Here is a 57,671-nt window from a genome sequence, read left to right on the forward strand (position 1 = left end):
GGTCCAGCAAGACTAGCTGGTTGATAGGCACGGTGTGGAAGCGCTGCAAGGCGTTGAGCTAACGTGTACTAATACCCCGTGAGGCTTGACCATATAACCCCAAGGGGTTTGCAAGACTTTGCTGAAGTAAGCGCAAAGTCGGATCGGTGAACAATCACCGACAACGCAGGATACGCGCTGCCCCGTAGAGCGGGCAGGCAATGAGATGTAGCTCAGTCAGCATGATCCGAATTAGTTGGAATGAGGGTTGGGTAAGCCGTGAAGGCCCATCATTCCGACGTCAGTTTTGCCTGACGACCATAGCGAGCGGGAACCACCTGATCCATGCCGAACTCAGTAGTGAAACCGCTTAGCGCCGATGGTAGTGTGGGGTCTCCCCATGCGAGAGTAGGTCATCGTCAGGCATCTATCCCAAACCCCAGCCAATAGGCTGGGGTTTTTTTATGGCTGCATCGATAGGAAGATATTGAGCAACCGGTAACCGAAGGCTTCTGACTCGAAATGGTTATCCAGGCAGAGAGGCGATTGTGAACCAAGTGCCCAACGAGTGGCTATTGTACTGCCGAGCGGGTTTCGAACCCGATCTGGCTGCGGAAATTACCACACGCGCGAGTGATGCCGGTGAATTCGGTCAGATCGTGATGGCTGAGACGAATAGCGGGTTCGTTCGCTGGCAGAGTGCGGAGTCCCAACCGGCCAATGGTATTCATCGTGCACTACCTTTGATGTCATTGGTCTTCGCGCGGCAATCGTTAGTGGCATTCGCGCCACTACAGCTTTCGCGTGATGATCGCATTTCCGCGATCGTCGCACAGGTCAACGAGAGTGGCTGGAATTTCGAGTCGATCTGGCACGAAACGCCCGACACCAATGACGGCAAAAGTCTGGGGCGTCTGGCCAAATCCCTGAGTCGCCCTCTGGAAAGCGCTCTGAAGCGAGGTGGCGGTTTGCGCCGCAAGGCCGGTGGCCGTCGGCTACATCTGTTTTGGCTATCTGGTGACTCGGTTCAGATTGGAATGAGTTTCCCGGGTAATCGCAGCGAACATCCGGGCGGCGTACTGCGTCTTCGTCATCCCCATGATGCTCCCAGCCGCTCGACGCTGAAGCTCGAGGAGGCATGGCATACTTTCGTACCCAAGGATGCCTGGGACTCACGCCTGCACAATGGCATGCAGGCCGTGGACCTGGGTGCCGCACCGGGTGGCTGGACTTATCAGTTGGTGCGTCGAGGAATGTTCGTCTACGCCATCGATAACGGACCCATGGCGCCGGCCTTGATGGCGACGGGTCAAGTCGAACATCTGCGTGAGGATGGCTTCGTCTGGGAGCCGCCTTATCGCCTGGACTGGCTGGTCTGTGACATCGTCGACAAACCCATGCGCGTGATCGACATGGTCGAGCGGTGGCTGATCAAGCGCTGGTGCCGTGAAGCGATCTTCAATCTGAAGTTGCCGATGAAGAAGCGCTGGGAAGAGGTAAGACGTTGCCTGACGCGACTCGAGGTGACGCTGAAGGCGCATGGCGTGGCGGCTACCATTGCCTGTCGTCACCTGTATCATGATCGTGAAGAAGTTACCGTTCATGTTCGTCTGGATGGATAGACAGAACGGATCAAGACGATGGATTGTGCGAGGCTACCATGAACGACACTGCAACCCCGCAGGGCGAGACCCTGGATACTCGCGGGCTCTATTGCCCGGAGCCGATCATGCTGATGCACAACAAGGTTCGTGACATGGCCGTCGGCGATATCCTGAATGTCATCGCGACGGATCCTGCTACCACACGCGATATCCCCCAGTTCTGCCATTTCCTGGGTCACGAGTTGATCGAGCAGACTCAGGAGGGCGCGGAGTACCGCTATCGCATCCAGTTAGGATGAAATAGCGGCTGTCCGTCGGGATCAATTACCCGTTGCGACCATCAGCGCCAGCGCCTCGAGAGTATCCGGATCTTCGTTGCGGATTCGATTGGCGATATTGCGCTGAAAGAAGTAAAGCGTGCGGTGTCGGCTGCGCCCAGGGTAGAGACAGTCGTCGCCGGCCAGAACCGGCAGTGTCGTGACCTGAGCGTCATCGACCAGCATCGCATCGACGGTGCCGTTGCTGTAGAGATACCAGCCGAAGATCTGCTTGAGCTGCCAGGGCCGGCCGTCTTCGTCCATGCAGAGCGCGTGCGTGCCCTGGGTCTCAGGCAACTGCTGCGTCAACGAGATGTCCTCAGTCTCTTCATAATCGAAGTACGCCGCCGCGTGTTCCAGCTCGGCGATCTTGTGTTCGGGGGCATCATGGAATATTTCATGAGTCTCGGGATCCCGATAGCCTACGAAATGACCGTATTCAGGATCGTCCAGCTCATGACAGGGCGCCAACGACTCCATCCACGGCACCAGGCCGACGACCTCGTTATCCTCACGCAAACCCCACGCCAGCAATGGCATGCCATAGAGCGTATCGGGGTCCGAGGCGAGATAGTAAAGCATTTCCAGACCATCGAGTTCGGGCGATAGCCGGACCAACCGCTTCCTGGCTCTCAGCCGGTGCCTCATGGTTTCCAGATCAATGATCTGCGCAGATCGAGGGGAAAGTGGGACGCCCATGACTACCCTCCTGGTCGGCATTGTCTCGGCTTGAGGCCTGCTGCCAGTATTAGCATAGCCACAAAGGACCTGTTAAGCCCTCGGGCGATCTCATTAGTGATAATTTGCGCTTTTTGCCTGGCAGCGCCGACTGACGCGCCAGAGCCGCCAGGCCAGAAGCGTTGCCGCTGATGTCAAACCGGCGTTGAGGCCGATCCAGTAACCATAGATGCCGAGGGCGTCGAACATGCCGTCCAGGCCGCGGCCGAGTAGATGGCCGCAGCCCAGGCCAACGAACCAGTAAGAAAAAAGCGTGATCCCCATGACCACGCGGGTGTCCTTGTAACCCCGCAGAGCGCCAGCGAGATTGACCTGAAGCGAATCTGAAATCTGGAACAGCATCGCCAGTAGAATCAACGACATCGCCAGGGTCTGGACCTCGGTATTCCCCGTATAGAGTGTGACGACGGGCTTCGCCAATAGCCAAATCAGCGCGCTATTGAGCAGGGCCAGGACAAAACCCACGCCGGTACCGTTCCAGGCAACGAAACGGGCTTCGGCAAGATTGCCGGCGCCCAGTCGGTTGCTCACTCGAACGGTCAGCGCCATGCTCAGCGACAACGGCAGCATGAACAGGATCGAAGTCACATTGAGTGCAATCTGGTGAGCGGCTACCGTGATTTCGCCGAGATAGGCGACGAGCAGGGTGATCACGGTGAACAGCGTGACTTCGAAGAAAATGGCCAGGCCAATCGGCAAACCGATATACGTGAGCTCGGCAATATCTCGCCAGCGCGGCGGCGTCGGTGCTTCCCACAGCACCACCGGCGCGTACGCGCGGCTGCGAGTCGTGTACCAGACCATGCCCAGGCACATGGCCCACATCGAGACGGCGGTTGCGATCCCGCAGCCAAACGCACCCAGGGCGGGCAGCTGCTGCAGGAAGAGAGGCGTCTCGCTGCCAAACAGGCCGACCAGGCCGGGCCCGCCATAGATCAACAGGAAATTGCCGGGGATATTGACCGCGAGGCCCACCAAGCTCATCCACAGCGAAGGCCGGGTGTGATGCATGCCGTCGGAGAACGCCCGGAGGGCCTGGTAGAACGCGACGGCCGGAATCCCGAAGGCCACTGCCTTGAGATAGTCGGTTGCGAGGCTCGCGACCTCGGCCGGAATCTCCATCAATTGAAAAATGGCCTTGGCCCCCAGCGTCATCGCCAGAGCGCTGAGACAGCCCAGGACCAGCGCGACCCACAGCGCTTGATGAACCTTGCCGCGGACTTGATCGAAGCGTCCGGCGCCCGCTTGCTGGGCAACGATGGGCGTGACGCCCATGAGGGTGCCCGTCATCAACAGCATCAGCGGTACCCACAGACTGGCACCGACGGAAACCGCCGCCAGATCGGTGGCGCTGGCCCGGCCGGACATGATGACGTCCGACGCGCTCATGCCGGCCTGTGCCAATTGCGCACCGCAGATCGGCAGGGCCAGGCGCACCAGGCTACGGGTTTCTACCCGGCAGCGGTGAAGCCGGTTGGCGGTCGACGACATGAAGCGCTCCTTGACCGAACGGACAGGGCGGCGATTCTAGCAGGAGTCGAGAGCCGGCGCTCGGCGAGAGCCCTGAACTTACGTATACTCCGACGCACTTTCGGAGATGTTGATGACTCACGATATCGAAGACCTAATTGCCCTGTTCGACGGCGTGTTCGCGCCCAGCTATCGCACGCGGCTGGTTATCGGTGGCGACGAACCTATCTACCTGCCGGCCGATGCCGAACACGCGTTTCACCGCATCGTGTTTGCCCACGGCTTTTTCGCCAGTGCGCTGCACGAAATCAGCCACTGGTGTATTGCCGGCGAGTCACGGCGGCAGCAGGAAGATTATGGCTACTGGTATGAACCGGACGGACGAGACGCCGGGCGTCAGGCGGATTTCGAACGTGTCGAAATTGCGCCTCAGGCACTCGAGTCGCTATTCAGCGAGGCCTGTGGCAAGCCGTTTCAGGTCAGCGTCGACAATCTCGATGGTGTCGAGGTGGACCGCCGAGCATTCAGCGTGAAAGTGGCCGCGCGCGCGAGGCGCTATCGCAGCGAAGGCATACCATTGCGAGCGCGGGCGCTCATCGACGCGCTGGAGGTTTTCTACGCGACAGAGGGTGATTCGACAGAGTGTGATTCGACAGAGGGTGGTGTGACGAAGGGCGATGCGACAGAAGGTGATTCGACAGGCCAAGGACTCGAGAAAGCCGTCGCCGCCGGGCGGCGACGGCTCGAGGCGGGTAGCGCTACTCGTCCTGCTGCACGAGCCGCTGATGTAGATACAGCATGACCTGAACTTCATGCTCCGGACGCATGGGCTCGAGACCCATTTCGCCGAAGAGCTCGCTGCGGGCGCGGGACCATTCGCCAGCATCGAGCTCGGGATAGAGATTCGCCGCCGGGGCCAACTCCACGAATGGATCGACGCCGAAGTCATCGAACATCAACGACAGCGCCGCTTCATCGTCCTGAACGCCGGCGGTGTAGAGCGTCTCGCTGAAGTGATCGTTTTCCAGCTCTCGGATAACGTCCAGCGGACTGATTCCGAGATGGCGGAGCTCGTCGAGATCATAACCGCCGAGCGACAGCAGCTCGTCTTTCAACCATTCGTCGTCCGGCTGAATCAGGGTGTTCTTGATCTGACCATTGGGCAGCGCCCAGGCGATGGCCAATGGCAGCGAATTGTCGCCGCCCGTTTCTATTGCGATGAATCCCGGATAGTTCGTCATTTGCCAGCGTCCTCCTCGAGCCGAAAGAAACGCTTGGCCGTGAGCGTGGTTTGTTGTGCCAGCTCGGCTTCGCTTTCGCCGCGCCAGTAAGCCAGTTCTCTCACTATCCAAGGTAGCAGAGCCGGCTCGTGGCGGCGCCCCTTGATTTTCGCCGGCAGATTGCGCGGCAGCAGATAAGGGCAATCGGTTTCCACCATCAAACGTTCGACGGGGATATCTGCGACGAATTCGCGAAGATGATGGCCTCGGCGTTCGTCGCTCAGCCAGCCGGTCTGGCCGATGTGCAGATCCAGGTCCAGGTAGCCGTGAAGCGTTTCGCGATCACCGGTGAAGCAGTGCACGACGGCGTCGCTCAATCGATCGCGCCACTCGAGCAGTATCTCCAGCATCCGGCGCCCCGCGTCACGCTCATGCAGAAACACGGGCAAGCCGGTTTCCGCTGCCAGAGCCAGTTGCGCTTCCAAGGCGCGCTCCTGATCCGCGCGAGGTGAAAAGTCACGATGAAAATCGAGCCCGCATTCCCCCACGGCGACCACGACTTTCTGCTGGTGCAGTTCGCGCATGGCATGTTCCAGATCCAGATTCCAGTCGGATGCATGGTGAGGATGCAGACCGGCCGTCGCATGTAGACTCGCAAACCGCGTCGCCAGTTCGGCTGCCCGTGTCGCCCCTTCGAGATCGGCGCCGGTAACCACCAGGGACCGGACGTTGGCATTCGTGGCCCGGGTCAGCGTGGCCTCGAGATCCTGGGCGAAGCTTTCATGGGTCAGATTGGCGCCGATGTCCACCAGCGGCGCCGGTGAGGTGATGCGCAGCGCCTCCGGTAGAGGAGAGTCGCCGTGAATAGATTCGTGCTGGGGCGTGTCGCTCACGCGGCACTCCTTTCATTCGAGGGAGAAAAGTCGGAGGACATTGTAAAGCGCCAGGGCGCCGGGGCGAAGCGCACACCAATCCATTTCGAAGCCTATCAATCCATTTCGAAGAGAATGGGCTGGCAAGGTACAATGCCGGACAGGAAACACGTTCGGCTCGACATCAATTCGGCCCGGCAACTGTTCGACAAGATCAGTGTCGGCAAGATTCAGTGTCGGCCAGACACGTGTCAGCACGGTACAGGTTCAGCACGCAATACCGTCAGTTATTTCGAAGACTCACGAACGCGAGGTCCTACGTGGCTCTGCTACGCCTTGAACAACTGCAACTCGCCTACGGGCATCATACGCTTTTCGACGGTGCCGATCTGGTGATCGAGAAGGGCGAGCGTCTGGCGCTGGTCGGGCGCAATGGCACCGGCAAGTCGACCTTGATGAAACTGATTGCGGGCGAAAATCAGGCCGACGATGGTCATATCTGGCGCGCCCCAGGGCTCAAGATTGGCGTCCTCGAGCAGACGCTGCCGGACGCGGATGAGGCGACGATCTTCGAAGTCGTTGCTCAGGGGCTTCCCGAGACCGGGGCGCTGCTGGCCGAGTATCATCGCCTGGTAGCGTCGGCCGATCCCGACATGCGACGTCTGGAGACGCTGCAGACACGGCTGGAATCGCAGGATGGCTGGTCCTTCCACCAACGTATCGATACGGTGCTGACCCGACTGGGGCTGCCCGCCGACGCGATGATGAGTGGTTTGTCCGGCGGCTGGCGGCGGCGGGTCGCGCTGGCGAGAGCCATGGTTGCCGGCCCTGATCTCCTGCTCCTCGACGAGCCGACCAACCATCTCGATATCGACACGATCACCTGGCTCGAAGAGCAGTTGCTGGCGTTCGATGGTGCCGTGCTGTTCATTACTCACGACCGTGCCTTTCTGTCCAAGCTGGCGACGGCGATCCTCGAACTCGACCGCGGACGCCTGGGCCGCTATCCCGGCGATTATCCGACCTATCAGGCGCAGAAGGCCCATGAACTCGAGGTCGAAGCGCGTGAGCGTGCCGAGTTCGACAAGAAACTGGCCCAGGAAGAGACCTGGATCCGGCAGGGCATCAAGGCCCGCCGGACGCGTAACGAAGGGCGCGTGCGAGCGCTGGAGAAGATGCGCAGTGAACGCTCCCAGCGACGCGAGCGCCAGGGCAAGGCCTCGTTCCAGGTGGACGGCGGCGAGCGTAGCGGCAAGCGCGTCGTCGAGCTGAAAGACGTCACGCAGTACTACGCGGACGCCTGCATCATTCGGGATCTCTCCCTGGAGATTCAGCGCGGCGATCGTATCGGTCTGATCGGGCGCAATGGCGCCGGCAAGACCACACTGCTCAAGATTCTGCTGGGAGAACTCGCGCCGAGTGAAGGCAGCGTGCAGATGGGGACCAATCTTTCGGTCGCCTATTTCGACCAGCTACGCGCCGGGCTCGAGTTGAACAAGAGCGTCTACGACAACGTGGCCCAGGGCAGCGACAAGGTCACCGTTGCGGGCAAGGACAAGCACGTCATCAGCTATCTGCAAGACTTTCTGTTCACGCCCGAACGCGCCCGCCAGCCGGTCAAGGCGCTGTCCGGCGGCGAGTCCAATCGCTTGCTGCTGGCCAAACTGTTCACGCAACCCGCCAATGTGCTGGTACTCGATGAGCCGACCAACGATCTCGACGTAGAGACGCTGGAGCTGCTGGAAGAGCTGCTGATCGATTTCGAGGGCACCTTGCTGCTGGTCTCGCATGACCGGGCGTTCATGGACAACGTGGTCACCGATGTACTGGCGTTCGAGGGTGACGGCGTCGTGCGGAGCTACGTCGGCGGATATACCGACTGGGTGCGGCAGGGTGGACGCTTGCCGCCTGCGCCATGGGAGTTGGCCGAAGCGCGCAAGGCACAGGAAAAACTGGCCGAACGGCAGGCGGCATCGGCCCAGCCAGCGAAGAACGATGTCGACAAGCGCCGTCAGAAGCTGTCCTACAAGCTGCAGCGTGAGCTGGATACGTTACCGGCGACGATCGAGTCGCTGGAAAGCCAGATCGCAACCTACGAGAGTCAGATGGGCGCGCCGGATTTCTATCAACAGGACAGCGAGACGGTCGCCGCCGCGATCGACGCATTGTCGGAAGCCCAGGCCAAGCTGGATCGGGCGATGGAGCGCTGGATGGAGCTGGAGGCAATGGCCGAAGGCGAGGGTTAGCATCCGCGAGGTCGCCGCTGGCTTCCTGTCTTTCCAAAGGCGGACAGGAAGCCAGCGTGAGGGGTTACTCCTCGGTTTCTCCGTCCTTGCCGACGCGAACTGCCAGGACATCGCACTCGGCACCATGCAGCACGCCGGTCGAGGTCGATCCCAGCAGCAGGGCAAAGCCGTGCCGGCCATGAGAGCCGACGACGATCAGGTCGACATTCTGGTCTTTGGCAAAGCGCTGAATTTCGGTATCCGGCATTCCCACCACGATATGCTGGTCTTCACGGGGGATATCGTAAGGGTCGGAAATGTCGGCCAGTCGCTGTGTCGCATGTTCGTCGAGCTGGTCCTGGATGCTCGTCAGATCCATCGGGATATCTCCGCCGTAAGCGAACCCGAGGGGCTCCAGCGTATGGATGATCGAGAGCTTGGCCTGGTTCCGACGTGCGATGGGAATCGCCCGCTCCAGAACCTTGTGCGAATCCTTGGTCAGATCCACGGCAACCAGCACGTGATGGTATTCGTTGCTCATCGGGTAATCCCCCGTTCGGCGAATGAATATGGATAACTGTAAGCGCGCCTCATGAACGGCACAACGCTATTTTCGTCAAATGGCCTGCGGTCAGGCGCGCCACGATCATCAACCATGCATCTTCACGACGCAACGTAATGTAACCGTCAATCGGTAGAATAAAGGTTCATACCTTGGTCGTAATGCAGGGCTCTCAGACGGCAGAGCCGTCGGCCGCAAAAGGAGTAGAGACACTATGGCGTTGCTGGGTTTTCTGTCGGTGGCAGTACTGTTGATCCTGTCACCGATGGTGTGGTTACGCCCCAGTCGGGGCGAGGCCACCCGCGGGCAACTGCGGCGCTACGTCAAGGCCAATGGCGGTGAGCTGAACTTCACCAAGGCGCCAATGGCGATGCCGAACGTTGCCCTGATGGGGTATCGGCTGCGCTATCCCGGTACGGCGTCGGGCAGCGATTTCACCCTGGTCCGCAATGAAGTCGCCAGTGGAGCGCTGGAAGCGGCTACGGACCAGTGGCGCTGGCGGCAGGCCCCGTTGCCGTCTCTGGATGCCGAACGGCGGGAAGCTCTCGAGCAGTGGCTGGATCGCTTGCCGGCAGACGCTTTGATCGTCGAGTCGGGCAAGCATACGCTGTGCGTCTGGTGGCAGGAGGCAATGGGACTCGAGCGTTTCCAGCAGGATTGGGCAAGCTGGCTCGCCATGCGCGATACGCTGGCCGGGAGTGGCAGACGTGCAGAAGTGCCTGTCAGTCCGCGTTGAGTGTCAGGGCTCTCGAGAAAACCTGAGGCGGGGAGCGTCCTGAAAGGGCAGCGGACGCCCTTTAGGGGGCGAGTCGCGATCCAGGCGGCAATCGCGGTGGAGGTACAGGTCGCGTTGAGAAACGACGAGTTCGTTGCAGGCATTCCGCACCACCCTCCCTGGGGTGCGTGAGTGCCGTGCGTGAGTGCCGTGCGTGAAAATAGCCACTGAAGCACGAACCTGGCCGTGATCAGCTGGCCTTGGCTTGCTCGCTCTGGCGCTGAAGGTCCATACCATTTCGCTCGATGCGATCCAGCATGCTTTCGAAGGTGTCGATCTCCTGCTGCGTGAACCCGCCGAGCATCTCTTCGCGGACTTCATTGACGATCTCCTCGATCTTCTCGAGCAAGGGCGTCGCATCGTTGGTCAGATGCAGCCGTTTGGTGCGCCGATCCTCGGCGCAGGGGCGGCGCTCGATCAGATTCTGCTCGGCGAGCTGATCCAATGTACGGACCAGCGAGGGCGCTTCGACGCCGATGGCTCGCGCCAGGTCGCACTGCGCCTGCCCCCCGCCCATGTTTCGCAGGTTCCAGAGCGTCACCCAGCGCGTCTGGGTCAACCCCAGCGGCGCCAAGCGTTCATCGATGACAGCGCGCCAGAGTCGTGGCAGGCGTGCCAGTTTAAAGCCGATATGCTGTGCCATAGCGGATTACCTGAATCGTGAACGTCCTAACATTCTCCAAAGGGGCGCAGGATAATGCAAGCCGCAATGATTGGCGATTAGTCGCCCTTTTCTTTACCGCTTCCTAATAGATGGCGAATATTCCATCCCGGAATGCCCGGTGGGCGCTGGATATCGCCGTCAGCCAGCGTGGCACTGGCGTCATCGGAAACGGTAAAACGGATGCTTCCGATACGCTGGCCAGTCTGCGTCACCACGTCCACCTGCCAGCGTCCCGCCACTTCGCCGGAGAAATTCTGCTTATGAGTCCAGGCGCGGTAGCCCTCATCACGACCGCCACGGATAACCAGCGCAATACGTTCCACCACTGCGTCGTCATGGCGCCATACGTGATAGATCTTTTCGCGCAGTCCACGCGGCGCGCGAATGGCGGTGTAGACGAAGAGTCCCCGAGACTCGAGTGCCTGCGGTGTCAGCGTCATGCTTCCCCTTGGCTGACGTGCCGCGGTGTCGAAGCTCGGCGAAAGCGCGCTCCCGGACAACCATAGCGTGGCCGGCGGTATCCAGGTTCGTGCACTCCAGGCAGTTCCCCCCAGCACCATCAGCAGACCGATCATCGCCAGCCAGCGGGTGATGCCGGCAGGTTTCAACAGGCCGATGACACTGGGCAGGCTGAAGAACATCATGGCCAGTATCGACAGGATCAGACTTTCGCCGGTGGTCAGGCTCAGCATGATCGGTAGTGTCACCAGCATGACCACGAAGACGCACAGCGCATGGAGCAGGAAGTAGAGCCAGCGGTGACGGTTGGATAACCCGAAATACACGGGATCCAGGATTGCCAGGATCGAGCAGGCGATGAGCAGCCCGGTAAACAGCGCCTGGCCGCTCGTCCAGATGGTGGTGGCGAGAAAGAACGGCAGGCAGAAGAACAGCGTCTCCTGGTGGACCATCTGGGCGATGAAGGTTGCCGCTGCCCGAGGCAGAGCGACATTTCGCCCTCGCCGCGACAACCATTTGCTGGCGATACTTTCGACGATCAACAAAACCCAGGTCAGCACCAGCCCCAGCGCCAGTACGCCACCCAGCCACTGCTGTCGATTGACCAGAAAGAAGCCCAGCAGACCCAGTACGAAGGCGATCGGTGGCCAGAGCCAGTGATAGCGGCGCAAGCGTGCGACGGTAGGCTCGAGCCAAGCGAGTTTCGCAGGAATCGCGGGGTGCTTCTCGGCCACGGGCCAGGCTCCTTACGTGAAAGACGAAATTGCGTGAAAGACAAAATGCGTGAAAGACGAGAGACCGTAAAACAGCGTAATGATCGCCGTGTCTCCGGTCATCGGATCGCGGCTATTCTAGCGGTGATGCGCCACTCTACACGATGCCAGGAAGTCGGTTAGCACGCGTGGGTCGTTTCCGCTGGCAGGAAGGACGATGGCAGTGCAGGATCGAGACTTTGGTTGAGCTTGACGGGGCCAAGGCAGCCCCGCAAGCTTTGCCATATTCAAACAGTCGTATGATTCGTCCCGTCGAAGCCGCCGCGGGGCGTTTTTTGTAGCCATGGCACGGAGACCCCCCATGCTCTATCAAGGCGATGCCATTCGGGTCGAGCGACAGGACGACGATATTGCGCTCCTGACGCTCGACCTCAAGGATGAAGCGATCAACAAGCTTTCCGCTTCGGTCATCGGTGAATTGTCGAGCGCCATCGAGACATTGGAAAATGAGACCGGCCTCAAGGGTTTGATCATTGCCAGTGCCAAGGACGTGTTCATTGTCGGTGCCGATATCACCGAGTTCCACGCCATGTTCGCCAAGGATGAAGCGTTCCTGATCGACATGAACATGCGCATTCACGCGCTCTTCAACCGCATCGAGGATCTGCCGTTCCCCACCGTCACCGCGCTCAATGGGCTGGCGCTTGGCGGCGGCTGCGAGCTCAGTCTGAGCACGGATTTCCGCGTGATGGCGGACAGCGCCCAGATCGGGCTGCCGGAGACCAAGCTGGGGATCGTGCCGGGCTGGGGCGGTTGCGTCAGGTTGCCGCGCCTGATCGGTGCCGACAACGCCATCGAATGGATTGCCGGCGGTACCCAGAACGATGCCGAGACGGCTTTCAAGGTCGGTGCCGTCGACGCCGTGGTGCCGCAGCAGACGCTGATGGCGGCCGCCCGCGACATGCTCGACAAGGCCAACGCCGGAGATTTCGACTATCGTGCCCGCCGGGTCGAGAAGGGCTCTCCGCTGAAGCTCAACGCCGTCGAGCAGATGATGGCGTTCGAGACGGCCAAGGGTTACGTGGCTGGCAAGGCAGGGCCGCATTATCCGGCGCCGATCGAAGCCATCCGCGTCATTCAGAAAGGCGCGGGCGAAGGGCGCGAGCGTGCCCAGGCGATCGAAGCCCAGGCTTTCGCCAAGCTTGCCAAGACCGACGTCTGCTACAACCTGGTCGGCCTGTTCCTGAACGATCAGGCGGTCAAGAAGAAAGCCAAGCAGTACGAGAAGGATGGTAAGCCGGTCGAGCAGACCGCGGTGCTGGGAGCCGGCATCATGGGCGGCGGTATCGCTTACCAGAGTGCCTACAAGGGCACCCCGATTCTGATGAAGGACATCAAGTCGGGAGCGATCGAGCTGGGCTTGAAGGAAGCCCGCAAACTGCTGACCAAGCAACTGGAGCGCGGCAAGCTCAGCCAGACGAAAATGGCGGAAGTGCTCGGCAACATTCGGCCGACCCTCTCCTATGGCGATTTCGGCCAGGTCGATCTGGTGGTCGAAGCCGTGGTCGAGAACCCCAAGATCAAGGGAGCAGTGCTCAGCGAAGTCGAAGCCAACGTCGCTGATGACACCATCCTGGCATCCAACACCTCGACGATCTCCATCGATCGGCTGGCGGCCAACCTCAAACGGCCCGAGAATTTCTGCGGGATGCACTTCTTCAACCCGGTGCACAGGATGCCGCTGGTCGAGGTCATTCGCGGCACCCGGACATCCGATGCCGCGGTCGCCGCGACCGTCGCCTACGCCCGCCAGATGGGCAAAACGCCGATCGTGGTCAACGATTGCCCGGGCTTTCTGGTCAATCGTGTCCTGTTTCCCTACTTCGGCGGGTTCAGCGGCCTCGTGGAACACGGCGTCGACTTCGAGCGTGCCGACAGGCTGATGGAGCGCTTCGGCTGGCCGATGGGCCCGGCGTACCTGCTCGATGTAGTGGGCATCGACACGGCCGTTCACGCCAGTGAAGTGATGGCGGAAGGCTTCCCCGATCGGATGGCCCATGACGGCAAGTCAGCCATTCAGATCATGCTCGACAACCAGCGCCTCGGTCAGAAGAACGGCAAGGGCTTTTACGTCTACGAAGAAGACAAGAAGGGCAAGCCGAAGAAGGTTCATGATGACGAGGCGCACCGGCTGGTAGCGGAGGTCGTCCGCGAGACGCGTGAGCTGTCCGACGACGAGATCATCGCGCGGATGATGGTGCCGCTTTGCATGGAGACGGTTCGCTGCCTGGAGGATGGCATCGTCGGTTCGCCGGCCGAGGCCGACATGGCGCTGATCTATGGCATCGGTTTTCCGCCGTTCCGTGGCGGCGCGCTGCGCTACATCGACGCCATGGGTGTGGCCGAATTCGTGGCAGTGGCCGAGCGGCTTTCCGGCGAACTGGGGGCGCTGTATGCGCCGACAGCGCGACTCAAGGAGATGGCGACCAGCGGCGAGCGCTTTTATCCCGACGCCAGCGATCGCTGAATCCACCACATTTTCATATCCAGGTCAGCGGAGTCACAGACATGAGTTTGAATGCCAGAGATGCCGTGGTGGTCGATGCCGTACGCTCCCCCATGGCCAAAGCCAGAAACGGCGCCTTCCGCCACGTGCGTGCCGAGAATCTCTCCGCCGCCGTGATGCAGGCGTTGTTCACACGTAACGAGAAGCTCGATCCCGCAGGCGTCGACGATATCCTCTGGGGATGCGTCAATCAGACCCTGGAACAGTCGATGAACATCGCGCGTAATGCGGCCATTTTGACCGGCATTCCGCGTTCGGTTCCGGCACAGACCATCAATCGTCTGTGTGGGTCGTCGATGAGTGCGCTGCATATCGCGGTGGCCAACATCCGCGCCGACATGGGCGACTGCTACCTGATCGGCGGCGTCGAGCACATGGAACACGTGCCGATGACTCACGGTGTCGACGTCAATCCGGCGGCCAGCAAGAGCGCGGCCAAGGCCGCGATGATGATGGGCCTGACCGCGGAGCTGCTGGGCAAGATGCATGGCGTGACCCGCGAACAGCAGGATCAGTTCGGCCTGCGCTCTCATCAGCGTGCCAGCGAAGCCAATCGTCTGGGCTACTTCGACAACGAGATCGTGCCGATCGAAGGCCACGATCAGCAGGGCTACCGGGCTCTGATCAAGCACGACGAGGTCGTGCGCGAGGATGCCACGCTCGAGCAGATGGCCTCGCTCAAGCCGGCTTTCGATCCCAGGAACGGAACGGTCACCGCAGGCACTTCTTCGGCGCTGTCGGTAGGCGCCTCGGCGCTGATGGTGATGAGCTACGAGCGCGCCAAATCGCTGGGTCTCGAGCCCCTGGCCAAAATCGTGTCGACCGGTGTCGCCGGCTGTGACGCCTCGATCATGGGTTATGGTCCGGTACCGGCGACGCAGAAGGCGTTGGCCAAAGCCGGTCTCAAGATCGGCGATATCCAGACGGTCGAGCTCAACGAGGCGTTCGCGGCGCAGTCGATCCCGGTGTTGAAAGACCTCGAGCTGCTCGATCGTATGGACGACGCGGTCAATCTTCATGGCGGTGCGATCGCGCTCGGCCACCCGCTCGGCTGTTCCGGCGCGCGCATCTGTACCACGCTACTCAATGTGATGCGCCAGCAGGACACCAAACTGGGTCTGGCAACGATGTGCATCGGGATGGGGCAAGGTGTGGCGACCGTGTTCGAACGTCTGCCCTGAGAAAAGGGCTGCGCTCGATCATACTGTGTTGAAAATCAACTTAAGGTGCTCATTTACGTCCCGTAAACTCCACTCTTTCGTTGATTTTCGCCTTGTCTGATCGTCGCTCGCCAATTTTCTTTCAACTTGGTTGAACCGATACCGCCTCGCATTGCGCGAGGCGGCGTTTTTTCGGGCTCATCGCGTCACTTTGGCTGCCGTGGCGCGAAAGATTCAGCCCAAAAAATGGAGTCGATTGGCGGCAACGCGGGCCTTCGCCCCATAGCGCCAGGGCAGGTTGTCGCGGCCATGGCCGATCGGCAGGCCCGTGTACAGCGGCAAGCCCCGGGGGGCCAGCCACGTCTCGAACAGCGTCTCGATCCGCAGATCACCGTAGGGTATGCAGCCTTCGAACGTGCCGAGGCAGACCGCAGCAGCGTCATCCAGCGCGCCCGAATAGACCAACTGCCACAGGTCGCGCTCCAGTCGATAGAACGGTTCGCCGACATCCTCGAGAATGACGATCGCCCCGGGCGGCGCGCGAAACGCCAACGGGGTACCGGCGACACTGGCCAGCGTCGCCAGATTGCCGCCGACCATGGGCCCCTCGATGGGGGCCGTCTCCAGTGTCGGAGAGACGGATGTCAGCGCCACGCTCTCGGGCGTCTGGCCTCCGAGCAGGGCGAGCAGGGCCTGGAAGTCGCGTTGGCCGGCGGCGCGAAGATCGGCCTCCTCGGCGTTGAGCTTTACTCCCTCTTTCATGACTGGGCCATGGATGGCGGGTAACCCGTGACGATAGCACTGGTCCAGCAGCACGCTCAGGTCGGAGTAGCCGATCAAGGGTTTGCAGGCGAGGCGAGACCAGTCGATTTCGGTGGCCAGATGGGCGCAGCCATAACCTCCGCGAACGGCCCACACCGCATCGGTGTCCTGGTCCGCGTAGGCAGCATAAAGCGCCTGCAGACGGTGAGCCGTATCGCCGGCCAGATAGCGGGTCGGATTCTGCAGCTGTCGGGGGAAGCGGACGTCAATGCCCAGGAGCTGCAAGGCTTGAGCAGCTTGCTCGAGTATCTCGGGGCGGGTAAAGGAGGCTGGGGCGATCAAGCTGAAAGTCAGGGACATGAGGCGTCACGAATCGGCGTCGGAAATGGGGATGCTCGTCACGTTACGTCAGCACAGCTCGCGATGCCATCGCTTCGAGCGCTTCCTTCTGGCTCTGCTTTTATTCGGGTTCTCTGTGACGGCTTTTCAGCGATGCATTTGCGATTGAGGGCCATTGAGGGCCATCGTCCACGAGTCTCTCTGTCGTCAGTCACCGAGTTTGTCGAGCAATTGCTCCAGACTCATCGGGCGCCCCAGCCAATAGCCCTGATACTGCTTCACGCCCAGGGTCTGCAGCAGCTGCCACTGTTCGCCGGTTTCGACGCCTTCGGCGACGGTATCCATGCCGAGCATATCGCACAGCCCGACGATACCTGCCAGCAAATGGCGAGCGCGCGGATCCACTTCGAGATCGCTCATGAAGCTGCGATCGATCTTGATGGTGTCGAAAGGCAGTCGCTTGAGATAGCCCAACGATGAATAACCGGCGCCAAAATCATCCATCGCGACACGGAAGCCCTGACGCCTGAGATGTTCGATTCGGGTTTCCGGGGCATACGTGTTCTCCAGAAAAACGGACTCCGTCACTTCCAGTTCAAGCTGATCGACGCTGATGGCATGACGCCGACAGGCGTCGCAGAGCGTATCGAGCAGGCTATCGTCCATCACATGCAACGCAGAAATATTGACCGCCACCGGCAACGGATTGCCCAATGCGGCGAGACGCGCGGCGTACTCTGCAGCCCGATCGATGGCCAGATTGCCCAGCGCAGTGGCCATACCGTTGCGTTCGGCGAGCGGTACGAAGGTATCGGGGGGAACCTGACCATATTCGAGGGTCTTCCAGCGCGCCAATAGTTCGGCGCCGATCATGCGGCTGTGGCTATCGAACTTGGGCTGAACGACGAAATCGAGCGTCCCCTCGGCGATCGCCTCCCGCAGGAGGGAAAGCATCGACATCTGCTCCAGATTGTGATGCTTCAGCTTTTCATGATAAGTGACGATCGCGTTCTTGCCCTGGTCCTTGGCCGCATACATGGCGAGGTCGGCGTGCCTGAGCAATGTCTCGCCGTCACGGCCATTTCGCGGTGCATGGACGATACCGATGCTGGCGGTAACGCTGATCTGATGGCCGCCGATCACCATCGGATGAGACAGCGCTTCGAGCAGGCGCAGCGCGATCCTGTCGACCAGCGGGGTGTCGCTTCCCATGTCGATGATCGCCACGAACTCGTCGCCGCCCCAGCGCGCGACCAGGTCCTTGCTGCGGAGCGTGGCGCGCAGGCGTTTGACCATGATTTTCAGCAGAATATCGCCCGCCTGGTGACCCAGCGAATCATTGATGTGCTTGAAACCATCCAGATCGATGAACAGCAGGGCGAGCCCATCATCGGTCGAGAGTCGGGAAAGCCGTCGATTCAACGTCTGCTGTAGCGTCGTCCGATTGGGTAGTTGGGTCAGGGCGTCGATTCTGGCGAGCTGCTCGAGTTCGCGCTCGGAACGCTTGCGAGCCGAGATATCCCGTAATACGGCGATGTAGCGGACCAGGCCGGTCCCATCCAGCGTGAACTGGCTGAGCGTTAGCTCGACCGGAATGGCGGGGGCTCCCTCGATATGAAAGGTGCCCTCATGGTGCTGCAAGCGATCGTTGGCAACCGCCGTTGCAGGATCGCCGTGCAGGACATCGGCCTCGATGTAATGTTGCAAAGTCTGGCCGAGTATCGCGTCGAGAGGCAGTCCGCCGAGCTGGTTGAAGGCATCGTTGGTTTCCAGAATGTGCCACTGTTCGTCCACCACCAGCATGGGGTCACGCGACGCCACGAAGGCGTGAGCCTTGACGCTATCCACGCTGCGCCGGTCGCGCGACTCTTCGATGATTTCCCAGGTGCCGGTGGCGGAGACCGGCAGAGCGTCAACGTCCCGCGCCGTAATCGCGCCTCGAACACGCCATCGGACCGAGGGAGTTCTGGCGTCGGGTTGTATCAGCGTGTCGATTCGATCCTGGTGGCCGTCATTGAGCCGGCGCCATAGCGCGATCAGGCGCCGTCGCTCCGGCGGTGGCGTCGACTTCAGCAATCCCCACCAATCGATGCGCAGATAGTCATCTTCATCTTCGGGCGTCGTCGTCACGCTGCCGAACAGCAAGCTGCGATCGGGCGCGGACCATCGCCAGTAGGACACCTGGGCTGCCATCATGGCTTCCAGAGCCAGTTGCCGATGACTTGTAGGCAAGACCGACAAGTGGCCATCGATCGGTACGGTCACTACCGCCTCTTCGTCGGCGGGATCGGGTTCCTGCGCTGATGCGCTCTCGGATTCGTCGGTACTGGACATGGAATCGGGCCTCGGTCGCGATGGAAAGACAGCAGGCATTCACGAGCGGTGACTCGAAGACCTTTCATCGGCCCGAGGCATCAGAACTTGAAGTCTGCCCTTGCTCAGTCGTCGCCGATGGCCACTAGAGAGGCGACCACGGGCTCGGCGAACGCCCGTGGCCCACGTTAGAGGGTGCCTACAGGAACGCCGTGGCAAACAGGCACAGCACCGCGACCAGACTCACGCAAAAGATGGCCGAACGCAGCGTTGCGAGATTCATGGCATAGCAGAGCCCATGTCCAATGCGAGCCAGCACGAAAACGATGCAGGCAACGTCTGCCAGCCAACCGCCACCCGTCGTCGTCTGCACGGCAACGATTCCAGCGGTGAACAGCGCCAGCGCCTCCCAGGCATTGCTCTGTGCCGCCCACAATCGGGCACCTTTACCCTCCATCTGCGCGTATTGCTGGCGCGGATGTTGATTATCCAGATGACCAAATTCCCGGCGCCTGACGCTGCTGCCCCAGAAGGCCAGCCAGAACGGTAGCAGCGCGGTTATCAGCAGGCACCACAGCGGTAGATTCATTGCCGTCCTCTTGATTGCCACTGTCGAACCGGATCGTTCGACATCTTGTCATCAAGGTAGCAGATCACTCTGTGCTGTACGCGATCGCGAGTGCGACAGCGCAGCAGGCTCACCCGGCGCGGTTGGAAGAGGTATGCTCGACGCGAGCCAGGATGGCGGCCACATCCGTCAGTGCCGAGGTATCGAGTTGCCCCACAGCGGCCGCGAGATAAGTGCGATCCTTGAGATAGAGACACAGCGTCTCGATGAAACGGATACGGAGATCGTAGAGCGAGGAGCGAGCGTCGAGAACATCGACCAGGTCTCTCAGGCCGAGGGACTCACCGCGAATCGCCGCCTGCAGGAACAAACTGCCGGATTCGACCGAGCGCTGCAGCGCCTCTATCTGGCGAAGGTCGCCCTGCATGCTGAGGAGTCGCTTGCGAACTTCCTGCTGGGCGAGGCGCTGCTCGTTTTCCACCGCTGCGGTGCCGGCCATGGCCGTCAGTTCGCCCTGTCGAATGCTGGCGGAGGTGTAGCCGCCCTGATAGATCGGTAGGTTCATCTCGATACTGGCGGTGAGGTCGTTGCTCGTTCTGAGCGCATCGTTGCTGTCGACATCGCTGTAGCCGACGACCAGATTGAGCTCGGGATAGCGCGTGGCGCCGCGGACGTCGGTATCGATCTGCGCCACCCGCTGCTGCTCGGCTGCCAGACGCACCTGGACGTTGTCCTGGGTTTGTGCCAGCCAACTTTCGAGCGGGCGGGCTTCCGGGGCGATGTCCAGCTTCTCCGGGGTGTCGATCAACGCAGGATCAAAGCTCAGCGCGGTGCCGGACAGGCGTTCGAGATCGCTTAGCGCATTGGCGAGATCATTCTCCGCCGAGGTCTGATCGGCTACCGCCTGATCGAGTCGCGATCGAGATTCCAGCAGATTGATCCGATCGCCGATGCCAAGGTCATAGGCGCGCTGGGCCTGACGCTGCTGCAGTACCAGCGACTCCCGCTGAGCGATCAGCAAGCCCAGTTTGCGCGAGGCCTGATAGGCATCGAGATAGGTTTCCACCACCTTGACCGCCAGATCGCGCTCGGCGACCGCCACCTTCAACGTTGCCGCATCCATCTGAGCATGTGCTTTACCGACCCGTCGCCAGCGTTCCAGACTGAATAGCGGCTGGGTCATTCGCAGCTCCCAACTGGTGTCTCTCGTCTTGCCGGCAACGCGATCGTCGTAGACCTCGTCAGGGTAGTCACCGGGGTTTTTGGTATAGATGTTGTCGGCATCCGTGTAGCGATAGGCGGCAGTGGCGTCGAGCCGAGGGCGCAATCCGGCCTGTGCCATCGGCACCTCCTGAGCCACCGACTGGCTGTCCAGTCGCTGGCTCTGCAGGCCGCTGTCGTAGCTCAACGCTCGGGCGACCAGCTCGGAGAGCGACGGTAACGGGGTCGGCGTGGTGCTATTCGATTCGGGGACCGGCGACGTGATGTCGAGCGGTTGAGCCTGTGCGGTGGCGGTGAGTGCGGCAAGGCAACCGGTCAGCATCCATCGATGAATCGTCTTCATCACTCTTCTCGCATCGCACGGGCCAGCATGTCGCTGAACGGTTTGAACATGTAGCTGGCAAAGGTGCGATCGCCGGTTTTCAGCATCACTTCCGCAGGCATCCCGGCCAGTAGCTGCATCGACGACGTCATCTTGGAATAGCCTTCGTCGGTGACGCGAATGCGCGCCTTGTAATAGTGGTTGTGGGTAGCCTCGTCTTCGAAGCTGTCCGCCGACACGTTGGCGACTTCGCCCTGAATGACGTTGGAAAGCCGCTGATTGAAGGCGCTGAAGCGAATCTCGGCGGGTTGGCCGGGATGGACGTTATCGATATCGCGATCGGGGATCCGCGCCTCGACGATGAACGCTTCGTTGGCGGGGACGATCTCCATGACGGTATCGCCCGATCGAATGACCGCGCCCTGGGTGTGGATCTGCAGGCCGACGACGGTCCCCGAAACCGGCGCGACGATAGCCGTGCGGTGGACCTGATCGCGCAGAGCGGTGACCCGCTCTTCAGCGTCAGTAACCTGAGACTGAACGTCCTTGAGGTCTTGGCCGACTTCCTGGTGGTACTCCTGCAGGCGAATCTCCTTCTGGAAGCCGTTTTCGCTGATCTGCGAGCGTAACTGGGCCACTTCGGCGCTGTGCTGGGCGTTTTCCCCCTGATACTCGAGGACTTGTCGTTCGAGCTCGCGCAGACGCTGATTGTCGCCCAGGCCCTCCTTGAACAGCGTGCGGTAGTCGCTGGCTTCTCCGGTCAGCGACTTGATCTTGGACTGGTTGACCTGCTGCAGCCTTTCGAGGCCGGCGATCTGTTCCTGCATCTGCCGGGCCTTTTCGTCCAGTGCCGAGAGAGCATCCTTCAGCGACTGGCGACCGACCTGGAATAGCCGCTTCTGGACGTCGACGACCGCTTCCACACGTGGCGATACATTGTTCAGTAACGTATCCGGGAACGTCAGCGTATCGCGGTCGCTCTGTTCCGCCAGCAGTCGCACTTCGCTGGCGAGCGCGATTCGATACTCCGATTCGGCGATCGAGAGCTTGGCCAGTGGCTGGGTATCGTCGAGCACGATCAACGAGTCTCCCGCGCTGACGCTATCGCCGTCCTCGACCAGGATGCGTTTGACGATACCGCCCTCGAAGTGCTGAACCTTCTTGGTCGAGGTTTCCACCGCCACCGATCCCGAAGCGACTACCGCGACCGCGAGATCAGCGGTGAGCGACCAGAGCACGAAGCCGCCCAGGGCGATCACCAGTATCCCCAGCCCCCACCGACGGCTGGCTCGATCGCTGGTAGGGACCTTGGGCACAGGCGCGCCAAGCGCTATCGGCGCAGAAGAGGAAAGCGTCATGGCGTCGGCGGCTCCGTGGATTGAGGGGGTGGCACGGGTGAGTCTTCCGACTTGCCGCGGGCGCGCATCCGAATCGAATGGACGGGGGACTCCACCGGTCTGAGCGGCGGCTTCGAAGCCTTGGATGCAGACTGGCGGGGAGCACAGGCGACCATGCGTCCCTCCTGCAGCATGAGAACTCGGTCGACATGGTCGAGAATGGCGTTCGCATGGCTGATGATGAAAACGGTCGTGCCCTGGGTCTTGAGCTGGCGCAGACAGTGCAGCAGCGCGCGCTCGCCGCTGGCATCGAGGTTGGCGTCCGGCTCGTCGAGAACCACCAGGACGGGGTTGCCGTAAAGCGCCCGGGCCAGGCCCAGACGCTGACGCTGACCGCCGGACAGCACGCCACCACTGCCGCTGATCTGGGTATCGTAGCCCGCCGACTGCCGCAGGATGATGTCGTGGACACCGGCTTTCTGCGCAGCTTCGATGACGCGATCCGGATCGATGTTGCCGAAGCGGGCGATGTTTTCGCTGATACTACCGTCGAACAACTCGACGTCCTGAGGCAGATAGCCGATGAAAGGGCCTAACCGTTCTCGAGCCCACTGACCGACATCGGTGCCGCCCAGCCGAACGCAGCCTCTTTGGACCGGCCAAACGCCTAGGATGACCCGCGCCAGCGTCGACTTGCCCGCTGCACTAGGGCCCACGATGGCGATGTGCTCGCCCGGGTTGCATAGCAGGTCGAGCTCCCACAGCGTCGGCCGACTGTCGCCGGGCGGGGCGGCCGTTACCGCCTCGAGCGCTAGACGACCGACCGGTGGCGGCAGCGGCATGCGCTGCGGTTCCGCGGGTATCGCCGCCAGCAGCGCGTTGAGTCTGGCATAAGCGGTTCGCGCGGCGACGAATCCCTTCCAGCCGCCGATCATCTGGTCGATCGGAGCCAGAGCGCGTCCCATCAGGATAGAACCGGCAATCATCATGCCGCCGGTCAGACTGCCCTCGATAACCAGGAGGGCGCCCAGCCCCAGGATCAGCGACTGAAACATGATTCTCAGGGTTTTCGACAGATTGCTGAGCACGCCGGCACGGTCGCTGGCGTGGGATTGATGCAGCAGGTAGTCATGGTGCTTGATGCGCCAGCGGGCTAGCAGGTTGGGCAACATGCCCATCGCTTGAAGCACTTCGGCATTGCGCAGGTTGCTCTGGGCCAGATCCTGGGACTGGACGTGTTCGCGATTGGCTTCGCCGAGCAGTGACTGCGTGCTCTTCTCGTTGATCCAGGCCAGCACCATCAATATGCAGGCCGCGACAGTGGCGAAGATTCCGAACCAGGGATGGAACAGCGTCAGAATCGCGATGTAGACCGGTATCCATGGCGCATCGAAGAACGCGAACAGGCCGTTGCCACTCAGGAACTGGCGCAGCGTGGTGAGATCGTTGAACGGCTGAGCCGAGGGTTTGCCGGGTACCTGCAATGCGCGCTTGAAGGTGGCCTGATACAGACGCTCGCTGATCTGCATGTCGAGCCTGTTGCCGACACGCACCAGAATGCGTGAACGGACCAGATCCAACGCGCCCATCACCATGAATAGAAAGACGATGACCAGCGTCAGCATCAGCAGCGTTTCAGAGCTCCGTGTCGTGACGACTCGGTCATACACCTGCAACATGTAGATCGACGGTGCCAGCATCAGCAGATTGATGAACAGGCTGAACAGCAGAATGTATAGAAAAGCCTGGCGGCTGGCGGCTAACGCCAATTGTAAATCTGTTTTATCACTGGGCTTTGCCACGATCTTTTCTCTTCTGGAATTGACGTTGTCGGGTGGCGTTGACGAGTAGATCACGTGACCAGCATGCGGAAATTGTGAACAAGTTTACAAGTCTGTTTTTCTGGTTTTATTGGCGTCGGTATCGATATTCTAATCCTTTCTGGATTTTTCATGGGTTATAAAACAATGGCTTGGGTTCTGTCGCGGGCTTGTTTCTACGATTCTATTAAAATGCTGGCGATTAAAACTAGCGCGTTTCAGGAGCTGGAGTGTGGTCCTTTGTAATTCCGTGGCATTAGTTTTATAAGTGATTTGGTGTGGTTTTTACCAGTCTTGAAATTTTATGTAAGCGCCGCTGTCATGGGTGGTGTTTCAGCGAGTCTAAGGCGATGATAGCTCAACGAAATCGAAGAGTCGGGAGGCGCTTTTTCACCACTTGGCTACTTAAATTCGTTTTTTGGGTTTAAAAGTTTCAACTTTGCCTTGGCAGGCAGACACGCTAGGTTGCCATCGGTGAGTCTCCACCGGTAGAACTTTAGTCACGCATCAGTTCCAAGGTCTCTGCCAATAACAATCAGCGACAGGTGATGTCCGACACTTCGTTAATGAAGGTGAAATGGCGCCTCTGTCAGCACCGAACGAGAGACGTTCATCTTCGCTCGTTTCACAACCATTAACTCAACGCGTAGGGGCTTCATACATGTTCACGCTATCCATCATCGATGCGCAGACAGGGGACACTGTCGAGACATTGGTACAAGGTGCTGCCATCACTCGGGATTTTATCGGAGACAATTACCGGCTCGAAGTGACGCCCATCGACAGTAGCGGCTTTCTCGCCAGTGACGTGGCCGGCGTCGCCTTGACGTTGACTGATTCGGCCGGCGCAGCCAGCGAAATGGTTTCTACCGAGAGCCCCTACCGGTTCACGTTAGCGTCCGATCTGGATCGCGGTTTGACCAATTTGATGCTGGACGCCTTGGATGACAATGGCCAGTTGCTGGCGGGTAGCGAACAGTCGGTCGATATCGAGATCGTCAACGCTGAAGGCTGGTCGGGCGACGTCTTTACGCTTCAAGGCGAATCGCTGACGCCGGACGATGGCACCTCGGCGGCCGATACCGTGATTCGCTCGCCGTCCAATCCTGAATCGTCGGCCGCCGCCGGCCCCGATGGGCTGTGGAACGGCTCGAGTGGGCCGGGTTATCTCGATATGGGCGGGCAGGTTGGCGACGCGGCCTATTTCGAGGTCGAGGTAGAGACCGCCGGGACTTACCAACTCGATGTCCGCTATGCCGCAAGTGGCGCCGCTGGCGCCTCGCGTCCCATGGCCGTGCTCGTCGATGGCGTCGATCAGGGCAACCTGGCATTTCCGTCGACCGGTGCCGGTACGGCCGGATGGGAAACCTGGGGCAGCGGCTCGCTGACATTGAACCTGAGCAGCGGGACCAACGTGGTTAGCCTGCAGAACGTCATCGGCGGCGGCCCGAACATCGACAGTCTGACGTTGACCGCGGTCGCGGCGGACGACGGTCCGGCATCTCTGGTCATCCAGGCCGAAGATATGAGTCTGGTCTCTATCGACGACAGCGGGGCGACGAACAGCCCCGGCTTGACCCGAGTCGTCGACAGTCAACATCCCGATGCGCAAGGTGTCGTCAGGGCGGGCGCGATCGACGGTGGCTATGTCGATTTCGGAACCGATGCGGGCGACGCGATCACCTTCCAGGTTTCGCCCGATGAAAACGGCGTTTACACCGCGACGATTCGCTACGTCAATGGCGGGACGGGGGATCGGCCGTTGCTGCTGTCCGTCAACGGCGCGGAACCCACGCTGGTCTCGTTTCCACCGACCGGCTCCTGGACCAGCTGGAACGAGGTCAGCGTGTCGGTGCCGCTGTCCGATAGCGACAATACGCTGACATTGACGCTGCCATCGACCGCCCAGGGAGGCGTGCCCAACGGTCCCAATATCGATCAGATCAGTTTCGAGTATGCAGACGCGCTGCCGGCAGATCCGACGCTGGTATTCTCGATCGAGGGAGAAGCACTCGCTATCGATGATGGCTCCTCCCTCGCCGATACCTTGGTTCGCAGTGCCGATAACCCGGAACCCAGTGGTGGCGGCGCGGACCACCTGTGGGGAGACTTCAGTGGCTCCGGTTATCTGGATATGGGGGCGCAGGTAGGGGACGCGGGATCTTTCTCGGTCAACGTTGCCGAGGCGGGCACCTATCTGCTGACGATCCGTTATGCCGCCAGTGGACCCAACAATCGTCCGATGGCGCTGTCGGTCGACGGTGAATCTCAGGGAAGGATCGACTTCGCGTCGACGGGAACGGGGAGTGCGGGCTGGGACAACTGGACGGAGACCACCGTCCAGATCGATCTCGACGCCGGTGCCAATGTGGTCCGACTCGCCAACATTGGCAGCACCGGCCCCAACATCGACAGTCTGTCGATTCATACGATGGCGGACGACGGCGGCGGTAATCCGGGCGCCGAGCCTGGTAACCGATTCGAGGCCAAGATCAATTTCCAGCCGAATGGAGCCGCAACGCCGGAGGGTTACGTCGCCGACACGGGCCTGGCCTTCGGGCAGCAGTCGCTGCAGGTGGATGGCCAGACATACCAGTATGGATGGGTGACGGCGGGGTCGATCGCCGACGGAACGGCCAACGGCACGACGCCAATGGCGATCGCCGGTCAGGATGGCGATGCACTCGGCGACCGCAGCGGGTCACTCGACGATGTCGATCCGTTGCAGGCCACTTACGCCGGGTTCGACAAACCGGGCTACAGCCAGGCGGCGGGCTGGGAGATCGAGCTGGAGGATGGCTACTACGAAGTCACGATCTCGATCGGTGATAGCGGTGGCGCCTACGATAGCGTCAACGCTATCAATGCCGAGGGCGAAGCGTTCAACACGCCGTTCGCCTCGTCGCGGCCGAGCGGGTTTCCGGCCGACGGCGATCCCACCGACGATAGCGATGGCTATCGTTCCAGTCTGATCACGCGGGTCGTCCAGGTCACCGATGGCCGGCTTACCCTGGACTCTCTCGGCGTCGACGGCAACAACACCGAAATTCAGTACATCGAGATCCAGTCGCTGCCCGATCTGACCCCCGACGACGACCGCGAGGCACCGGCGGATTACGCCTATTTTACCGACCCTAGAGCGGTGGCAGGGGTAGGGCAGCAGCAGGTCGAAGTTCATCTGCAGGCCGATGACGGGACCCAGCCGGCCGGTATCGATCCGACCTCGGATTTCTTCATCGGAATCTCGGTCGTCGAGGGCCGCGGCGGTGCACTGCTGGAGAGCCTCAACGATGGCTCGGTGAAACTCTTCAACACCGTTACCGGCGAAGACGTGGCTTTCAACATCAACACCACCGGCGGCTTCGATTCGCTGACCATATCGCCGACGGACGAGCTGGACGAATACACCAGCTACACGTTGGTGATCGATGGCTTTCAGGACCGTGGCAGCAACACCGATCCGGATGCGCCGACGCGGGAGTTCCAGAAGTTCACCACCACGTTCGTCACCGGGGCCGAGGCGGAGGTTCAGGACAGCGAGGTAGCGTTCGGTACCCATGTCGAGCTCGACGGCGCGCAGGACGGCGCCTATCTGTTCAGCTCCATTACCCTCTCTCCCGACAACACCCAGATGTACGTGTCGACCCTGAACGGCGAGATCAAGCGTTACGATATCGATGCCGTGACAGGGGAGCTTTCCAACGAGCAGACGCTGGCACTGGACTATTTCCAGACCGACGCCGGCGCCCGCGGTATTGTCGGGCTTACCTTCGATCCGACCGATCCCAACGTGCTGTGGGTGACCGATAATTACCCGATCCCGCTGACGGGACGCGACAACGCCGTACCGGATTTCAGCGGCCGAGTCAGCAAGATCACGATCGATGATAGTGACGGTACGTTTTCGGGATCGGCGGAAACTTATATCTCGGGCCTGCCGCGTTCCAACGGCGACCACGTCACCAACAGCCTGGTCTTCCACGCCAATCCGGAATACGACGCCGAGACCAATCCCGACGTGCCGCCCTATCTGCTGTACGTCTCGCAGGGTGCCAATACCGCGATGGGCGGCGACGACAGCGCCTGGGGCAATCGTCCGGAACGGCTACTGAACGCCGCGGTATTGGAGGTCGATCCGACTCGAGAGGCGCCCACAGGCGGTTTCGACGTCTCGACCGAACCGCTCCCCACCGATGGCTCCAATACCCGTTATCAGGATGATGACGGCGATATCAAGAACGGGCCCATCGATATGGGCGGTGGCCAGTACCTGGTGTTCGCGCAAGACGGCACTGCATCGATGCAGGACGTCAATGGCAATGTGCTGATCGATTATTACGATCCGTTTGCCGACGATGCGGTACTCAAGATATATGCGACCGGCATTCGTAACGCCTACGACCTGGTCTGGCACTCCAACGGCAATCTGTACGCCTCGACCAATGGCTCCGCGGCTGGCGGTGTCACCCCCGATGATCCTTCCACGGACTACAACGAGGCCTTGAGCAACGTCGGTATCGAAGACGACTGGCTATTCAAGGTCGACCAGGGCGGCTACTACGGCCATCCGGACTCGCTGCGCGACGAATACATTTTCAACGGCGGCAATCCGACCGATGGCGATGATCTCTACGAGACGGGCGATTACGAGGTCGGGACACAACCCGACAGCAACTATCGATTCGACGATATCTATTCACTGGGCACCAATCGATCGCCGAACGGCGCGATCGAATACACCAGCAATATCTTCGGCGCAACGCTGAATGGAAGCCTGCTGTTCGTCGAGTACTCGGGAGGCGACGATATTCGCTGGGTCTCGTTGGACGAGGATGGCAATGTCGCGAGCGACAACGTGCTGCGCGACGTGGACGGCAATGTCATCAAATACGTCGACCCGCTGGATATCATCGAGAACCCGCTGACTGGCCAGCTCTATCTGATGACGCTCAACCGCAGTACCGGCGAGAGCCAGGTCATACGCCTGGACCCCGTGCCCGGTGATGTCATCGTGCCCGGCGATGGAGACGCCGATCTGACCACGATCGCTACGGTTCAGGCCGAGGATGAGTCTCAGGCCGTCATCGCCTCTGGCGCCGATGCCCAGATCGTGATTCGCGATGGCGACACGCCGGAGGTCAGCCCGACCAATCCGCCCTACGGGATTCGGCCGGGCGCCTACGGGCTGGATGGCAACACCGATTACAGCGACGGCATCGTCGGCGGGTATGCCGACTTCGGTTCTACCACCGCCGACTTCATCACCTTCAACGTCGATGTTAGCGCCGCCGATGCTGGTGACGCCGTGCTCAGGGTGCGTTATGCCAATGGGGGAACGGCAAATCGGCCGCTGGAGGTCTTCGTCAATGACGAGAGCATCGGCACCTACGCCTTCCAGCCACCGGTCGGCGCCAGTGGCGACGCGGCATGGAATACCTGGCAGACGTTGGATATCCCGGCTGAACTGATAGCCGGGGCCAACAGCATCCGCCTGCAGTCAACGACCAATACCGGGCCCAACATCGATCAGCTGGAAGTCCTGATTCACGATACGACACCGGGCTATGCGGCTTATGAAGCGGAGACCGCGACCCTCAAGGGCGGCGCGATCGTCGTCCCTACGACGCAGAGCGACCGCGACGCCTCGGGCACCGGCTTCGTCGACTTCGTGGGCACCGGCGATCAAACCATTACCTGGGACGTGGATGTCGACCAGAGCGGCGTTTACGAGGTCGCTTTCCGCTACTCGCTCACGACCGGCAAGGCCGATCGTCCCCTGGCGCTGACGGTCAATGGAGAGAGCTACCCGGCTGTCAATTTTCCTGCCGAGAGCCAGACGGTCAGCGACTGGGTTACCCAGACCGTCAATATGACGCTGACCGCCGGCACCAACTCGATCTCGGTGACCGCGCCCAACGGCGTCGGACCGGATATCGATTCGCTGGAAGTGCCGGATGCGCCTCTGGCGGCCTCCAGTAACGGTGAAATCAGCGTGGTCAGCACCGACCCGGCGTACTTCGATGATCGTATCGCTTTCAATTATCTGGAAAACAATGAAGCCACCCACCCTGAGAACGGACCTCGGGAGTACAAGGACAGCGGTTCGGTCGTCATCACCAACAACGGCACCGGGGAATTGGCGGTCGGTAGCGTGGCGGTGAGCGGTCCATTCATGTTGGCCGACGCCCACTTGCTGGACGATTTGAGATTGGCCCCCGGGGCCTCCATCGAGGTTGGCGTCCTGTTCAACCGGGAGGCCTATACCCCCCCGGCCGGTAATGCCGATGACGGCGTGTTCGAGGGCACGTTGACGATTCAATCCGATGATGTGGATCACCCCGTCACCGAAATTCAGCTGGCCGGCTTCTGGCAGGCGCGCGACGAGGGCGGCTGGGAGCCCAATCTCAACGAAATCTGGCAGGTCTTTGGCTTCGGTAATCATGTCGACGGGCTCTCCACGCTGGAGGGCGGCGGCCTGTCGGAGGTGGATACTGGCGGACGCTACGAAGCCGCGCTGGAGGGCGAAGTTCTCTCGCGTTACTGGCAGGTTGCCGACGGCGCCGAGACGGCCAAGGTCACGCAGCTGGCGGGCTTGCACGGTCCGGGAGGCGCGTTACTTGCCATGCACGAGCCCGGCGACAAGACCGATGCCAGAAGTCTGGTTCATCATGACTCGCCCTATAATCAGTCTTTCCTGCCGCTCCTCGCCAACGGCGGTTTCGCGACCACGACCATCAGTCGCGCGCAGGTACCGGATGCCTGGCTGGGCGACGATATCTTCGGTTTTTCGGCGGCAAGCGTGTCGACCGACCCGTCTCTCAATAACCAGTCCTCCAACGCCGACCCGGGAATCGAGACCGGTTACTATTTCCGCATGGTTCAGGCTTTTGACGCCGACGGAAACGCGATCGCGAACACCTATTTTGCGCTGATGGACTATAACGGCGGTAATTCCGACTACAACGACAACGTTTATCTGATCGAAGGGATTCAACCCGCGGCACGAACGCCTTTCAACGAGACCGCGACGCCCTGGGAGGTCGACCAGAGCGGCCTGACGCTGGATGCGGCGCTGTTCGACGAGGGCGCCCCGTATCTGACCTACGAAGACTCGAGCGAAACCCAGCTGGGCACCAATTTCCGTGAAGGCGGGGTGGACATACGAGGCGATGGGGATGCGATCGGCTGGATCGAGGACGGAGAGTGGGTCGAATATACCCTGGAGGTCGATCAGGCCGGCGTCTACGATCTGTCGTTCCTGTCCGCACTGGGCGCGCAGACCGGCAGTGCCCGCTCGATCACGGCGACTTTCGACAATGGCGCCGGTGTCTACGAGGCCACGACCATTGACGTGGGCTATACCGGTGACTGGAGCACCTATGTCGTCACCGAAAGTCAGGCTGTCGCCCTGGAGGCGGGTACGCAGACCCTGCGCCTGACCTTCAGCGGGGGTTCGCAGAATCTGGAATCCTTCAGTCTGACTTCCGGCTCTCAGTCATCTGACTCTCAAGCGGCCTTCAACGAATCGGGTACGCCCTGGGCGGTCGACGATGGGCTTACGCTGAACGCAGGGCTTTATGATGAGGGTGGTCCGGAAGTCGCTTATCACGACAGCAGCGAGGCTCAGCTGGGCGACAACACCCGAAACGAAGGTGTCGATCTGCGCGACAACGGCAGTTCGATCGGCTCGGTCGCCAATGGCGAATGGGTGGAATACACCATCGACGTTGCCACGGCGGGTACCTATCAGCTGTCGTTTGCCGCGGCGACGATGTCCAGCGGCCGGACGGTGACCGCCAGCGTCGAGCAGGACGGCGCCGTCTATACCAGCGCCACGCCCCAGGCGGTGACCAATACCGGCGGTTGGACCAATTATCAGGCCAACAACGGTATCGAGCTGGATCTCGCCGCCGGCGAGCAGACGCTTCGGCTGACGTTCAATGGCGGCGCGATGAACCTGCAATCGTTCACGTTGACACCGGACGCCAGCGCGGCAACCACTGCCATGGCCTCGACGATGTCGCTGATGACGACTGGCGACGACGGTCCCGGTTCGATTCCGTCGCTGGATGATGTCGTCGTACCCAGCGATGACGTCGCCCTGGCAGGTGTCGACCAGCCGGAGCATGTCGGCGTCGCCTAAGACCAGATCCAACTGAACCCTCATTCCGATCCGTCGGTCAACAAGCCGGGCAGCCTTGGGGGTGCCCGGCCTCCTCGTCCCCCGGGCAAGCAATCGAAGTCGAGGGCGGCTTTCACAACCCCGTACCCCCATAACGCGTAGAGGCTTCATACATGTTCACGTTGTCAATCATCGATGTGCAGACAGGCAACATCGTCAAGACATTGGCACCGGGCGCTGCTATTACCCGTGATTTGCTCGGCGACGATTATCGGCTCGAGGTGACGCCCATCGACAGTAGCGGTTTTCTCGCCAGTGACGTGGCCGGCGTCGCCTTGACGCTGACCGACTCGACCGGTGCCGCCAGCGAACTGGTTTCTACCGACACTCCCTATCGGTTCCGTTTGGCGTCCGATCTGGATCGCGGGGTGACCAACCTGAAATTGGATGCGCTTGATGACAGCGGCCAGCAGCTGACGAACGGTGAGCAGTCGGTCGATGTCGAGATCGTCAACGCCGAAGGTTGGTCGGGCGATGTCTTCACTCTCCAGGGCGAGTCGTTGCTGATCGACGATGGTGCTTCGATCGCCGACACGGTCGTTCGCAATGCCAATAATCCCGAATCGAATGGTGGCGGTGCCGATCGTCTTTGGGGCGAGTTCAGCGGATCCGGCTATCTGGATATGGGTTCTCAGTCGGGGGATGCGGGGTCGTTTTCGGTCAATGTCGCCGAAGCGGGGACCTATTTGTTGACGATTCGCTACGCCGCCAGTGGCTCCAGCGATCGCCCGATGACACTGTCGGTGGACGGCGATCCGCAGGGGACGATTGCCTTTGCATCGACTGGCGTGGGTAGCGCGGGTTGGGAAAACTGGACGGAGACTACCGTCGAGATCGATCTTGGTGCCGGGGACAATGTGGTTCGACTCGCCAACGTGGGCAATACCGGCCCCAACATCGACCGGCTGCAATTGCAGAGAGAGGACCCGGCGCCGGAGTATAAAATTTATGAGGCCGAGAATGCCGTTCTACAGGGCGGCGCGATCGTCGTCCCCACGACGCAGAGCGACCGCGATGCCTCGGGTACCGGGTTCGTCGACTTCGTGGGCACCAGTGATCAGACCGTTACCTGGAATGTGGACGTCGGCCAGAGCGGCGTTTACGAGGTCACTTTCCGCTACTCCCTGACCACCGGCAAGGCCGATCGTCCCCTGGCGCTGACGGTCAACGGAGAGAGCTACCCGGCTGTCAATTTTCCTGCCGAGAGTCGGACCGTCAGCGACTGGGTCACCCAGACGGTGAAGATGACGTTGAGCGAAGGTAGCAACACCATCGCGGTGACCGCGCCCAACGGCGTTGGCCCGGATATCGATTCGCTGGAAGTGCCCGCCGCGCCCTTGGCGGTCATCAGCAATGGCGACATCAGCGTCGTCAGTACCGATCCGGCTTATTTCGATGACCGCATCGCTTTCAATTATCTCGAAGACAACGATGCCACCAGCTCGTCTCCCGTGGCGCGGGAGTACAAGGATAGTGGCTCGGTCATCATCACCAATAACGGTACCGGGGAACTGGGGGTCGACAGCGTAACGCTGAGCGGCCCGTTCATGCTGGCAGATGCGGATGCCCTGAACGACCTGAGATTGGCACCCGGCGAATCCATCGAGGTGGGCGTTCTATTCGACCGCGCCGCTTATACGCCGCCGACCAGCAATGCCGCCGACGGCGTGTTCGAAGGCACCATGACGATCGTCTCGGACGACGCCGACCAACCGGTGACGGAGATCCAGCTGGCCGGCTTCTGGCAGGCGCGCGACGAGGGCGGCTGGGAGCCCAATCTCAACGAAATCTGGCGGGTGTTCGGCTTCGGCAATCACATCGATGGCTTGTCGACGCTCGACGGTGGCGGTGAGTCCGTGCTGCAGGATTTCGATCTCTACCGAGCGGTCAATGATCAGGAAGTGCTGTCACGCTACTGGCAGATTGCCGACGGCGTTGGATCGGTCACGGTGACGCAGCTGGCGGCATTCCACGGGTACAGTGGTGCACTACTTGCACTGCACGCACCAGGTGACAAGTCGGCGCGAGTGTCGCTGAGCAATCACGACAGCCTCTACAGTCAGTCGTTGCTGCCGCATGTGGCCAATGGCGACTACGCCACGTCGAACTTTACCCCGGGCCGGATCCCCGACAGCTGGGCGGGCGACGATATCTTCGGGATCTCGATCGCCAACCAATCGACCGATCCGTCATTGAATCCTCATGGGGGGAACACGCCGCCGGCAGAGGATGCCGGGATCGAACGTGGCCATACCGTGCGCGTTTTTCAGGCCTACGACACCGATGGCAATGCCATCGCCAATACCTACTTCGTGGTCATGGACTACACCGGTATCAACTATGACTACAACGACAACGTCTTCCTGGTCGAAGGTATCGAGCCGGCCGCGAGAACGCCTTTCAACGAGTCCGCTACACCCTGGGTCGTCGAACAGAGCGGCCTGACGCTGGACGCGGCACTGTTCGATGAGGGCGCGTCGTATCTGACCTACAAGGATTCCAGCGAAACCCAAATGGGGACTCACTTCCGCGAGGGCGGGGTGGACATCCAGGGCAACGGGGATGCCATCGGCTGGATCGAAAACGGGGAGTGGGTCGAATACACGCTCGAGATCGATCAGGCCGGCGTCTACGATTTGTCGTTCCTGTCCGCATTGGGCGCACAGACCGGCAGCGCCCGCTCGATCACGGCCACCTTCGACAATGGCGCCGGCGTCTATGAAGTGGCGACAATCGGCGTCGATTACACGGGAGGTTGGAGCACATTCGCAGAGACCGAAAGTCAGAACGTGGCGTTGGAAGCGGGCACGCAAACCCTGCGTCTGACTTTCAACGGCGGATCGCAGAATCTGGAATCGTTCAGTCTGGCACCGCCTTTGCAAACGGCATTCAACGACTCGGCTATGCCCTGGGCCGTCGACGATGGCCTCACGCTGAACGCGGGGCTTTATGACCAAGGTGGCCCGGAAGTCGCTTATCACGACAGCAGCGAGACTCAGCTGGGCGACACCACCCGAAACGAAGGCGTCGATCTGCGCGACAACGGCAATTCGATCGGCTCGATCGCCAACGGCGAATGGGTGGAATACACCATCGACGTTGCCACGGCGGGTACTTATCAGCTGTCGTTTGCCGCGGCGACGATGTCCAGCGGGCGAACGGTGACCGCCAGCGTCGAGCAGGACGGCGCCGTCTATACCAGCGCCACGCCCCAGGCGGTGACCAATACCGGCGGTTGGACCAACTATCAGGCCAACGACGGTATCGAGCTGGATCTCGCCGCTGGCGAGCAGACGCTTCGGCTGACGTTCAACGGCGGCGCGATGAACCTGCAATCGTTCACGTTGACACCGGACGCCAGCGCGGCAACCACTGCCTCAGCCTCGACGATGTCGCTGATGACGGCTGACGACGACGGTCCCGGTTCGATTCCGTCGCTGGATGATGTCGTCGTACTCAGCGATGACGTCGCCCTGGCAGGTGTCGACCAGCCAGAGCACGCCAGCATCGCCTAGGCACTCACGCCAGGTTCTCATGCTTGGCGTCTGCACTCGGGTCGTTTCATTCATCGATCGATAGCCGGGCCCTGGGGCCCGGCTTTTTCATGTCGACAGGAGGCAGCAGCATCGTTCAGGGCGAACCGGTACCCACCGCGCGTTGAGGGCGCAGCACACCGATGATGACGCCCATGCAGATCAGCGAGCAGAGGAACATCGACGCGATGACCCAGCTCAGCGTTTCCGGCAGCAAGGTCGACAGCGCACTGAGCGTCCCGGCAATCCCGAACTGGCAGGCACCCAGCAGAGAAGCCGCGGTGCCGCCATGGCGTTCGAAATACTCCATGAAGCAGGCCTGATTGTTGGGTACCACGGCGCCCTGGGCACCGATGGTCAGCATCATGGCCGGCAGGAATACCCAGACCGAGACATCGGCCCACGTCGCCAGCGACAGCAGTAGCACGCCAATGAACTGCACGCACAGACAGGTAATCAGAATCTGGCGCGAGGTAAATCGGTTGAGGACGGCGCGATTGGTCAGATTGACCAGCAGCATGATCAGGATATTGGCGCCGAACATCAGCGAAAAGACGCTCTCCGACTGCCCGAAGTGGGCCTGATAAATGAACGATGCGTGAGTGATGAACAGCATCATGACCGAGAAGGCGAAGGCCTGCAGAGCAATGAACGGCAGCGCGGCCCGAGTCGCCAGCACGAAACGGTAGCGCGTCAGCAACGAATCCTGTTGCTGGGCGACGACGCGCGGCTGGGCATGGCGCAGCACCACGCGAGCCTGCAGCGGAACCACGCCAAGCGCGTAGATGGCGAGGAACCAGAAAATGGCGTGCCAGTCGCCCAGCGCCAGCAGCGCACTGCCGATACTCGGCGCGACGCCGGGCGCCACCACCATGATCAGCCCGATCATGCTGAACAGCTTGGCAGCCTCGCGCCCTCTGACCTGGTCCCGGACCAGTGCCGGCACGAGCACCATGATCCAGCCGCCGCCGAAGGCCTGTACGCCGCGTAGCGTCAGCAGCAGATTCAGATCGTCGGTCTGCGTGATCGCCACGCAGGCGGCAATGAAGATCCCGAGCCCCGCATACATGACCCGAGGTCGTCCAATTCGGTCCGACAGCGGCCCGCCGACCAGTTGGCCGATGGCGAGGCCAAAGATGTAGATCGAAAGACTTCTCGAGACTTCGCCAATGCCGACCCCCATCGCGTCGGCCATGGCCGGGAAGGCGGGGAGATAGGCATCGATCGACAGCGGTCCGAGGGCCATGGTGATGGCCAGCACCAGTGGCAGGGCAAAAGAGTAGGAACGAGACATGGAGACCTGTGAAGTTCGTTGCCAAATAGTAGATATTATCAACTATTTGTATGAGCCGCGAGAATTCCAGGTGTCATCTTGTGACCCGAGCGGCCCGAGCGGCCCGAGCGGCCCGACGGGGGCGTCGGAAGCGTCAGGCCGTACGGTAGGCGAAAGGCATTTCTGCCAGCATCCCGCGGCCGCCGGATAGGGTCAGAGCGAGATCCTGCAGGCAATCCCAAACGGGTAGGGCGATGGCGCCCTTGATCGCCAGATCGATGCGCTGGGAGAACATCAGCAGCTTGTGCAGGCGTCGCTGGGGCAGACGCTTGAGCGCCTGCTGATAGCCGGGGCGACGTTTTTCCGGAATCATCGGGCGCTGGGCCTTGCAAGCATGCTCCAGGCTCTGACCCTGGTCGAGGTGCTGAAAGATCGAGAGCAGCGTTCGCAGCTCGCGGGTCAGCGCCCACAGAATGATCGGCGCTTCGACGCCTTCCTGGCGCAGGCCGCGCACGATGCGAACGACACGGTCGCGATCGCCTTTCAGACACGCATCCGCCAGCGTGAAGACATCGTAACGCGCACTGCTCTCGACGCCGCTGGCGATCGCTTCGACATCGAGGCGTGCATTGGGCGGCAGCAGTAGCGCCAGTTTCTGCAGCTCCTGATCCGCCGCCAGCAGATTGCCTTCGGTGCGCTCGCCGAGTAGCCGCGCCGCCTCCATGTCCATGCTGAAGCCGTAACGGTTGGCCCGATCGCGCATCCAGAAACCCAGACGCTGATGATCGACCGGCCACACCGGGACGAACAGTCCCAGCTTGTCGAGCGTCTTGAACCATTTGCTCGACTGCGACTTGCGGTCCAGGCGCTGGCTCGACAACAGTAGTACGTTGTCGCTGCCGCCCGCCTGCTCGGCGTAGGCTTCGAGCGCTTTGCTTCCCTCCTGGCCGGGGGACTGGCTGCCGAGGCGCACCTCGATCAGCTTGCTCGAGGCGAACAGCGACAGACTGGCCGCGGACTCCAGCAGCTGCGTCCACTGAAAGCCGGATTCGACGTGCATCACCTCACGTTCTTCGATGCCGCGCTCGCGGGCAACGCGGCGCACGGCATCGCAGGCTTCCAGGTGGATCAGCGGCTCATCGCCGGCGACCAGGACCACCGGCGGTAGACGTTTCTTGAGCGCCTCTTCCAGCTTGTCGGGAAAAACCTTCATGGCGTCTCGAGCGCGTCCAGTCGGTCGATGAGTTGTTCGGCGGCATCACGACGCAGCTGCCTGACGGCTCCGGTACGCAGCTCCTCACCGGAATAGATATCGTCGGTGGAGAGCAGCACCGTCGTCGACGTCTCCAGCTGCTGCTGATTGAGCAGGTAGGCGCTATCCGAGACACGCTGGACGGAGAACGGCGCCGTCAGCGTGATTTCGGTCTCGCGGCTGCCGGAGTCGGAGCGGGTCAGGCGAGTCTCGCTGATTCGCTCGTCGCCGAGATTGACGCGCAGGTCGGCGTCGTCGACGACACGCGTGCCGGCGTTCTCCAGCGAGCGTTTCACTTCTTCGCTGAATGGAGAAACATTGGCGCTCAAGCTGAGTTCGGAAAGACTCAGGGTGGGCTGGTTCAGCCCTCGGAGCTGAAAGCCACAGCCCGCCAGTGCGGTCAGCGATACCGCGAGTAGGCCGGTCAAAACGGTGCGACGAATCATGAAAAGCTCCTTGTCACGGACGGCAATGCAACAACTCAGTTGGCAACGACTCAGTTAGCAACGACTCAGTTAGCAACAATATTGACCAGTTTACCGGGAACGACGATGACCTTGCGCACGGTCTTGCCTTCGACATGACGCTGCACGTTTTCTTCTGCCAAGGCCAACGACTCAACCGCTGACTTGTCGGCTGCCGCCGGCACGTCGAGTCGAGCTCGCAGCTTGCCGTTGACCTGCACCACCAGTTCGACGCTGGCCTTGACCAGGGCCTCATCGTCCACCACCGGCCAGCTCGCATCGATCACCGGCGTCTGGTGACCCAGCGACTGCCAAAGCGCGTGACAGACGTGCGGCGTGATCGGCGAGAGCAGCAATACGCAGGCTTCGATAGCCTCGCGACTGACCGCAAGGCCTTGCGGCGACGTGTCGTCGAAACGCCCCAGCGCGTTGGTCAGCTCCATCACCGCCGCGATCGCGGTATTGAACGTGGTTCGACGGCCAATGTCGTCACCCGCCTTGGCGATGGTCTCGTGGGTCTTGCGGCGCAGATCTTTCTGCGCGTCATCCAGCACGGCCACGTCGAGTGACGCCGGCGTACCCGCCGCAACATGATCGGCGACCAGCTTCCACAGCCGCTTGAGAAAGCGATGGGAGCCTTCGACGCCGGAATCCGACCACTCCAGGGATTGCTCCGGCGGGGCGGCGAACATCACGAACAGGCGTACGGTATCGGCACCGAAACGATCGATCATCGCCTGCGGGTCGACACCGTTGTTCTTCGACTTGGACATCTTCTCGATGCCGCCCATGGTCACCGGCTGGCCATCGTCGATCAGTCTGGCACTGATCGGACGGCCCTTGTCGTCACGGTCGACCTCGACATCGGCAGGATTGAACCACGCCTTGCCGCCGTTGGTTTCTTCGCGATAGAAGGTCTCGGCGATCACCATGCCCTGGGTCAGCAGGCGCTGGAAGGGCTCGTCGCTATTGACCAGGCCTTCGTCGCGCATCAGCTTGTGAAAGAACCGGGCGTAGAGCAGGTGCAGGATCGCGTGCTCGATACCGCCGATGTAGAGATCCACCGGTAGCCAGTAGTTGGCGCGGTCGTCGAGCATCGCCTCCGGATTGTCGGCACAGCAGAAGCGGGCGTAGTACCAGGAAGACTCCATGAAGGTGTCGAAGGTATCGGTTTCCCGCGTCCAGCCATCACCCAGGTCGTAGAAGGACGGCATCTTCTTCAGCGGCGAGCCCGAGGCGTCGACTTCGACTTCCATCGGCAGCGCCACCGGCAGCTCGTCGTCGGTGAGCGGCACGGTCTGGCCTTCGGGGCCGTACTTGACTGGAATCGGCGCGCCCCAGTAGCGCTGGCGGGCGACGCCCCAGTCCCGCAGCCGGTATTGGGTCTTGATCCTGCCGCGGCCTTCGGACTCGAGTCGGGCGGCAACGGCAGTGAAGGCGGCTTCGAATTCGAGGCCGTCGAACTCGCCGGAGTGGATCAGTTTGCCATGATCGACGAAGGCACCCGCGGAAAGATCCGGCGTGCTGCCGTCAGCGTCGGCGATGACCGGCTGGATCGGCAGCGCGTACTTTGTGGCGAACTCCCAGTCGCGCTGATCGTGGGCAGGCACGGCCATGACAGCCCCGGTGCCGTACTCCATCAGCACGAAGTTGGCGACGAAGATCGGCACTTGCTGGCCGGTCAGCGGATGGATCGCACGATAACCAGTATCGCGGCCGCGCTTTTCCATGGTCGCCAGCTCGGCCTCGGAGTTGCCGCCTTGCTGACATTCGAGCAGGAATTCGGCCATCGCCGGATCCTGCTCCGCGGCGCGCTTCGCCAGCGGATGGCCAGCGGCCACCGCCATGTAAGTGACGCCATACAGCGTGTCGGGGCGGGTGGTGTAGACGTCGAGCCGGGCGTTGTCGTCCGCCGCATCCAGGCCGGCCACGTCGAAGCTCAGTTCGACGCCGCGGGACTTGCCGATCCAGTTGCGCTGCATGGTCTTGACCTGCTCGGGCCACTCGACCTTGTCGAGGTCGGCCAGCAGTTCATCGGCGTAGTCGGTGATCTTGAGAAACCACAGCGGGATCTCCTTGCGTTCGACACGCGCGCCGGAACGCCAGCCACGGCCGTCGATGACCTGCTCGTTGGCGAGTACCGTCTGGTCGACCGGGTCCCAGTTGACCGTCGACATCTTCTTGTAGACGACGCCTTTCTCGACCAGCTTGGCAAAGAACCACTGCTCCCAGCGGTAGTAGTCGACGTCGCAGGTCGCGAATTCACGATTCCAGTCATAGGCGAACCCCAGCGACTCGAGCTGGCTGCGCATGGCGTCGATGTTCTCGTAGGTCCACTTGCCCGGCGCTACGCGATTCTTGATCGCGGCGTTCTCGGCCGGCATGCCGAAGGCGTCCCAGCCCATCGGCTGCAGCACGTTCTTGCCCTGCATGCGCTGGAAACGCGTCACCACATCACCGATGGTGTAATTGCGCACATGACCCATATGCAGCTTGCCGCTGGGATAGGGGAACATCGACAGGCAATAGAACTTCTCGCGTGTCGCATCCTCGACGGCCTTGAAGCTCTGGTTCCGGTTCCAGTATTGCTGGGCGGCGTTTTCGATCGCTTGCGGGTTGTACTGTGCGTCCATCGGTTTGGTCAGGCACCTTGCGTTCGGCGTGTGGGAGCGCCAGAGTCCCCGCGAAAAGCTATACTCATTACAGACGAAAAGAAGCGGGGCCGGCTTGATTTTTCAGGGCCACAAGCATACCCCAGACCCATCGTCGCAAGTAAGAGCCTGGCATCAAGGCTGGGTGAATCGATCCGCAGCAGCAAAAGGGGATAGCCATGGATGAGCAACAGTCACGACCCGAGGCGCGTTCCCGTCTCAGCGAAGCCTATGAACGCATTCTGACCCGTTTGAAGGACGGCGGCGGAGAACTCTCCTGGGACAGCTTTCAGCACGAGCTCGACGAGGCGGTCGCGTTCGAGTCCGAGTTCGAAGAGTTCACCAAGGACGAGGCGGCGCTACTGCGTGCCTGGGTCGAGCGGGACATGCGAGATTTTCGCCAGTATCTGGCCAGAGGTGGCGAGGGCATCGCGACTTGGCTTGGGATCGATCTCGACGTGCTCTCGCGCCGAGTCAGCGAAGCGCTGTTCTCGATCGCCGATCGCACCACCATCGATCGCGAACGCTTCGATGACGACCTGGAAGCGGCTCGGGCCGACTACACCGCCGGCGAAGTGGCGCTGCCGGGACGCATGAACTGCGTTCACTGTGGCGTCGGCGTGCTGCTCGATCAGGTCGCGCGGCTGGACGCCTGCCACGCCTGCGGACATCGCTACTTCCAGCGCGTTTCCGGGATGCCGCAATCCGAATCGCGGCCCTGAGGCCGCTTTATCGACGCTCACGACTGGCGGCTCGGCACTCGCCAGTCGTGGGCGTGTCAGCTAGGGGCACGGCTTGGCAAATCAGGTCGTGGGCCGCATGAAGGGTTCCGGGGCGTGGCGCCATTCGGACTCATCGGCATCCAGTGCGCGGTGGGAAGATTCCGGCAGGCGCAGCCCTCCCCACATGGCCAATAGCGTGATCGCGATCAGATAGATCGCTGGCGACAGATTGTTGCCGGTGCGTTCGATCAACCAGGTTGCCACCAGAGGCGCCGTCCCGCCGAAGATCGTATACGAGACGTTGTAGCAGAGTGCCGAGGCGGTATAGCGCACCCGGGTCGGAAACTGCTCCGACAGCAGTACCGCCGTGACCACGCCGCAGATCACCGCGCCCACCGCCATCAGCATCGCGCCGATCAGCGATGCCCACCATTCGCCGCTCCCGGCCAGCGTATAGGCGGGAAAGACCGCCACGATCAGACACGTCCCCGCCGTCAGGATCGTCTTGCGACGTCCGACACGGTCGGCATATCGCCCGACGAACGGACATAGCGCCGCCGCGAAAATCAACGCGCCTAGGCTGGCCAGCAGCGCGGTGGTTCGCGACGCGTGACCCACGACCTGCATGTAGGTGAAGAATGATAGACTGTAGTGAACCACGATTACAGGCTAGCGTCATGGCTCAGGCAATCAGCTATATCCGCTTCTCAAGCGCCCTACAGCGGGGCGGTTCATCTACAGATCGCCAGTCTCGCATGATCTCCGAATGGCTGAAAGCTCATCCTGATGTCGCCCTTTCTCCGATCAGCGCCAGCGACGAGGGGAGAAGCGGCTTTAGCGGGGCACACCTACAGCATGGCTTAGGTCAGATTCTCGCAGCTATAGAAGATGGCAAGATAGCTGCCGGGGATTTTATCTTAATAGAAGCTATGGACCGTCTCGGACGACTGGCACCGCTCGAAATGCTGTCGCTGCTGCAACGGATCGTCGGCGCTGGGGTAAATGTCGTAACGCTTGAAGACTCTCAGACGTATTCGAAAGAAAGCTTGAACGAGAAAATCGGGGATTTGTTTATTCTCGTCGGTAAAATTTCTCAAGCGCACGAATATTCAAAAAATCTATCTAGACGTATGAAAGCTGCTTATGAATCGAAACGGCAGAAAGCGAAAGACGGGGAAACGATCAAACGTTATACGCCGTACTGGCTAACATCTGATGGAAAAATAATTGAAGAATGGAAAGAGGGAATAGAGCGAGTAGTTGAATACTATTTGAAAGGGTGGGGGCCGCGAAATATCGTCATTGAGCTAGTTTCAAAAAATTTGATTCCTGAAAATACGACGACACAATCCGTTAGAAAATGGCTCAGATCAAAAGCGCTTGTAGGCTCTTGGGATAACAACGGCGATGAGATTGAAAACGTTGTCGATGCTGTGATTGATCGTGAAACGTTCTATCGTGTGCAAACAGAAATCAAAAGACGTGAAGTGGATCATAGCCCGCGATCTACGTTCAAATTGTCCGGTCTGATCAAATGCAAAGAATGTGGTAGTTCGTACTACATCACCAAAAAAATGGTGAAGGGCTACCCCCAGCATTCAGCAAAATGCTTAGGACGTGAAAAGAAAGGCGCTGATTTTTGTTCAAATAATCGGCAGCTACCATATGTAGTTCTACTATATGCTCTAGATTCGTATTTGCCGGAACAGTTGTCACAGTTAGCATACGACTCTTCTCTAGATGAAGAGTTGCAGAAAATCGATGGTCTGAAATCTGAGAGAGCAGCAATCGATACGCAATTGAATACAGTGCTCGATATGCTGTTATCAATGCCTGAACAATCGAATCTGAAAGAGCGTTTCGAAGTTCTATCGAAAGTCAAAGATGAAATAGAAAATAAAATAGCTACCTTAGAAATCGCTTTAGTTGATAGAAGCGCTAGCGTCTCATTAGACAATATCCTTACGACAGCTAATGACGATCTAGATTCTATTTTGTCTGACGACATAGCTACACGCGAAGCCCTGAAAAAAACAAATTGGAGAATCACCGCATTTGAGAACAAATTTTCAGTCAATGTTGGTGCTGCTGGTGTGATAAATTGCGAAATAGTAAAGCGTCGAGCGAAATTTAATGCGTTATACGTTACTTTCACGATTCCGGGATATGAGATTTTTAACGAATCTACAGATGAGTTCGATAAAGTTGACACGGAAACGTGGTGGCTAGCATTTGATAAAAATGGGTTGATAGCTAGTGCCGACAGTGAAACAGAATTAGAAAACCAATTTGAAAAAGAAGAATGGAAATGAGCTCTTTATATGTGATTTATGGACAGTTAGCCATAGCAGCGGCTGGGGTGGTGATTCAGATGTTAGTTGCACGCCTCAATAATAAATCTACTGAAAAACGGGCAAGAGATACATTAGAAGTTCGAAAGTTAGAGTCTGCACGTTCTGTAAATGCCTTCATTGCTGACAAGCGGCAAATATGGATTGATGAATTAAGGAAAGACATGGCCCACTACCTCGCTCTTTCCCAAGAAATTGCTTGGAAATGGGACGCATGTCGCGCAGAAGTAGATGAGTATTACGACGAGCTGATTTTAACAACGAACAATGAAAGTCTAGTTGTCGAAATGGTTAATGAGTTCAGAATAAAAAAGGTAAGAGAAATGTCAGAGATTAACGGCCAAAATGACCGCCTGCATCAAGAAACGCATATCAGAATTAAATTTAGACTTAACCCAAGAGAAGATGAGCATATTAACCTGAGGGTGATGATGGATAATATGCGTATAGACCTGAGTGTAATTCAGTCAGAGACTTTTCATGCCAAGCACGCCGAGCTGATTAATTCGGTAATAAATAAAGTTGAAGAAGGTTCGCGTCTAACGGAAATCATTTTGAAAAAAGAATGGGAGAAAGTGAAAGCAGAAGTAAAGGCTTATGAGTAAAGCTAAATACCCTCAAATAAGAGGGTATTTTTTTGTCAAAAATTATGGGAATCGATCAGAGCTTTACGAATAGCGGCATCGTCATCATAGACGATGGTCAGATGACCTATCACGAAGTCATCAAATCAGATAAGAATCAATCGCGTTTGATCAGAGCGCAGTCAATCGCTCAACGTGTACTAGAGATAGCAATCGAGTATCAGATAGACAGCGTGAGAATCGAAGGGCTATCGCTCGGATCAATCAGCAGCAGCACACGCGATCTGGCGGGACTTCAATTCCTTATTCTAGATCGCCTGACAACGATAGCTCTAGAGCCCGCCATCATCGCGCCAACGTCTCTAAAGAAAGTATTCAGCGGCAATGGCAGAGCATCGAAAGACGATATGCTAGACGCAGTGCCTGACGCTGCTAGAGCTATATTCAACAAAATTCCGAAAAGCCGTGGGCGCTATGATCTAGCTGACGCATATGCTCTTGCATCGATAATAATGTGATGCTATAAAACGCTAAATCATCAAACGTAGAGAGTTTTAAGAATGGCAAAGTCACAGCTAGCAACATACACAGAGAAAGAAGCGCTACTGAAAAAATTGCAGGCTGAATTGTTAGCGCTCGAATCGAATGAAGATTTTAAGAAAGACATTGAATTTAAAGAAAAACTTGAAGCGCTCATGAAGAAATACGAGAAGAGCGAGCGTGACGTAACGGAAATGCTGAATCCGTCGACAGAGCAGCAGAGCGCCAGCGGCGGAATGCGTCGGAAGCGGAAACTAAAAATCTACAAAAATCCGCATACGAGCGAAGTCGTCGAAACGCGAGGGGGGAATCATAAGACGTTGAAACATTGGAAAGCTGAACACGGTGATGAGACGGTGGAAAGCTGGCTCGTAGAAGAACGTGATTAACTGATAGCTTTAGCAATGGAGCCCCCTTTTGGGGGCTTTTTTGTGATCTAGGAAAACCTTATGGATTCGAGCTTTTGGGGTGCAGTCGCCGGAGCGAGTCTGACCGGAATTTTCACGCTCATAGCAGGGTGGGTATTGTTCCAGCAAAGACTAAAATGGGATGTATCTTACAGACAATTTGAAAAAATAATTTCAATTTTCTCTGACGCTGAATATTACTACTCGCAAGTAGAGATATATTTTCGTAATGAATTTTTCGAATATAACGACGAACCTACATTTCAGACTGATTATGAATTTGGCGATCTACTGGCAAGGATATATAAAGAAGAGATTGCGTTAAATGACGTGATCGCTTTGAATTACATGTTCATGTCAAAAGAATTCAGACAAATTTTAGGCGAGTTCATAAAGAAAATGAAAGACGAGCAAGATAATCTTGATGCTACGTTGCAAGACTTGCAGATGAACCAAGATTTCAGGGCTAGTGAGTTAGATAGAACTCATCAAGAACTGAAAACGGTAAGAGCAAAAATAAATTTAATTAGAAATCATCGCACGGCAATTTCTAAAGAAATATCCCTCTCTTTAAGCCCAACGTACACGCCGAAGAAATGGTTGTCTAGCAATGTCAAATACATTAAGGGTGTTATTAAGAAATAGCCCCTAGCGGGGCTGTTTCATTTTTCAATTATCTTTGACTAAATTCAGACCAAGATTTCGTGAATTTCCGGCGGTTGTCATCGAGCGACAGCGCTTGCAGGTTGTCGAGTGAGTGTATGAACTGAACATCACGCCAGCCGTGTTTTTTGAAAGTCGCTATAGGCACGATGTGATCGATTGACCATTCGATTCCCCATGCGTCCCATGTCCAGCCGTTAGCCATCATAGCGGGCTTTAGGTGCGCTATAAGGTCGTCAGCAGTGTACCCGAGATGGTCCCATGGGTTACCCCACGCTTTGCGCTCGATGCGGTTGAGCATACGCGTTGCGAGACGAGTTAGACGACGATCTAGAGAGCCGTAGTAGCGCTGATAGTACTGTGACTGTGTAGCTCTTCTACGTGCGTACTGCACAGCGTTGTGTCGAGCGTTTGCAGCGTCAGAGCATGATACACAGCGATTTGTAGCGATGTAGCGAAGAGTCGACGCGCATTTTTTGCATGCTATTTTAGATTCGAATTTGTTTGATTTGATAGATTGTTTTGACATGTGAACATCTCCTTTTCATTGTTCACATGTATTTATTACTGGTTTCAATAATTTATAACCGGTTATAATGAATATCGAGAATAGCTAAATATCTGTGTAGTTTTGACATAGTTACATCCTCCTAAAGAAAAAGCCCTCAGTTAAGGGCTTTTTTATTTTCCTCTTTTCGTTGCCTAACCTGACGCGGCGACATCATGTTAGCTCTGTTATAGATAACATCCTCTAGCTCTAGTCTAAATGATTCGTATATCTCGGCAGATTGCACGATTTCTAAAACCTGTTCTAAAGTAAAATCTTTGCGTTTGACGCCTAATCTGAAAAAGACTTCCGCATGTTCGATAAATTTAGGATTGCTGTCTCTTAATGTCGTCATGAATTCCCAGTGGTTAGCTCTACCATTCATATTGAATTCAGAAAGTATTTCGGTTTTCTCAAAATACTGACAGACTCCGGTTTTTATCTGACCGGTTTTGAAATTTCGGATTACGTATAGAACAGAGTCGAGATGATTGTGATGTGACATAGTTTCTCCTTTTTTATTGTTTCTTGCGAACGTTGTACGCATGCCGCGAATTCTCAATATTCTTTATAAAATCTCTATTGACAGCACTATCATTTTGAATCGCTGCGTTAACTAATGATTCGACAACGCATGAGACAGTAGAATCATGTTGATCAGCTAAAAGCACTATTGTGTGAAAAACGTTGCTGTCTAGAGTTTGGTGATATGATTTGCGAGCCATTATATTACCTCCAGGGTTATTAGTTGTTGGCTATGATTGTGTCTTGTGAATAGTACGTGTTCATGATGTCTACGTATTGAGAGTAAGAACGTGGTTTTAGGCGTATCCCTGATTTCAATTGACTCTCTTTATATGAGCGAGTTTTGACAACCGCTCGAGGAATTACAGTCGAGCGGTTGCGCTCAACGATGCTCTCAATTTGTTGAACCGATTCACGAACTACGGTAGCGTTTGGAAATTTGGCTTTAAGATAATCTGCGCGCCTTTTGTCGACTACGAATAAATCAACTCGAATATCAGACATATCTCGATTACGAATAATAGTTCTGTTGCAAAATTGGTTGCACGACATAACATTTCGCTCGAAGTCAATTTCAGCCCGATTGACTCCGAAGACATCATTTAGCGCGTGAATTTCGCTGCTATCTGCGTTAGCACTACTCACACAAATAGCGTTAGCGACAGTATCGAAATCGTTCAAACCATGCGGGGTGTTAACGACAGGAATGGAAAATAGATACTCGTATTTGCTATTACAGTTAGCGATTGCCCGCGCATTGCCGATTTTACTCATCGCATCTTGAATAACGTAATGCTGAATGCCGTGACCACGATTATTAAACCAGTTTTTATTTGGATCAGAGTTATCACGCTTAGCAGCGGTCCAATTTTCGTCGATGTAATAGTGAATAAACACATTCTCGCGTTCGTTTACTACTGGCCCCATCGACACGTCATTGAATGTGAAACCCGCATTCTTCATCACATAGTAAGATTCAGATAGTGTAAAATCAGCAGATAGAATCTTAACGCTATTGAATTGCTCTAAAACCGATGCGTTTATAATTGATCCAGCAGTTAGTAGGGTAGTGCGCTTTTCTAGTGCCTCATCGATGCTGATGAAATTTTCTAGTCTGAATTTGGGGATATATGTCGTATGTGACGCAGACAAGACGAACGTAAAAAAATCTTTAATGTTTGATGCTTCGAATAGATCGTCATGCTCACTACCTGCTAGCAGGGCTTCAACCTGAGTACGTTTGCCGTTTTTCACTGTGACTGAATACCGCGATTCGTCTGCTGACACGAAATTCAGGTATGACGTGATTAGATCGAAACTAGATTTGTAGATCGATAGTGCGTGAGCTTTGTGAAATGACATCGATTCGTCAATGCTTAGATCATACTCATTGAACATCGAAAGACCGCGAAATAGAGCTAATTTGAACGTGGCGTGGGTCGATATGATGACTGAAGCGCTCGACTGCATGATCTCATTACAGAATGCATGAGTAGTAGAGCCGGTAACGCTATCGCCGTGGATGACTTTAACTGATAGGTGGGGATTTAGTAGCTGTAGTAATTTTTGCTGTTCTTTAGCTAGATCGATAGACGGGACTAGATGAATGGTTTGTCTTTTAGATTGTGCTAATCGCTTTAGCTGTGTGTATGACTTGCCGAATCCGGCACGAGTTTGGTCGTAATCTAACATTTTTGTTTTTACACTCCGGTATTTTTCAATGCTGTACTGTTATTTAGCCCTCGATTTGAATAATTAAACATGGATTTAATTTCAACTGGCTATGACTAATGTTCTCATGAAATGTTGATTCGTCAAGTCTTCAAAGTAAGATTTGAGCGCCCACTATTGAGATTGTATTTTTTAGGACTTTTTTCTATATATATATAGGAAAAGGTCCCATTTTTTAATAAACGTAATTCCTAATGAATGGATGCCAATTGGCAGGGGTAGGGGTTTCAGTAGCGAAAGCGAAACGGGGTTGGGGTTGTGCGTAGCACATATTGAGAAAGAACATCGAAAAACATGTTGCTGTGCTCGTGAACTCACACATCAAAGCGATCTCACATTGTCTCGTGATAAAAACACATCACATCGACAATGCATTATCGCATATCAACCCCAAAAGCGTTTGTACTGACGTACAGAAACCCACAAACCCAAATGACGAATCAACGTTTCATGAGGTGATAACGTCAAAACCAAAACGTGACAGAGAGAATGAACGCAATAGCGGGCGTTCAAATAGGGCTTCTATTTTGCCCCACATTGAACGATCTCACATTAACCAATGCCATTGCCTGCATATCAACGAAAATCGAACAGAACGGCTCACAGAGCGATATACCTAGATCACGTGGAAACTAAATACAGGTACGAATTAAAATAATAATAACGAGAATAGAAATTCATGGATTACATAACGCCATTTTTAATAATTTTCGGCATCACGCCACCTTTCCTTTTTGCCGGTGTAGTCGCAGCAGTGCTACGCGTGCTGATACTAGCTCGCTACCCACCACCGCCACGCCCACCATTTCTAGAGACGCTCAGACAGGCACTAGTAGCATTCATACTGATCATCAGCATAAACCCTTTCGCAATCTATGCAGGTGTCGATCCCGCGCTAATAGTTCCAATTGCGATAGCTCTTGCATTATCTGGACCCGAAAATTCCGCTAGGTATTGCGTCAGATTCATCAAGCTATTTTTACCTGAAACATTCAGACAAAAAGTCGAGGATTTAGAAAAACGTGACAAGGAATTGACAAAGAAAGAAAGGGAATAAAACCGCTTTTAATGTTGTCGAAACGGTTTCATAACTACAGACAACGAGGAAAACAAAAATGTTCATAGCAAAATTACTAAGATTTTTTGGATCACATATCACAGCAATCATTATCGCAGTTCTATTATCGTTCAATTTTCTACAAGCGATACAAATTTATCAGCTACAAGATAACGTATCAGAGCTACGTCAGGAGAAAATTGAAATGCAACGTGATTCACTAAATCAGACAATCAAAATTCAAGATGAATACAGCGAGAAAATTGATGAAATTTATAAAAAATACAATCAACAAATTGAAGACATACGCACTTCCAAAAATAGGCTTATTGATGATTTTAACGCTCAGCGTCTCAAGCTGCGCTCAGACATCGCAACAGCAAACGTATCTGCGAACGAGTTATCACGTAGCGCCCAGTCTGCTAGTCAAACGCAATGCAGACTATCAACAAAATTTGTCGAATCTCTTATTCGAGAAGCAGCAAGAGCAGACACAACAACAGAACAATTGAATGCCCTAATAGACGCTGTAGAGGCTCTGTGAGACATTTTAGGTATTGACAGTGCAATTGTCGGAATAAATAATAAACCGCTTAGGGCACTACATAGAGAGGAATAATAAATGAACGATTCGAGGTTAACATCATTGGATATAGCGAAAACTGCGATCAACAATTCAGCGAAAATAGAATTGAGGTCTCCGATTTGTTACACAGATTTTTTGAATAGTATTCAGCAAACGATGACGGATGATGAAATTAACGCAATAACTTTCGATGATATGTTCGATGCATACAAGACATTTTACGAGTACATCGTATCGTGATTAGCTGCATAGGATGTAGAGAAAGGCGCGATAAAATAAAGAAATACATAGACGATTTCAGAGAAAACGTTAAACGAATGAAAGAGAAAAATAATAATGAGCAACGAACAGGTAGACAGACTAATAGCAGCGATGACAGATCAAACACGAGCAATTGATGAGCTAGTTAGAGTTGTGGACGAGCAGAACATGATGTTGAATCATAGCAGCGATGAAGATATAGAGAAAGATTATATTGAAATAAAAAAAATGAACGGGAAAATTTTAAGAGTTCCAAAGAAATGATTGAGCAATACTATTTTGTAAAATATCAGAAAGACGGCAGAGTTTACGCATGTATCTATAAACGGAATAGTCGATATGTAATGCTAGATCAATACTACTATTCAGAAGCAGAAATAATTTCAGTAGAGCTAATTCATACGATCAACGGTAAACCAATAGTCTCTATAGCTGGATCATTCAGAACGTACTTTCATTTAATTCTACGGTTCACGTCAGAGACTATCAGGTTTCTAGACAACGACGAAAAACAACATATATACAATCTACTATTAATCAAACAATATGCCACACATAAGCGCTCCTAAGCCTCTCTACGCCTTCCTGCTGACGGTAATTCGAACAATATAACAAAACCTCTCACACGGCTAGAATGGCCGCTTCTCGTGGATGTATTTTAGCTAAATACATTCATGAATATATACAATAAAACTAAAACAATTAGAAAGATATCAGATGACGGAATTCAACGTTTAATCAAACGTGAATCGGTAGAACTAACAGCATATCGAGATGTTGCTGGCGTTTGGACGATAGGTGTAGGTCATACAGGTAGTGACGTTTGTGACGGTCTCACGATCACTTATGAACGCGCTATCGAACTATTACACGCTGACATAGAGCGATTCGAGCACGCTGTAAACTCATCTATTGATGTCTATCTAGAACAGCATGAATTCAATGCTCTAGTATCACTCGCATTCAACATCGGCGTTCACGCATTCAATACATCGACAGTCGTCAGGCTCATCAATAGCGGTGACTTCCTAGGTGCTGCTGACGCTTTCTTAATGTGGCGCAAGGCAGGTGGTCGTGTCGTTCAAGGGCTTATCAATCGCCGCAAAGATGAAAGGGCACAGTTCTTAGGCGTCGGCTTATGAGCAAGTGGACGTATCATATCTAGATTCGCAATTTTATTTTCGCTAGTTTTAAAAAATTAAATGCGTCGTCATATGCTATCTTTTGCATTTCAAATATTTGTTCAGATTCTTGTAATTCTCGCTCTCTCGTTTCTTGATCATCGTTTCTACTCGTCTTGGTTGTCACAAAGCCATGTTCTGGAGTCGTGTATTTTGCGACAAGCATTAGCATATTTACCAAACTGCCATGCAATTTTACTAATTTCGATTGTAATTCAGCATCATGAAAACAAAATCCATCGGCGCTCTCAAGTAAAGATAATAGCCTATTTAGTTGTTTGTGTCTTTCTTGCTCTACGCCTGTATAGTACTCAGCTTCTTTCAAAAGAGACATCGCATCCTCATCTAAGAACCCTTTGACCTGATTATAGGTGGAGATGTCAGCATCTCTAGTTTGATCCCTTTGAATGCTGCGTATAGTCAGACGGTGAGTGAGCCAAGACGACACGATGCCCCCGCCGAGAAAACTAATCACTAGACCGCTAATTTCAATTCCATTAGGCATTGTTTCAATTCCTTCAAGATTGGAATCATCGAGGATGCATTTTCGACGTGGCGAAGTCAACCTAAATACCATTAAGGATATCGGAGAGGACGACATAAGTACTCACTCGCACTTATATAAAAAGTATCGCTGGCAGCAGTCACGCAAACGCTATCTATTTGAACATCCGCTATGCGCATTCTGTCTCGATGACGACATCTACATGCAAGCAACAGTCGTAGATCACATTATCCCGCATCGCGGCAACCTTGCTTTGTTCTGGGATGAGTCGAACTGGCAAGGACTATGCGCAACGTGTCACAGCAGTACGAAGCAACGCATGGAGAAAGGCGGTTCCCGCTTCATCGGTTGTGATGCGGACGGTAGGCCATTCGACCCGAAGCATAGCGCGTACGGATCGACTAAATACAAGTGAGAACTATTATCATAATAGTTCGTTAGCATTCGACCGAAAAACCACCGAAATTTAGCACGAATGCGACAAATTATCATTTAGGGGGCGGTACTCGCAAAATCTGGCGTATATCCACTCTCGACCGCGCTCCAGCATTCTTGTGCAACGTCGCGAAATGAAAAGGTGAATTAAGAAACACTGTTTTATAACTAGGAATAATAACGAAAATGGCAGGACGCAGACCGAAACCAACTGAAATCAAACGAGCCGCTGGCAATCCTGGCCGACGGCCGCTGAATGATGACGAGCCCGACACTGGCGCTATTCCGATCTATCCCCCGGCGCATCTATCGCCGCAGGCTGCGCAACTCTGGTCGTATATCGTCGGGCTCTACTCATCAACGACTGTCATTCAGCTATCAGACTCAACAGCGTTAGAGAGGCTCTGTGAGGTGTACGCAGAGATACGCGAGCTACAAGACATCATCGAACATCAGGGACGTGTGTTCACCGCAGTGGGACAAAACGGCTCAACGTTGATCAAGACGAATCCCGCTGTCTCCCAGCTACAGGAAGCAGACAAGCGCTTACGTCAATACCTAGTGGAATTCGGACTCACGCCGTCCAGCCGGACGCGAATAGGCGTATCTACTGGAAATAACAACGACAATGGCGACCCGCTCGACGAATTCCTATAAAAATATCAACGTCGAACATAGAGCCCATCAATACGCTGTAGACGTTCATTCAAAGAAAATAATAGCTGGCCCTGATATTCGCGCCGCTTGTAAACGCCATCTCGACGATCTCAAAAAATCCGACGAACGCGGTATCTACTACGACGAAGATTCAGCAGAACGTTGTTTCAGATTCTTCGAAAACGTCTTGAAATTATCAGGCGGTGAATTCGAAGCCCAGCCATTCAAATTGTTGAATTGGCAATGCTTTATTCTTGGAAATCTGTTTGGCTGGAAGCTTAAAGATAAAAATACTCGTCGATATAAGAGAGCATACGTAGAAACCGGCAAAGGATCGGGTAAATCCCCACTATCAGGCGGCATAGGGCTTTATGGGCTTATAGCTGACGGCGAGGGTTCACCGGAAATTTACGCAGCAGCATCGAAAAAAGATCAGGCCCAAGTACTTTATAGAGACGCGGTGTCAATGGTTCGTCAGAGCCCATCGTTACTATCTAAAATTACTATGTCTGGTCGTAATCCAGTCTGGAACATGACATACACAGGACCGAAAATAGGTACTGGATTCTTTAAACCAATATCTAGTGAAAATGGACAGTCTGGCCCACGTCCCCACATCGCATTGATTGATGAGCTACACGAACATAAAAATAATGACATCGTTGAAATGATGATCGCAGGGACGAAAGGCCGGTCACAGCCGCTAATTTTCATGATTACTAATAGCGGTTATGACAGAAACAGCGTGTGTTTTCACTATCATGAGTACGCTAGAAAAGTCGCTAAACAATCTGTGTCAGACCTTCATTTCTTTTCATTCATATGCTCGTTAGACAAGGGTGATGACCCTTTAAACGATGAGACTTGCTGGCAGAAATCTAACCCAAGTCTCGGACACACAATAAAATATGAATACTTGCGTGAACAGGTCGAACAAGCAAAAGGAATGCCGTCGAAAGAATCAATCGTTCTCAGATTAAATTTCTGTGTCTGGACAGATGCGGCTGACCCGTGGATAACAACAGAAAAGCTAGATTCAGTATTCAAAGATTTCGATATAGAAGAGCTTCGCGGTCAGCGTTGTTATGCAGGTCTCGATCTATCATCAACTAACGATCTAACAGCACTATCGTTATATTTTCCCGATTCTAAACGATTATTCTGTGAATTCTGGACTCCCGGCGACACGATACTAGATCGAGCTAGACGCGATAATGTCCCGTACGACTTATGGCGTAATCAAAAACATCTTTGGGCACCGTCAGGCGCTGTCATCGATTATCACGATGTAGCTTTACGAATCGCAGAACTACAGCAAATGTTCGATCTACGAATGATTGCTTTTGACCCTTGGAAAATTGAACGTCTAGCGAAAGAGTTAGACAAAATATCTTGCGAAATCTTACTAACTGAACATGCGCAAGGATTTAAACGTTCATCTAAAAACGGCTCGTGGATGCCACATTCTCTAGAAATTTTAGAGAAAGACATAATAGAAAATAAAATAGAATTTAAGAAAAACCCGGTTCTATTCTGGTGTTCAACTAATGCGGTCACAGAGTCAGATAGAAACTCTAATCGATCATTCGAAAAGCGAAAAGCTACCGGCAGAATTGACGGCATAGTTGCGGCAGCGATGGCACGCGGTATAGCTGAATTAGATATCGAATACGAAGATACGATAACAGAAAGCAGTTTTTACTTTTTCTAAAAAGCCTAAATAATAATAACAATAATAATAGGAACAACAATAACAATGAAAGATGAAATTGCGCATTCGTTATTCACTGTCGAAAAGTTTTATAAAAACGACGCTGACGAACGAGTAATCGAGGGAATAGCAACTACTCCGACGCCTGATCGAGTGAAAGACGTTGTAGAGCCCTCTGGTGTGACGTTCAAAAACCCTGCACCGCTTCTATTACAACATAATCATGCAGAGCCGGTTGGTGAAGTCACTTTTCATGAACCAACAAAATCTGGCGTTCGATTTACTGCAAAAATAGCACAGATAGAAGAGGAAGGACCGTTAAAAACTCGTTGTGATACAGCTTGGCAATCAATCAAAGCCGGTTTAGTAAAAGGCGTAAGTATCGGTTTCCGACCATTAGAATATGAGCCCATAAAATCTGGTGGTATGCGTTTTACTAAAAGCGAGGTTTTCGAACTATCGCTAGTAACTATTCCAGCAAATGCTGATGCTACGATTCAGATAATAAAATCATACGATCAAGAATCGCTAAATACTACAGAATCATATGGTTCTGAAAATGATTCAAAAACTATTATAAAAACAATTGCAATTGATAATAAAAATAAAAAAGGAAATATATCGATGTCGATCTCTGAACAAATCAAACAATTCGAAGACAAGCTAGCACAACTAAACGAAAAAATGGATGAAGTTGTCGCTAAGAGTATGTCTGAAGCTCGTACTCTAGATGAAGACGAGACTAAATCTTATGATGAAGTTGTCGCCGAAATCAAAAGCGTCTCTGCTCATCTTGAGCGTCTAAAAGAAATGGAAGCACTCGCACAAAATCGTGCTAAGAGTGTCGAAGTCAACGACAATAGCAATAGCTTAACTGTCACTAGCTTTAACGCAAAACCCGTTGAAACTAAGAGCGTAGAGAAGGGCTTAGGTTTTGCTAAATTCGTTAAAATCTTAGCTCAATCACAAGGCAATCTTTCTAACGCTGAACGCATCGCAAAATCATGTGGTGATGTCCGCGTTTATAACGCAATCGCTAAAGCGGCTGACGCTGGTACTACTACTAGCACTAACTACAGCGCTTTAGTTGAATACCAAACTCTAGAATCAGAATTTGTTGAATTACTACGTCCTGCTACTGTTTTAGGTGCCGTTAATTCTTGGCGCTCAATTCCATTCAATGTACGCATTGCAGGCCAGACAGGCGCAACACAAGCGGGCTGGGTTGGTGAAGCACAGAAAAAACCGGTCACTGAAGCGTCTTTCAATGCGACAACTCACGGCTGGAAAAAAATTGCTGGCATCGTCGTTCTATCTGACGAGCTAATTCGTGATTCTAGCCCCAGCGCAGACAGATTCATTCGTGACGATCTAGTCCGTACTATTGCTAGTGAAATCGATTCACAATTTATTCTACCCAGCCGATCCGGCTCTAGCGCTGCTCCCGCTTCTATCACTTCCGGCGTTGCTGCTGTACCAGCTACCGGTATCGATGCTGCTGCTTTACGCGCTGACGTTCAGGCAATGTTCAAAAACATGATTGCTGCAAACCTCGGCTATACCGGCGCAGTCTTCATCATGTCTGAAGCACAGGCGTTAATGCTTCAAATGATGATTAACCCAGTCAACGGTAATCCTGAGTATGCTGGTATGCAAGGTGATTCTAAAACGCTATTCGGTCTACCTGTAATTACTAGTGAAATTGCTGGTGATAATGTTGTTTTAGTCAAGCCAAGCGAAATTTATCTATCTCGCGGCGCTGTCACTATCGATAGCTCTAATCAAGCTGCTATCACTCTAGCTACCGGTGGTTTAACTTCTATGTACGAAACTAACTCTGTCGCGAT

General features: G+C 56.2%; 44 protein-coding genes and 2 rRNA genes (1 of these 46 running past the window's edge). 25 read left to right on the plus strand and 21 right to left on the minus strand.

Annotated features, from left to right (window positions below):
- The 4 genes from ACUN9V_RS09350 to tusA all read left to right on the plus strand — a co-directional run.
- Positions 1–93: ribosomal RNA gene (locus ACUN9V_RS09350) — 23S ribosomal RNA — on the plus strand; the annotation flags it as partial.
- A gap of 196 nt (positions 94–289) precedes the next feature.
- Positions 290–404, plus strand: a 5S ribosomal RNA gene (rrf, locus tag ACUN9V_RS09355).
- 120 nt (positions 405–524) lie between these two features.
- A complete protein-coding gene (rlmM, locus tag ACUN9V_RS09360) occupies positions 525–1,601 on the plus strand; it encodes a 23S rRNA (cytidine(2498)-2'-O)-methyltransferase RlmM (protein WP_445511339.1) in 1,077 nt (358 codons plus the stop codon).
- A gap of 38 nt (positions 1,602–1,639) precedes the next feature.
- On the plus strand, positions 1,640–1,882 hold the full coding sequence (tusA, locus tag ACUN9V_RS09365) for a sulfurtransferase TusA (RefSeq protein WP_075563731.1): 243 nt from the start codon (positions 1,640–1,642) through the stop codon (positions 1,880–1,882).
- A gap of 21 nt (positions 1,883–1,903) precedes the next feature.
- On the opposite strand, the gene ACUN9V_RS09370 is transcribed toward tusA, so the two are convergent.
- Together ACUN9V_RS09370 and ACUN9V_RS09375 are read right to left on the minus strand one after the other, a co-directional pair.
- Positions 1,904–2,599, minus strand: a complete 696-nt coding sequence (locus ACUN9V_RS09370) for a hypothetical protein (protein WP_445511193.1) — start codon at positions 2,597–2,599, stop codon at positions 1,904–1,906.
- Between the two features lie 93 nt (positions 2,600–2,692).
- Entirely contained in the window at positions 2,693–4,129 is a 1,437-nt protein-coding gene (locus ACUN9V_RS09375) for an MATE family efflux transporter (RefSeq protein WP_439286572.1), read from the minus strand.
- A 112-nt stretch (positions 4,130–4,241) separates the two neighbouring features.
- Here ACUN9V_RS09375 and ACUN9V_RS09380 point away from each other — a divergent pair, with 112 nt between their 5' ends.
- On the plus strand, positions 4,242–4,910 hold the full coding sequence (locus ACUN9V_RS09380) for an elongation factor P hydroxylase (protein WP_445511194.1): 669 nt from the start codon (positions 4,242–4,244) through the stop codon (positions 4,908–4,910).
- Here ACUN9V_RS09380 and ACUN9V_RS09385 read toward each other — a convergent pair.
- Entirely contained in the window at positions 4,867–5,349 is a 483-nt protein-coding gene (locus ACUN9V_RS09385) for a hypothetical protein (protein WP_445511195.1), read from the minus strand. The two genes, ACUN9V_RS09380 and ACUN9V_RS09385, sit on opposite strands and share 44 nt — an antisense overlap.
- Positions 5,346–6,221, minus strand: a complete 876-nt coding sequence (locus tag ACUN9V_RS09390; RefSeq protein WP_445511196.1) for a TatD family hydrolase — start codon at positions 6,219–6,221, stop codon at positions 5,346–5,348. Before ACUN9V_RS09390 ends, ACUN9V_RS09385 begins: the two co-directional genes overlap by 4 nt.
- 299 nt (positions 6,222–6,520) lie before the next feature.
- On the opposite strand from ACUN9V_RS09390, the gene ACUN9V_RS09395 reads away from it, so the two are divergent.
- Positions 6,521–8,446: an ATP-binding cassette domain-containing protein gene (locus tag ACUN9V_RS09395; RefSeq protein WP_445511197.1), complete on the plus strand. Its 1,926-nt coding sequence runs from the start codon at positions 6,521–6,523 to the stop codon at positions 8,444–8,446.
- Between the two features lie 64 nt (positions 8,447–8,510).
- Here ACUN9V_RS09395 and ACUN9V_RS09400 read toward each other — a convergent pair whose 3' ends face one another.
- Positions 8,511–8,966 carry a universal stress protein gene (locus tag ACUN9V_RS09400; RefSeq protein WP_075563724.1) on the minus strand — a complete coding sequence of 152 codons (456 nt, stop codon included), beginning with the start codon at positions 8,964–8,966 and terminating at the stop codon, positions 8,511–8,513.
- Between the two features lie 235 nt (positions 8,967–9,201).
- Here ACUN9V_RS09400 and ACUN9V_RS09405 point away from each other — a divergent pair, with 235 nt between their 5' ends.
- On the plus strand, positions 9,202–9,723 hold the full coding sequence (locus tag ACUN9V_RS09405) for a preprotein translocase subunit YajC (protein WP_445511198.1): 522 nt from the start codon (positions 9,202–9,204) through the stop codon (positions 9,721–9,723).
- A gap of 229 nt (positions 9,724–9,952) precedes the next feature.
- Here the strand turns inward: ACUN9V_RS09405 and slyA are convergent, their stop codons facing one another.
- Both slyA and ACUN9V_RS09415 read right to left on the minus strand, forming a co-directional pair.
- Positions 9,953–10,405 carry a transcriptional regulator SlyA gene (slyA, locus tag ACUN9V_RS09410; RefSeq protein WP_075563723.1) on the minus strand — a complete coding sequence of 151 codons (453 nt, stop codon included), beginning with the start codon at positions 10,403–10,405 and terminating at the stop codon, positions 9,953–9,955.
- A gap of 77 nt (positions 10,406–10,482) precedes the next feature.
- A complete protein-coding gene (locus tag ACUN9V_RS09415; RefSeq protein ID WP_445511199.1) occupies positions 10,483–11,619 on the minus strand; it encodes a DUF5924 family protein in 1,137 nt (378 codons plus the stop codon).
- Between the two features lie 340 nt (positions 11,620–11,959).
- Here ACUN9V_RS09415 and fadB point away from each other — a divergent pair, with 340 nt between their 5' ends.
- Positions 11,960–14,125 carry a fatty acid oxidation complex subunit alpha FadB gene (gene fadB, locus ACUN9V_RS09420; RefSeq protein ID WP_445511200.1) on the plus strand — a complete coding sequence of 722 codons (2,166 nt, stop codon included), beginning with the start codon at positions 11,960–11,962 and terminating at the stop codon, positions 14,123–14,125.
- Positions 14,126–14,166: 41 nt separating this feature from the next.
- A complete protein-coding gene (gene fadA, locus ACUN9V_RS09425) occupies positions 14,167–15,345 on the plus strand; it encodes an acetyl-CoA C-acyltransferase FadA (RefSeq protein WP_110691615.1) in 1,179 nt (392 codons plus the stop codon).
- 213 nt (positions 15,346–15,558) lie between these two features.
- Here fadA and ACUN9V_RS09430 read toward each other — a convergent pair whose 3' ends face one another.
- The 6 genes from ACUN9V_RS09430 to ACUN9V_RS09455 all read right to left on the minus strand — a co-directional run bounded on the left by ACUN9V_RS09430 (position 15,559) and on the right by ACUN9V_RS09455 (position 23,988).
- Positions 15,559–16,446, minus strand: coding sequence for a S66 peptidase family protein (locus ACUN9V_RS09430; protein WP_445511201.1), 888 nt, complete (start codon positions 16,444–16,446; stop codon positions 15,559–15,561).
- A gap of 186 nt (positions 16,447–16,632) precedes the next feature.
- Entirely contained in the window at positions 16,633–18,759 is a 2,127-nt protein-coding gene (locus ACUN9V_RS09435; protein ID WP_445511202.1) for a putative bifunctional diguanylate cyclase/phosphodiesterase, read from the minus strand.
- Between the two features lie 178 nt (positions 18,760–18,937).
- Positions 18,938–19,327, minus strand: a complete 390-nt coding sequence (locus ACUN9V_RS09440; RefSeq protein ID WP_157957475.1) for an MAPEG family protein — start codon at positions 19,325–19,327, stop codon at positions 18,938–18,940.
- 109 nt (positions 19,328–19,436) lie between these two features.
- Positions 19,437–20,870: a TolC family protein gene (locus ACUN9V_RS09445; protein WP_445511203.1), complete on the minus strand. Its 1,434-nt coding sequence runs from the start codon at positions 20,868–20,870 to the stop codon at positions 19,437–19,439.
- Positions 20,870–22,207 carry an HlyD family type I secretion periplasmic adaptor subunit gene (locus ACUN9V_RS09450; RefSeq protein ID WP_445511204.1) on the minus strand — a complete coding sequence of 446 codons (1,338 nt, stop codon included), beginning with the start codon at positions 22,205–22,207 and terminating at the stop codon, positions 20,870–20,872. Before ACUN9V_RS09450 ends, ACUN9V_RS09445 begins: the two co-directional genes overlap by 1 nt.
- Positions 22,204–23,988, minus strand: a complete 1,785-nt coding sequence (locus ACUN9V_RS09455) for a type I secretion system permease/ATPase (RefSeq protein WP_445511205.1) — start codon at positions 23,986–23,988, stop codon at positions 22,204–22,206. Before ACUN9V_RS09455 ends, ACUN9V_RS09450 begins: the two co-directional genes overlap by 4 nt.
- A 679-nt stretch (positions 23,989–24,667) precedes the next feature.
- Between ACUN9V_RS09455 and ACUN9V_RS09460 the strand changes: the two genes are divergently transcribed.
- Positions 24,668–32,149 carry a carbohydrate-binding protein gene (locus ACUN9V_RS09460; protein ID WP_445511206.1) on the plus strand — a complete coding sequence of 2,494 codons (7,482 nt, stop codon included), beginning with the start codon at positions 24,668–24,670 and terminating at the stop codon, positions 32,147–32,149.
- A gap of 152 nt (positions 32,150–32,301) precedes the next feature.
- The gene (locus tag ACUN9V_RS09465) at positions 32,302–35,703 is read left to right on the plus strand and encodes a carbohydrate-binding protein (protein WP_445511207.1); all 3,402 of its coding nucleotides are present in this window, start codon (positions 32,302–32,304) and stop codon (positions 35,701–35,703) included.
- A 115-nt stretch (positions 35,704–35,818) separates the two neighbouring features.
- Here ACUN9V_RS09465 and ACUN9V_RS09470 read toward each other — a convergent pair whose 3' ends face one another.
- The 4 genes from ACUN9V_RS09470 to leuS form a co-directional block, all read right to left on the minus strand.
- A complete protein-coding gene (locus ACUN9V_RS09470) occupies positions 35,819–37,015 on the minus strand; it encodes a multidrug effflux MFS transporter (protein ID WP_445511208.1) in 1,197 nt (398 codons plus the stop codon).
- Positions 37,016–37,148: 133 nt separating this feature from the next.
- On the minus strand, positions 37,149–38,207 hold the full coding sequence (holA, locus tag ACUN9V_RS09475) for a DNA polymerase III subunit delta (RefSeq protein WP_445511209.1): 1,059 nt from the start codon (positions 38,205–38,207) through the stop codon (positions 37,149–37,151).
- Entirely contained in the window at positions 38,204–38,692 is a 489-nt protein-coding gene (locus ACUN9V_RS09480) for an LPS-assembly lipoprotein LptE (RefSeq protein ID WP_075561950.1), read from the minus strand. The genes holA and ACUN9V_RS09480 overlap by 4 nt, the downstream gene beginning before the upstream one ends.
- A gap of 65 nt (positions 38,693–38,757) precedes the next feature.
- The gene (gene leuS / locus ACUN9V_RS09485) at positions 38,758–41,343 is read right to left on the minus strand and encodes a leucine--tRNA ligase (protein WP_445511210.1); all 2,586 of its coding nucleotides are present in this window, start codon (positions 41,341–41,343) and stop codon (positions 38,758–38,760) included.
- A gap of 197 nt (positions 41,344–41,540) precedes the next feature.
- Between leuS and ACUN9V_RS09490 the strand changes: the two genes are divergently transcribed.
- Complete coding sequence (locus tag ACUN9V_RS09490; RefSeq protein ID WP_075561952.1) at positions 41,541–42,083, plus strand: zinc ribbon-containing protein; 543 nt, start codon at positions 41,541–41,543, stop codon at positions 42,081–42,083.
- Between the two features lie 81 nt (positions 42,084–42,164).
- Here ACUN9V_RS09490 and ACUN9V_RS09495 read toward each other — a convergent pair whose 3' ends face one another.
- The gene (locus ACUN9V_RS09495; protein WP_445511211.1) at positions 42,165–42,743 is read right to left on the minus strand and encodes an MFS transporter; all 579 of its coding nucleotides are present in this window, start codon (positions 42,741–42,743) and stop codon (positions 42,165–42,167) included.
- A 17-nt stretch (positions 42,744–42,760) separates the two neighbouring features.
- Here ACUN9V_RS09495 and ACUN9V_RS09500 point away from each other — a divergent pair, with 17 nt between their 5' ends.
- Genes ACUN9V_RS09500 through ACUN9V_RS09520 form a run of 5 tightly spaced genes read left to right on the plus strand, consistent with a single transcriptional unit; the run spans position 42,761 to position 46,610 of the window.
- Complete coding sequence (locus ACUN9V_RS09500; RefSeq protein WP_445511212.1) at positions 42,761–44,395, plus strand: recombinase family protein; 1,635 nt, start codon at positions 42,761–42,763, stop codon at positions 44,393–44,395.
- The gene (locus ACUN9V_RS09505; RefSeq protein WP_445511213.1) at positions 44,392–45,039 is read left to right on the plus strand and encodes a hypothetical protein; all 648 of its coding nucleotides are present in this window, start codon (positions 44,392–44,394) and stop codon (positions 45,037–45,039) included. The genes ACUN9V_RS09500 and ACUN9V_RS09505 overlap by 4 nt, the downstream gene beginning before the upstream one ends.
- A 32-nt stretch (positions 45,040–45,071) precedes the next feature.
- Positions 45,072–45,536, plus strand: a complete 465-nt coding sequence (locus ACUN9V_RS09510; protein ID WP_445511214.1) for a crossover junction endodeoxyribonuclease RuvC — start codon at positions 45,072–45,074, stop codon at positions 45,534–45,536.
- 42 nt (positions 45,537–45,578) lie between these two features.
- On the plus strand, positions 45,579–45,947 hold the full coding sequence (locus tag ACUN9V_RS09515; RefSeq protein WP_445511215.1) for a histone-like nucleoid-structuring protein, MvaT/MvaU family: 369 nt from the start codon (positions 45,579–45,581) through the stop codon (positions 45,945–45,947).
- A 60-nt stretch (positions 45,948–46,007) separates the two neighbouring features.
- Positions 46,008–46,610 carry a hypothetical protein gene (locus tag ACUN9V_RS09520; RefSeq protein ID WP_445511216.1) on the plus strand — a complete coding sequence of 201 codons (603 nt, stop codon included), beginning with the start codon at positions 46,008–46,010 and terminating at the stop codon, positions 46,608–46,610.
- Positions 46,611–47,293: 683 nt separating this feature from the next.
- On the opposite strand, the gene ACUN9V_RS09525 is transcribed toward ACUN9V_RS09520, so the two are convergent.
- Both ACUN9V_RS09525 and ACUN9V_RS09530 read right to left on the minus strand, forming a co-directional pair.
- Positions 47,294–47,680: a hypothetical protein gene (locus ACUN9V_RS09525; protein WP_445511217.1), complete on the minus strand. Its 387-nt coding sequence runs from the start codon at positions 47,678–47,680 to the stop codon at positions 47,294–47,296.
- Positions 47,681–47,919: 239 nt separating this feature from the next.
- Positions 47,920–49,392: a hypothetical protein gene (locus ACUN9V_RS09530; RefSeq protein ID WP_445511218.1), complete on the minus strand. Its 1,473-nt coding sequence runs from the start codon at positions 49,390–49,392 to the stop codon at positions 47,920–47,922.
- A gap of 718 nt (positions 49,393–50,110) precedes the next feature.
- On the opposite strand from ACUN9V_RS09530, the gene ACUN9V_RS09535 reads away from it, so the two are divergent.
- The 4 genes from ACUN9V_RS09535 to ACUN9V_RS09550 all read left to right on the plus strand — a co-directional run bounded on the left by ACUN9V_RS09535 (position 50,111) and on the right by ACUN9V_RS09550 (position 52,477).
- Positions 50,111–50,488 (plus strand): hypothetical protein, encoded by a 378-nt coding sequence (locus ACUN9V_RS09535; protein ID WP_445511219.1) that lies wholly within the window; start codon positions 50,111–50,113, stop codon positions 50,486–50,488.
- A 58-nt stretch (positions 50,489–50,546) separates the two neighbouring features.
- Positions 50,547–51,032: a lysis system i-spanin subunit Rz gene (locus tag ACUN9V_RS09540; RefSeq protein WP_445511220.1), complete on the plus strand. Its 486-nt coding sequence runs from the start codon at positions 50,547–50,549 to the stop codon at positions 51,030–51,032.
- Between the two features lie 378 nt (positions 51,033–51,410).
- The gene (locus ACUN9V_RS09545) at positions 51,411–51,599 is read left to right on the plus strand and encodes a hypothetical protein (protein WP_445511221.1); all 189 of its coding nucleotides are present in this window, start codon (positions 51,411–51,413) and stop codon (positions 51,597–51,599) included.
- A gap of 410 nt (positions 51,600–52,009) precedes the next feature.
- A complete protein-coding gene (locus ACUN9V_RS09550; protein ID WP_445511222.1) occupies positions 52,010–52,477 on the plus strand; it encodes a lysozyme in 468 nt (155 codons plus the stop codon).
- A 19-nt stretch (positions 52,478–52,496) separates the two neighbouring features.
- Here ACUN9V_RS09550 and ACUN9V_RS09555 read toward each other — a convergent pair whose 3' ends face one another.
- A complete protein-coding gene (locus ACUN9V_RS09555) occupies positions 52,497–53,021 on the minus strand; it encodes a hypothetical protein (RefSeq protein WP_445511223.1) in 525 nt (174 codons plus the stop codon).
- A 34-nt stretch (positions 53,022–53,055) separates the two neighbouring features.
- Between ACUN9V_RS09555 and ACUN9V_RS09560 the strand changes: the two genes are divergently transcribed.
- The 4 genes from ACUN9V_RS09560 to ACUN9V_RS09575 all read left to right on the plus strand — a co-directional run.
- Positions 53,056–53,436 (plus strand): HNH endonuclease signature motif containing protein, encoded by a 381-nt coding sequence (locus ACUN9V_RS09560; protein WP_445511224.1) that lies wholly within the window; start codon positions 53,056–53,058, stop codon positions 53,434–53,436.
- Positions 53,437–53,642: 206 nt separating this feature from the next.
- Entirely contained in the window at positions 53,643–54,113 is a 471-nt protein-coding gene (locus ACUN9V_RS09565; protein ID WP_445511225.1) for a phage terminase small subunit P27 family, read from the plus strand.
- Positions 54,085–55,824: a terminase large subunit gene (locus ACUN9V_RS09570; protein WP_445511226.1), complete on the plus strand. Its 1,740-nt coding sequence runs from the start codon at positions 54,085–54,087 to the stop codon at positions 55,822–55,824. The genes ACUN9V_RS09565 and ACUN9V_RS09570 overlap by 29 nt, the downstream gene beginning before the upstream one ends.
- 45 nt (positions 55,825–55,869) lie before the next feature.
- Positions 55,870–57,671: the 5' portion of a phage major capsid protein gene (locus tag ACUN9V_RS09575; RefSeq protein WP_445511227.1), read on the plus strand. It continues 97 nt past the right edge of the window; 1,802 of the gene's 1,899 nt are visible here — the first part of the coding sequence; the start codon lies at positions 55,870–55,872; its stop codon lies beyond the right edge, outside the window.

The sequence above is a fragment of the Salinicola sp. V024 genome (assembly GCF_052645315.1).

What these genes read in the sequence shown, in the direction of transcription:
- tusA (WP_075563731.1), top strand. Translation starts at nt 1,640, where the DNA reads ATGAACGACACTGCAACCCCGCAGGGCGAGACCCTGGATACTCGCGGG.
- ACUN9V_RS09370 (WP_445511193.1), bottom strand. Translation starts at nt 2,599, where the DNA reads ATGGGCGTCCCACTTTCCCCTCGATCTGCGCAGATCATTGATCTGGAA.
- ACUN9V_RS09375 (WP_439286572.1), bottom strand. Translation starts at nt 4,129, where the DNA reads ATGTCGTCGACCGCCAACCGGCTTCACCGCTGCCGGGTAGAAACCCGT.
- ACUN9V_RS09380 (WP_445511194.1), top strand. Translation starts at nt 4,242, where the DNA reads ATGACTCACGATATCGAAGACCTAATTGCCCTGTTCGACGGCGTGTTC.
- ACUN9V_RS09385 (WP_445511195.1), bottom strand. Translation starts at nt 5,349, where the DNA reads ATGACGAACTATCCGGGATTCATCGCAATAGAAACGGGCGGCGACAAT.
- ACUN9V_RS09400 (WP_075563724.1), bottom strand. Translation starts at nt 8,966, where the DNA reads ATGAGCAACGAATACCATCACGTGCTGGTTGCCGTGGATCTGACCAAG.
- ACUN9V_RS09405 (WP_445511198.1), top strand. Translation starts at nt 9,202, where the DNA reads ATGGCGTTGCTGGGTTTTCTGTCGGTGGCAGTACTGTTGATCCTGTCA.
- slyA (WP_075563723.1), bottom strand. Translation starts at nt 10,405, where the DNA reads ATGGCACAGCATATCGGCTTTAAACTGGCACGCCTGCCACGACTCTGG.
- fadB (WP_445511200.1), top strand. Translation starts at nt 11,960, where the DNA reads ATGCTCTATCAAGGCGATGCCATTCGGGTCGAGCGACAGGACGACGAT.
- fadA (WP_110691615.1), top strand. Translation starts at nt 14,167, where the DNA reads ATGAGTTTGAATGCCAGAGATGCCGTGGTGGTCGATGCCGTACGCTCC.
- ACUN9V_RS09430 (WP_445511201.1), bottom strand. Translation starts at nt 16,446, where the DNA reads ATGTCCCTGACTTTCAGCTTGATCGCCCCAGCCTCCTTTACCCGCCCC.
- ACUN9V_RS09435 (WP_445511202.1), bottom strand. Translation starts at nt 18,759, where the DNA reads ATGTCCAGTACCGACGAATCCGAGAGCGCATCAGCGCAGGAACCCGAT.
- ACUN9V_RS09440 (WP_157957475.1), bottom strand. Translation starts at nt 19,327, where the DNA reads ATGAATCTACCGCTGTGGTGCCTGCTGATAACCGCGCTGCTACCGTTC.
- ACUN9V_RS09445 (WP_445511203.1), bottom strand. Translation starts at nt 20,870, where the DNA reads ATGAAGACGATTCATCGATGGATGCTGACCGGTTGCCTTGCCGCACTC.
- ACUN9V_RS09450 (WP_445511204.1), bottom strand. Translation starts at nt 22,207, where the DNA reads ATGACGCTTTCCTCTTCTGCGCCGATAGCGCTTGGCGCGCCTGTGCCC.
- ACUN9V_RS09460 (WP_445511206.1), top strand. Translation starts at nt 24,668, where the DNA reads ATGTTCACGCTATCCATCATCGATGCGCAGACAGGGGACACTGTCGAG.
- ACUN9V_RS09465 (WP_445511207.1), top strand. Translation starts at nt 32,302, where the DNA reads ATGTTCACGTTGTCAATCATCGATGTGCAGACAGGCAACATCGTCAAG.
- ACUN9V_RS09470 (WP_445511208.1), bottom strand. Translation starts at nt 37,015, where the DNA reads ATGTCTCGTTCCTACTCTTTTGCCCTGCCACTGGTGCTGGCCATCACC.
- holA (WP_445511209.1), bottom strand. Translation starts at nt 38,207, where the DNA reads ATGAAGGTTTTTCCCGACAAGCTGGAAGAGGCGCTCAAGAAACGTCTA.
- ACUN9V_RS09480 (WP_075561950.1), bottom strand. Translation starts at nt 38,692, where the DNA reads ATGATTCGTCGCACCGTTTTGACCGGCCTACTCGCGGTATCGCTGACC.
- leuS (WP_445511210.1), bottom strand. Translation starts at nt 41,343, where the DNA reads ATGGACGCACAGTACAACCCGCAAGCGATCGAAAACGCCGCCCAGCAA.
- ACUN9V_RS09490 (WP_075561952.1), top strand. Translation starts at nt 41,541, where the DNA reads ATGGATGAGCAACAGTCACGACCCGAGGCGCGTTCCCGTCTCAGCGAA.
- ACUN9V_RS09500 (WP_445511212.1), top strand. Translation starts at nt 42,761, where the DNA reads ATGGCTCAGGCAATCAGCTATATCCGCTTCTCAAGCGCCCTACAGCGG.
- ACUN9V_RS09505 (WP_445511213.1), top strand. Translation starts at nt 44,392, where the DNA reads ATGAGCTCTTTATATGTGATTTATGGACAGTTAGCCATAGCAGCGGCT.
- ACUN9V_RS09515 (WP_445511215.1), top strand. Translation starts at nt 45,579, where the DNA reads ATGGCAAAGTCACAGCTAGCAACATACACAGAGAAAGAAGCGCTACTG.
- ACUN9V_RS09520 (WP_445511216.1), top strand. Translation starts at nt 46,008, where the DNA reads ATGGATTCGAGCTTTTGGGGTGCAGTCGCCGGAGCGAGTCTGACCGGA.
- ACUN9V_RS09525 (WP_445511217.1), bottom strand. Translation starts at nt 47,680, where the DNA reads ATGTCACATCACAATCATCTCGACTCTGTTCTATACGTAATCCGAAAT.
- ACUN9V_RS09530 (WP_445511218.1), bottom strand. Translation starts at nt 49,392, where the DNA reads ATGTTAGATTACGACCAAACTCGTGCCGGATTCGGCAAGTCATACACA.
- ACUN9V_RS09535 (WP_445511219.1), top strand. Translation starts at nt 50,111, where the DNA reads ATGGATTACATAACGCCATTTTTAATAATTTTCGGCATCACGCCACCT.
- ACUN9V_RS09540 (WP_445511220.1), top strand. Translation starts at nt 50,547, where the DNA reads ATGTTCATAGCAAAATTACTAAGATTTTTTGGATCACATATCACAGCA.
- ACUN9V_RS09545 (WP_445511221.1), top strand. Translation starts at nt 51,411, where the DNA reads ATGAGCAACGAACAGGTAGACAGACTAATAGCAGCGATGACAGATCAA.
- ACUN9V_RS09550 (WP_445511222.1), top strand. Translation starts at nt 52,010, where the DNA reads ATGAATATATACAATAAAACTAAAACAATTAGAAAGATATCAGATGAC.
- ACUN9V_RS09555 (WP_445511223.1), bottom strand. Translation starts at nt 53,021, where the DNA reads ATGCCTAATGGAATTGAAATTAGCGGTCTAGTGATTAGTTTTCTCGGC.
- ACUN9V_RS09560 (WP_445511224.1), top strand. Translation starts at nt 53,056, where the DNA reads ATGCATTTTCGACGTGGCGAAGTCAACCTAAATACCATTAAGGATATC.
- ACUN9V_RS09565 (WP_445511225.1), top strand. Translation starts at nt 53,643, where the DNA reads ATGGCAGGACGCAGACCGAAACCAACTGAAATCAAACGAGCCGCTGGC.
- ACUN9V_RS09570 (WP_445511226.1), top strand. Translation starts at nt 54,085, where the DNA reads ATGGCGACCCGCTCGACGAATTCCTATAAAAATATCAACGTCGAACAT.